Source organism: Microtetraspora sp. AC03309, assembly GCF_020826795.1.
GTDB classification, from domain to species: Bacteria; Actinomycetota; Actinomycetes; order Streptosporangiales; family Streptosporangiaceae; genus Microtetraspora; species Microtetraspora glauca.
In genome coordinates this window covers 1-49,526 of sequence record NZ_JADDIL010000071.1, presented here as the reverse complement: position 1 = coordinate 49,526, position 49,526 = coordinate 1, and the positions used below count along the sequence as shown (strand labels likewise).

Annotated in this window: 46 protein-coding genes; 15 read left to right on the top strand and 31 right to left on the bottom strand. The window is 70.7% G+C overall.

Annotation, left to right across the window (positions count from 1 at the left end; translation table 11 throughout):
- A partial coding sequence (locus IMZ11_RS32825; RefSeq protein WP_228646295.1) for a hypothetical protein occupies nt 1-469 on the top strand: 469 nt, incomplete at its 5' end.
- Nucleotides 470-576: 107 nt separating this feature from the next.
- Here IMZ11_RS32825 and IMZ11_RS32820 read toward each other — a convergent pair.
- Genes IMZ11_RS32820 through dhaK form a run of 4 tightly spaced genes read right to left on the bottom strand, consistent with a single transcriptional unit; the run spans nt 577 to nt 3,308 of the window.
- On the bottom strand, nt 577-1,209 hold the full coding sequence (locus IMZ11_RS32820; RefSeq protein ID WP_308066882.1) for an MFS transporter: 633 nt from the start codon (nt 1,207-1,209) through the stop codon (nt 577-579).
- Nucleotides 1,210-1,249: 40 nt separating this feature from the next.
- Nucleotides 1,250-1,624, bottom strand: a complete 375-nt coding sequence (gene dhaM / locus IMZ11_RS32815) for a dihydroxyacetone kinase phosphoryl donor subunit DhaM (protein ID WP_228646293.1) — start codon at nt 1,622-1,624, stop codon at nt 1,250-1,252.
- A gap of 37 nt (nt 1,625-1,661) precedes the next feature.
- A complete protein-coding gene (gene dhaL / locus IMZ11_RS32810) occupies nt 1,662-2,288 on the bottom strand; it encodes a dihydroxyacetone kinase subunit DhaL (RefSeq protein WP_228646292.1) in 627 nt (208 codons plus the stop codon).
- A gap of 27 nt (nt 2,289-2,315) precedes the next feature.
- Nucleotides 2,316-3,308: a dihydroxyacetone kinase subunit DhaK gene (gene dhaK, locus IMZ11_RS32805; RefSeq protein ID WP_228646291.1), complete on the bottom strand. Its 993-nt coding sequence runs from the start codon at nt 3,306-3,308 to the stop codon at nt 2,316-2,318.
- Nucleotides 3,309-3,494: 186 nt separating this feature from the next.
- Between dhaK and IMZ11_RS46440 the strand changes: the two genes are divergently transcribed.
- From IMZ11_RS46440 to IMZ11_RS32785, 4 genes are all read left to right on the top strand, one after another.
- A complete protein-coding gene (locus IMZ11_RS46440) occupies nt 3,495-4,109 on the top strand; it encodes a phosphatase PAP2 family protein (protein ID WP_228646290.1) in 615 nt (204 codons plus the stop codon).
- 84 nt (nt 4,110-4,193) lie between these two features.
- A complete protein-coding gene (locus IMZ11_RS32795) occupies nt 4,194-4,967 on the top strand; it encodes a cyclase family protein (RefSeq protein ID WP_228646289.1) in 774 nt (257 codons plus the stop codon).
- Nucleotides 4,964-6,727, top strand: coding sequence for a thiamine pyrophosphate-binding protein (locus IMZ11_RS46435; protein WP_228646288.1), 1,764 nt, complete (start codon nt 4,964-4,966; stop codon nt 6,725-6,727). The genes IMZ11_RS32795 and IMZ11_RS46435 overlap by 4 nt, the downstream gene beginning before the upstream one ends.
- Nucleotides 6,728-6,824: 97 nt before the next feature.
- Nucleotides 6,825-7,586 carry a 1-acyl-sn-glycerol-3-phosphate acyltransferase gene (locus IMZ11_RS32785; protein WP_228646287.1) on the top strand — a complete coding sequence of 254 codons (762 nt, stop codon included), beginning with the start codon at nt 6,825-6,827 and terminating at the stop codon, nt 7,584-7,586.
- A gap of 112 nt (nt 7,587-7,698) precedes the next feature.
- Here IMZ11_RS32785 and IMZ11_RS32780 read toward each other — a convergent pair whose 3' ends face one another.
- The 3 genes from IMZ11_RS32780 to IMZ11_RS32770 are packed head-to-tail and all read right to left on the bottom strand — an operon-like array spanning nt 7,699 to nt 10,732.
- Complete coding sequence (locus tag IMZ11_RS32780) at nt 7,699-8,679, bottom strand: zinc-binding dehydrogenase (protein WP_228646286.1); 981 nt, start codon at nt 8,677-8,679, stop codon at nt 7,699-7,701.
- Nucleotides 8,657-10,096, bottom strand: coding sequence for a DHA2 family efflux MFS transporter permease subunit (locus IMZ11_RS32775; protein ID WP_228646285.1), 1,440 nt, complete (start codon nt 10,094-10,096; stop codon nt 8,657-8,659). The genes IMZ11_RS32780 and IMZ11_RS32775 overlap by 23 nt, the downstream gene beginning before the upstream one ends.
- 6 nt (nt 10,097-10,102) lie before the next feature.
- Nucleotides 10,103-10,732 (bottom strand): NADPH-dependent FMN reductase, encoded by a 630-nt coding sequence (locus IMZ11_RS32770; protein WP_228646284.1) that lies wholly within the window; start codon nt 10,730-10,732, stop codon nt 10,103-10,105.
- Nucleotides 10,733-10,853: 121 nt separating this feature from the next.
- On the opposite strand from IMZ11_RS32770, the gene IMZ11_RS32765 reads away from it, so the two are divergent.
- Complete coding sequence (locus IMZ11_RS32765) at nt 10,854-11,537, top strand: TetR/AcrR family transcriptional regulator (RefSeq protein ID WP_228646283.1); 684 nt, start codon at nt 10,854-10,856, stop codon at nt 11,535-11,537.
- A 150-nt stretch (nt 11,538-11,687) separates the two neighbouring features.
- Here the strand turns inward: IMZ11_RS32765 and IMZ11_RS32760 are convergent, their stop codons facing one another.
- Together IMZ11_RS32760 and IMZ11_RS32755 are read right to left on the bottom strand one after the other, a co-directional pair.
- Nucleotides 11,688-12,617 (bottom strand): hypothetical protein, encoded by a 930-nt coding sequence (locus IMZ11_RS32760; RefSeq protein WP_228646282.1) that lies wholly within the window; start codon nt 12,615-12,617, stop codon nt 11,688-11,690.
- A 103-nt stretch (nt 12,618-12,720) separates the two neighbouring features.
- Nucleotides 12,721-16,512 (bottom strand): hypothetical protein, encoded by a 3,792-nt coding sequence (locus IMZ11_RS32755; RefSeq protein WP_374463081.1) that lies wholly within the window; start codon nt 16,510-16,512, stop codon nt 12,721-12,723.
- Nucleotides 16,513-16,666: 154 nt separating this feature from the next.
- Between IMZ11_RS32755 and IMZ11_RS32750 the strand changes: the two genes are divergently transcribed.
- Nucleotides 16,667-17,128, top strand: a complete 462-nt coding sequence (locus IMZ11_RS32750; protein WP_228646280.1) for a hypothetical protein — start codon at nt 16,667-16,669, stop codon at nt 17,126-17,128.
- Nucleotides 17,129-17,460: 332 nt separating this feature from the next.
- Here the strand turns inward: IMZ11_RS32750 and IMZ11_RS32745 are convergent, their stop codons facing one another.
- The 5 genes from IMZ11_RS32745 to IMZ11_RS32725 form a co-directional block, all read right to left on the bottom strand.
- Nucleotides 17,461-19,908 carry a M14 family metallopeptidase gene (locus tag IMZ11_RS32745; RefSeq protein ID WP_228646279.1) on the bottom strand — a complete coding sequence of 816 codons (2,448 nt, stop codon included), beginning with the start codon at nt 19,906-19,908 and terminating at the stop codon, nt 17,461-17,463.
- Between the two features lie 201 nt (nt 19,909-20,109).
- Entirely contained in the window at nt 20,110-20,607 is a 498-nt protein-coding gene (locus IMZ11_RS32740) for a cupin domain-containing protein (protein WP_228646278.1), read from the bottom strand.
- An 88-nt stretch (nt 20,608-20,695) separates the two neighbouring features.
- The gene (locus IMZ11_RS32735; RefSeq protein ID WP_228646277.1) at nt 20,696-21,175 is read right to left on the bottom strand and encodes an Rrf2 family transcriptional regulator; all 480 of its coding nucleotides are present in this window, start codon (nt 21,173-21,175) and stop codon (nt 20,696-20,698) included.
- 274 nt (nt 21,176-21,449) lie between these two features.
- The gene (locus IMZ11_RS32730; protein WP_228646276.1) at nt 21,450-22,082 is read right to left on the bottom strand and encodes a cysteine hydrolase family protein; all 633 of its coding nucleotides are present in this window, start codon (nt 22,080-22,082) and stop codon (nt 21,450-21,452) included.
- An 80-nt stretch (nt 22,083-22,162) separates the two neighbouring features.
- A complete protein-coding gene (locus IMZ11_RS32725) occupies nt 22,163-23,407 on the bottom strand; it encodes an MFS transporter (RefSeq protein WP_228646275.1) in 1,245 nt (414 codons plus the stop codon).
- 134 nt (nt 23,408-23,541) lie between these two features.
- On the opposite strand from IMZ11_RS32725, the gene IMZ11_RS32720 reads away from it, so the two are divergent.
- On the top strand, nt 23,542-24,477 hold the full coding sequence (locus tag IMZ11_RS32720) for a LysR family transcriptional regulator (protein WP_228646274.1): 936 nt from the start codon (nt 23,542-23,544) through the stop codon (nt 24,475-24,477).
- A gap of 116 nt (nt 24,478-24,593) precedes the next feature.
- Complete coding sequence (locus IMZ11_RS32715; protein WP_228646273.1) at nt 24,594-24,926, top strand: putative quinol monooxygenase; 333 nt, start codon at nt 24,594-24,596, stop codon at nt 24,924-24,926.
- 125 nt (nt 24,927-25,051) lie between these two features.
- Here the strand turns inward: IMZ11_RS32715 and IMZ11_RS32710 are convergent, their stop codons facing one another.
- From IMZ11_RS32710 to IMZ11_RS32700, 3 genes are all read right to left on the bottom strand, one after another.
- The gene (locus IMZ11_RS32710) at nt 25,052-25,474 is read right to left on the bottom strand and encodes a spore-associated protein A (RefSeq protein ID WP_228646272.1); all 423 of its coding nucleotides are present in this window, start codon (nt 25,472-25,474) and stop codon (nt 25,052-25,054) included.
- Between the two features lie 835 nt (nt 25,475-26,309).
- Nucleotides 26,310-27,935 carry an L-glutamate gamma-semialdehyde dehydrogenase gene (pruA, locus tag IMZ11_RS32705; RefSeq protein ID WP_228646271.1) on the bottom strand — a complete coding sequence of 542 codons (1,626 nt, stop codon included), beginning with the start codon at nt 27,933-27,935 and terminating at the stop codon, nt 26,310-26,312.
- The gene (locus IMZ11_RS32700; protein ID WP_228646270.1) at nt 27,935-28,846 is read right to left on the bottom strand and encodes a proline dehydrogenase family protein; all 912 of its coding nucleotides are present in this window, start codon (nt 28,844-28,846) and stop codon (nt 27,935-27,937) included. Before IMZ11_RS32700 ends, pruA begins: the two co-directional genes overlap by 1 nt.
- 83 nt (nt 28,847-28,929) lie before the next feature.
- On the opposite strand from IMZ11_RS32700, the gene IMZ11_RS32695 reads away from it, so the two are divergent.
- Nucleotides 28,930-30,006, top strand: a complete 1,077-nt coding sequence (locus tag IMZ11_RS32695; protein ID WP_228646269.1) for a CdaR family transcriptional regulator — start codon at nt 28,930-28,932, stop codon at nt 30,004-30,006.
- On the opposite strand, the gene IMZ11_RS46430 is transcribed toward IMZ11_RS32695, so the two are convergent.
- From IMZ11_RS46430 to IMZ11_RS32680, 3 genes are all read right to left on the bottom strand, one after another.
- Nucleotides 29,960-31,408 carry a glycoside hydrolase family 16 protein gene (locus IMZ11_RS46430; RefSeq protein WP_228646268.1) on the bottom strand — a complete coding sequence of 483 codons (1,449 nt, stop codon included), beginning with the start codon at nt 31,406-31,408 and terminating at the stop codon, nt 29,960-29,962. The genes IMZ11_RS32695 and IMZ11_RS46430 overlap by 47 nt on opposite strands.
- Nucleotides 31,409-31,545: 137 nt before the next feature.
- A complete protein-coding gene (locus IMZ11_RS32685) occupies nt 31,546-32,631 on the bottom strand; it encodes a glycosyltransferase (protein ID WP_228646267.1) in 1,086 nt (361 codons plus the stop codon).
- Nucleotides 32,632-32,975: 344 nt separating this feature from the next.
- Nucleotides 32,976-34,784, bottom strand: a complete 1,809-nt coding sequence (locus IMZ11_RS32680; protein ID WP_228646266.1) for a SpoIIE family protein phosphatase — start codon at nt 34,782-34,784, stop codon at nt 32,976-32,978.
- A 95-nt stretch (nt 34,785-34,879) separates the two neighbouring features.
- Between IMZ11_RS32680 and IMZ11_RS32675 the strand changes: the two genes are divergently transcribed.
- Nucleotides 34,880-35,590: a GAF and ANTAR domain-containing protein gene (locus tag IMZ11_RS32675; protein WP_228646265.1), complete on the top strand. Its 711-nt coding sequence runs from the start codon at nt 34,880-34,882 to the stop codon at nt 35,588-35,590.
- Here IMZ11_RS32675 and IMZ11_RS32670 read toward each other — a convergent pair whose 3' ends face one another.
- Complete coding sequence (locus IMZ11_RS32670; protein WP_228646264.1) at nt 35,591-35,974, bottom strand: STAS domain-containing protein; 384 nt, start codon at nt 35,972-35,974, stop codon at nt 35,591-35,593.
- Between the two features lie 216 nt (nt 35,975-36,190).
- Here IMZ11_RS32670 and IMZ11_RS32665 point away from each other — a divergent pair, with 216 nt between their 5' ends.
- The 3 genes from IMZ11_RS32665 to IMZ11_RS32655 all read left to right on the top strand — a co-directional run bounded on the left by IMZ11_RS32665 (nt 36,191) and on the right by IMZ11_RS32655 (nt 38,937).
- Nucleotides 36,191-37,060 (top strand): SigB/SigF/SigG family RNA polymerase sigma factor, encoded by an 870-nt coding sequence (locus IMZ11_RS32665; protein ID WP_082776423.1) that lies wholly within the window; start codon nt 36,191-36,193, stop codon nt 37,058-37,060.
- A gap of 86 nt (nt 37,061-37,146) precedes the next feature.
- Nucleotides 37,147-37,584 carry an ATP-binding protein gene (locus tag IMZ11_RS32660; RefSeq protein ID WP_228646263.1) on the top strand — a complete coding sequence of 146 codons (438 nt, stop codon included), beginning with the start codon at nt 37,147-37,149 and terminating at the stop codon, nt 37,582-37,584.
- An 18-nt stretch (nt 37,585-37,602) separates the two neighbouring features.
- Nucleotides 37,603-38,937 (top strand): NAD(P)/FAD-dependent oxidoreductase, encoded by a 1,335-nt coding sequence (locus IMZ11_RS32655; protein WP_228646262.1) that lies wholly within the window; start codon nt 37,603-37,605, stop codon nt 38,935-38,937.
- A 23-nt stretch (nt 38,938-38,960) separates the two neighbouring features.
- Here the strand turns inward: IMZ11_RS32655 and IMZ11_RS32650 are convergent, their stop codons facing one another.
- The 5 genes from IMZ11_RS32650 to IMZ11_RS32630 all read right to left on the bottom strand — a co-directional run bounded on the left by IMZ11_RS32650 (nt 38,961) and on the right by IMZ11_RS32630 (nt 43,013).
- Nucleotides 38,961-40,568 (bottom strand): fatty acyl-CoA synthetase, encoded by a 1,608-nt coding sequence (locus IMZ11_RS32650; RefSeq protein WP_228646261.1) that lies wholly within the window; start codon nt 40,566-40,568, stop codon nt 38,961-38,963.
- A 524-nt stretch (nt 40,569-41,092) separates the two neighbouring features.
- On the bottom strand, nt 41,093-41,512 hold the full coding sequence (locus tag IMZ11_RS32645) for a CBS domain-containing protein (protein ID WP_228646260.1): 420 nt from the start codon (nt 41,510-41,512) through the stop codon (nt 41,093-41,095).
- Nucleotides 41,513-41,732: 220 nt separating this feature from the next.
- Nucleotides 41,733-41,918 carry a hypothetical protein gene (locus tag IMZ11_RS32640; protein ID WP_228646259.1) on the bottom strand — a complete coding sequence of 62 codons (186 nt, stop codon included), beginning with the start codon at nt 41,916-41,918 and terminating at the stop codon, nt 41,733-41,735.
- Between the two features lie 7 nt (nt 41,919-41,925).
- On the bottom strand, nt 41,926-42,420 hold the full coding sequence (locus IMZ11_RS32635; protein WP_228646258.1) for a hypothetical protein: 495 nt from the start codon (nt 42,418-42,420) through the stop codon (nt 41,926-41,928).
- Nucleotides 42,420-43,013: a hypothetical protein gene (locus IMZ11_RS32630; RefSeq protein WP_228646257.1), complete on the bottom strand. Its 594-nt coding sequence runs from the start codon at nt 43,011-43,013 to the stop codon at nt 42,420-42,422. Before IMZ11_RS32630 ends, IMZ11_RS32635 begins: the two co-directional genes overlap by 1 nt.
- Nucleotides 43,014-43,195: 182 nt before the next feature.
- Here IMZ11_RS32630 and IMZ11_RS32625 point away from each other — a divergent pair, with 182 nt between their 5' ends.
- Nucleotides 43,196-43,480 (top strand): DUF6458 family protein, encoded by a 285-nt coding sequence (locus IMZ11_RS32625; protein WP_228646256.1) that lies wholly within the window; start codon nt 43,196-43,198, stop codon nt 43,478-43,480.
- 131 nt (nt 43,481-43,611) lie between these two features.
- Here the strand turns inward: IMZ11_RS32625 and IMZ11_RS32620 are convergent, their stop codons facing one another.
- The 5 genes from IMZ11_RS32620 to IMZ11_RS32600 form a co-directional block, all read right to left on the bottom strand.
- Entirely contained in the window at nt 43,612-44,235 is a 624-nt protein-coding gene (locus IMZ11_RS32620) for an FMN-binding negative transcriptional regulator (RefSeq protein ID WP_228646255.1), read from the bottom strand.
- A gap of 78 nt (nt 44,236-44,313) precedes the next feature.
- Entirely contained in the window at nt 44,314-45,828 is a 1,515-nt protein-coding gene (locus IMZ11_RS32615) for an MFS transporter (RefSeq protein ID WP_228646254.1), read from the bottom strand.
- Complete coding sequence (locus IMZ11_RS32610; RefSeq protein ID WP_228646253.1) at nt 45,825-47,630, bottom strand: IucA/IucC family siderophore biosynthesis protein; 1,806 nt, start codon at nt 47,628-47,630, stop codon at nt 45,825-45,827. The genes IMZ11_RS32615 and IMZ11_RS32610 overlap by 4 nt, the downstream gene beginning before the upstream one ends.
- Entirely contained in the window at nt 47,627-48,199 is a 573-nt protein-coding gene (locus IMZ11_RS32605) for a GNAT family N-acetyltransferase (protein ID WP_228646252.1), read from the bottom strand. Before IMZ11_RS32605 ends, IMZ11_RS32610 begins: the two co-directional genes overlap by 4 nt.
- Nucleotides 48,196-49,494, bottom strand: coding sequence for a lysine N(6)-hydroxylase/L-ornithine N(5)-oxygenase family protein (locus IMZ11_RS32600; protein WP_228646296.1), 1,299 nt, complete (start codon nt 49,492-49,494; stop codon nt 48,196-48,198). The genes IMZ11_RS32605 and IMZ11_RS32600 overlap by 4 nt, the downstream gene beginning before the upstream one ends.
- Between the last annotated feature and the right edge of the window lie 32 nt (nt 49,495-49,526).

The window sequence follows — 49,526 nt, the reverse complement described above, 5'->3', positions numbered from 1 at the left end:
CCCCACGCGACCCCAACGGCCCCGCAGTCCCCGCCGGAAGCCCCTGCTGATCGCTGCGACGATCATCGCCCTGGCGGTGTCCGCTGCCGTGGTCCACAGCGCCCTCTCCCGGACGCACCCCGGCGCGACCCCGATCCGCGAAACAGCGGAGAAGGCGGGCGACGCCCAGATTCGCACAGCGATAGAGAAGTTCGCCCACGCGGTTGACCGAGAAGACACCGCCACCATGGTCGCCATGCTCTGTGCGGAAGAGGCCCAAAGCGTCATCGACGAGGTGCCGTCCCCTGACGACCCCGGCCTCGACCCCAGCCACGAACGTCCCATCGACGTTTCAGACATTCGCGTCACCGGCGATGTGGCCAAGGCCCGCGTGACCCGTCCCGCCCAGCAACCCGCCACGCTGTACCTGCGCAAGGAAGCCGGCACCTGGAAACTCTGCGACCCTGAACGCCACACCAACCCGTCGTAGAAGAAACGCTCTGCCTCCTTTTTCGTACAGTCCCTACGGCGGGGCTCCCGACGCCGTTGAACCCGACGGCGACGCCGACCGTCAGAGGCAGGCGCCGACCGGTGATCTCAGTCCGCTCCCACGGTCTCGTCCGCGACGGCGGCGTCGGCGAGCCGCGTCGCGCCCGGTCCCCTCAACGCCGAAGTCGCGAACACCCCGCTGATCACGATTGCGACCCCGCCGATCAGATACACCGTGTCGATCCGGCCGAACGTCACTCCCGCGACGACGTGATCGAAGTCGCGCCAGACCGTGCTGACGAGCCAGCCCGCACCGATCGCCGACACCATCGACGCGAGTTGCTGCACCGGCCCGAACGTCGAGATCGCGCGACCGATGTACTCCCGCGGTGTCGCGCGCAGCACGATCGGCGATATGGCCGAGTTGATCGCGCCGAGCGGCACGCCGACGAGTGCGATCACCAGCACCGCGGCCCACAGCGTGCCGATCCGGGCGTAGACGACCAACCCCACGCCGACCAGCGTGAGGCCGACGCCGAACACCGTGACGTCCCGGAACCGCCGGCACAGCCGACCCGCCGCCAGCGCGCCGACGACAGCGCCGACCCCCTCGCCCATGCCGATCGTCCCGAACCAGCGGGCGTCCGCGTGCAGGTTCTCCGAAACGAAGAAGACGTTGAGCGTATTGAGGGTCGCGGCCCCAAGCGTCAACACGGCCAGTGTGACCAGCAGGACCCGCACGCGTACGGCCGGCGGGAGTAGCGCCAGAGAGATCCGCGGGTCACATCTTGCGGATGGTCCTGGCCTCCTCGGCGGCGGCGAGCACGCCGTCGAGGGGGGTGCCGCACCCGGCGGCGACCGCCGCCGAGATCGCGCCTTCCACGAACGGCACGTCCGCGATCACCACGGCCCCGGGCGCCTCAAGAAGCCGCGCGGTCAGCACGGAGCTGCCGAGATCGGGGATGAGGACGACGCCGTCGCCCTGGTCCACCTTGTCGATGGCCGCGGCGACCTTGTCCAGGCTCGTGCCGATTCCGCCGTCGTCGGTGCCTCCCGCCGCCGCCACCGGCACGTCCGTTCCGCAGATCCGCCTGGCCAGCTCGGCCGCCTCTGCGGCGAGGCCGTCGCTGTGCGAGATGAGAACGATGCCCACCATTCCGATTCCTTGATGTGTGTCGTCCGATGTGCGGTCGTCAGCGGGAGCCGACGGTCCTGAGCGCGTCGAGGATGAGCGCGGTCGAGGCGGCCCCGGGGTCCTCGTGGCCGATGCTGCGCGGCCCGAGATAGCTGGCCCGCCCCTTGCGCGCCTGCAGCGGGATCGTCGCCTTGGCGCCGTCCTCCGCCGCCGCGGCGGCCGCGTCCAGCGCCTCCCCGGCCGTTCCCCCCTCGTGTACGGCGCGCGTCAGCGCCCTGACGGCCGGGGCCAGTGCGTCGACCATGGTCTTGTCGCCCTCCTCGGCGCCGCCCAGCCTGCGCACTCCCGCGAGGCCCGCCTCCAGGGCGGCGGCGAGCTCGGCCGTCGACACCTCGGGGGTCTCCCCGAGTGTCTTCCCCGCTTCGCGGAAGGCGGTGCCGTACAGGGGGCCGGAGGCTCCGCCGACCTTTCTGATCAGGGTGGAGCCGGCCAGGACGAGCGCACCGCCGGGGGTCGCGGGCGGGTGGGCGGCCAGGGCCTCGGCCACGGCGGAGAAGCCCCGGTCGAGGTTGGTCCCGTGGTCGGCGTCGCCGATGGCGGCGTCCAGCCGGGTGAGATGGTCACGGGCGGCCCGCACGGCTGCCGTGATCTCCTCCATCCAGGTGACGAAGAACCGCGTGTCCAAGGGGAACTCCAGAGGGTCGGGATTCGGTCAGCGGCCCCAGCGCAGCGCCGGCGTCTCCACCGGCGCGTCCCAGAGCCGGGTGAGCTCGCCGGTGAGCGCGCACGTGGTCACCGAGAAACCCTGCATGTCGAGGCTGGTGACGTAGTCGCCCACCAGGCTGCGTACGGCGGTCGCGCCCTTCTCCTCCAGGTACGCGGCGACCTCGGCGAAGACGATGTACAGCTCCATGAGCGGGGTGCCGCCCATCCCGTTGACCATGACGAGCGTCTCCCCGGAGAGGGGGAGGTCGTCGTCGATCGCGTCCATGGCGAGCCGGACGATCTCGCGGGCCTCCCGGTGCGCGGCGCGGGTGCGGCCGGGTTCCCCGTGGATGCCGATGCCGAGTTCGATCTCGGCGTCGCCCAGTTCGAACGTGGGTGTGCCCGCGGCGGGGGTGGTGCACGGCGTCAGCGCGACGCCGAAGGAGCGGCTGCGGTCGTTGACCTCCCTGCCGACGCGGGCCACCTCGGCCAGCGGTGCCCCGCTCTCCGCGAGCGCTCCGGCGATCTTCTCGACGAACAGCGTGGCGCCGGTGCCTCTGCGGCCGGCGGTGTACAGCGAGTCGCGCACGGCCACGTCGTCGTCGACCAGGACGCGGGCCACCTCCACGCCCTCGTCACCGCTGAGCTCGGCCGCCATCTCGAAGTTGAGCACGTCGCCCGTGTAGTTCTTGACGATGTGCAGCACCCCGGCGCCGCCGTCCACTCCCGTGGTCGCCGTGGCGATCTGGTCGGGGACGGGCGAGGTGAAGATCTCTCCGGGGCAGGCCGCGTCGAGCATGCCGTACCCGACGTATCCGCCGTGCAGCGGCTCATGGCCGGACCCGCCGCCGGAGACGAGCCCCACCTTGCCCGGCCGGGGCGCGTCCCGCCGAAATATGATCCTGTTCTCGACGTCCACCCGGAGTGAGGGATGCGCCGCCGCGACGCCGCGCAGCGTGTCGGCGACCACCGAACCGACATCGTTGATGAGCTTCTTCATGCCGCCGTCCTCGTGTGGGGGGCCATCGTCCCCTTTACGCCTGCCCTGTCACAAGGGACGGCAAGCCTCGGCCGTCCACGGCGTCCGTTTCTCCGCTCCCGTGGAGGTTGAAGATCACGCTAATGTCGGAGGCGCGACGGCGTCCCCGGCATGCCGGAGCCCCGTGGCGACTGATGGAGGAACGCGGTGACCATTCCCGTGGAGGCAGCGGAGTCGCGAGCCCGCGAGTCCCGGACCGCCCGGGTCGTCACCGAGGTCCTCAGCCCCTTTCACGTGGTGATCCCGCTTCCTGTCGTGGTCGGCTGGCACCAGACCTACCCGGCCGCCACCGGATTCCTGTGGGGCCTGTTCGCCGCCGTGTCGGGCGGCGTCCTGCCGTACGGGCTCGTGCTGTGGCGCGTCGCGCGCGGGAAGGCGAACGACCGGCACATCACCCGCCGCGAGCAGCGCCTGGTGCCTCTCGCGATCAGCGTCGCGCTGGTGCTCGGCGGTGTCGTCGTGCTCCTGCTGGCGGGCGCGCCCAGCACCGTCCTGGCCGTGCAGGGAGCGCTGCTCGGCATGGGCGTGGTCATGCTGCCGATCACGCGACTCTGGAAGATCTCCTTCCACACCGCCGCGGTCGCCGGGGCCGCGGCGATCCTGACGGTGGAGTTCGGCCCGTGGGCGTGGATCTGCTGGCCGTTCGCGGCCCTGGTCGGTTGGTCGCGGATCATGCTGCGCGACCACACGCCCGCGCAGGTCGTCGCCGGTGCGGTGGCCGGCGTCGCCGTCTGCTGGCCCGTGTACGCCCTGATCGGCTGATCCGAGGTGTCCGGCGAGCACGCTGGCGTTCGGGACGGCGGTTGTAGGAGGATTCTGGGGATCTGTGACGGATGGGAGGCGGGCATGTCGGTGTTGCGGGATCTCGTGGAGGGCATCCGAGGTGGTGGAATCGAGGTGGTGGACCTCACCGCGCCGTTGTCGGATACGACGCCGATCCTGATGCTCCCCGAGCCGTTCGGTAACACCGTCCCGTTCGCTCTCCAGGAGATCAGCAGGTACGACGACCGCGGCCCGGCCTGGTACTGGAACAACATCACCACGGGTGAGCACACCGGCACCCACTTCGACGCCCCGGTCCACTGGGTCACGGGCCGCGACGGCGAGGACGTCGCGCAGGTCGCTCCCGCCCGGCTGCTGGCCCCGGCCGTCGTGCTGGACTTCACCGCGGAGACCGCGAAGGACCCCGACTTCCTGCTGGAGATCGAGCACGTCACCGCCTGGGAGCGGGAGCACGGCCCGTTGCCGGACGGCGGCTGGCTCCTCTACCGCACCGGCTGGGACGCCCGCGCGCACGACCAGGAGAGCATCCTCAACGCCGACGAGAACGGCCCGCACACCCCCGGCATCTCGCCCGAGTGCGCGCGCTACCTGGCCGAGAGCACGCCGATCATCGGGCTGGGGGTGGAGACGGTCGGCACCGACGCCGGGGCCGCGCACTCCTTCGACCCGGCGTTCCCCTGCCACTCGTTCCTGCTCGGAGCAGGCAAGTACGGCCTGACCCAGCTGCGCAACCTCGATCGGCTGCCGCGGACGGGGGCGGTCGTCATCGCGGGTCCCCTCCCGATCGTCGGCGGTTCCGGCAGCCCGGCCCGGGTCCTCGCCCTGGTGGAGCGGTGAACGTCGCGGAGGCCGTGGGCGCGATCCTCGCCTCTCTCGGAGTCGACACCGCCTTCGGCGTGGTCGGCAGCGGCAACTTCCACGTGACCAACTCCCTCACCGAGCACGGCGTGCGGTTCGTGGCCGCGCGCCACGAGGGCGGCGCGGCGACCATGGCGGACGCGTACGCGCGGATGAGCGGCACCGTCGCCGTGCTCAGCGTCCACCAGGGTCCGGGCCTCACCAACGCGCTGACCGGCGTCGCCGAGGCCGCGAAGAGCCGCACCCCGCTGCTGGTCCTGGCCGGTGAGGCCACCTCGCCGCGTTCCAACTTCCGGATCGACCAACCCGGCCTCGTGGCGGCCGTGGGCGCGCTCGCCGCCCGGGTCGGCTCGGCGGAGACCGTCGTCGAGGACACGGTGCTGGCGTTCCTCACCGCGCTGCTCGGGCGTCGTACCGTCCTGCTCAACCTCCCGATCGAGGTTCAGGACGCCGAACTGCCCGACGACGTCGCGCAGGCGGTCCGCGAACTGCGGTCCAGCCGGATCACCGACGCGGGGGAGCAGGGGAGCAGGGCCTGGGCGGCCGTCCGCGATCTGCGCGACCGGGCCCGGCGCGATCTCGCGGACGAGCAGCGCGAGGCCGACGCGGCGGAGCCGTCCGCCTCGGAAGTGCCGGGTTCGGCCCCGGCCGACTCCGTGAGCGAGCTGATCGAGTTGCTCGCCACCGCGCGGCGCCCCGTCTTCGTCGCCGGGCGGGGAGCGCGCGGCGCGCGCCGGGAGATCGAGGCGCTGGCCGACCGCGTGGGCGCGCTGCTCGCCACGTCGGCGGTGGCGCGCGGGCTGTTCCGGGGCAGCCAGTGGGACCTCGACGTCAGCGGCGGCTTCGCGTCCCCGCTGGCGGCCGAGCTGATCGCGGGCGCCGACGTCGTCGTGGGCTGGGGCTGCGCGCTGAACATGTGGACGACACGGCACGGCTCGCTGATCGGCCCGGACACGAAGGTCGTGCAGGTCGACCTCGACCCCGACGCCGTCGGCGCGCACCGGCCGGTCCACCTCGGAGTGATCGGCGACGTGGCCGAGACCGCGCGGGCGGTGACCCAGGCGATCGGCGAGCCCCGTGACGGGTACCGCGGCGCCGAGCTGGCCACGCGGATCGCCGCCGAGATCCGCTGGCGCGACGTTCCGTACGAGGACCGGAGCGGGAACGGGCGCATCGACCCCCGGACGCTCACGATCGAGCTGGACGATCTTCTGCCGGCCGAACGGATCATCTCCGTAGATTCCGGAAATTTCATGGGATATCCGTCGATGTTCCTCTCGGTGCCGGACGAGAACGGCTTCTGTTTCACCCAGGCGTTCCAGTCGGTCGGGCTCGGCCTGGCCACCGCCGTCGGTGCCGCGCTCGCCCGGCCGGACCGGCTCCCGGTCGCCGCGCTCGGCGACGGCGGCGCGCTGATGGGCGTCGCCGAACTGGAGACCGTGGTACGGCTCGGCCTGCCCATGGTCATCGTGATCTACGATGACGAGGCGTACGGCGCGGAGGTCCACCACTTCGGCCCGGACGGCCACGCGCTGGACACCGTGACCTTCCCGGCCGTCGACATCGGGGCCATCGCCCGGGGCTTCGGCTGCGACGCGGTGACCGTACGCGAGCGGGCGGACCTGGCGGGGGTCGCCGAGTGGCTGAAGGGGCCGCGCGACAAGGCCCTGGTCGTCCACGCCAAGGTGACGGGGGATCGGGGTTCGTGGTGGCTGGAGGAGGCGTTCCGCGGGCACTGACCTTCGATGACCGCCCGCCCCGAGAGAGCGCGCCACGCCGGGACGTTCCCGAGGGGGTGAGTCCGGAGGTTACGGTTGCGTAGGTTACCGTTCAGTCATGGCTGAGATCGTGTACCCCCCGGTGATCCGGAGCGCGCTCCTGTTCTTCCGGGTGCTGGACCTCAAGATCAATATCGAGGGCGCGGAGCGCATCCCCAAGACGGGGGGAGCGGTCCTGGTCAGCAACCACGTGAGCTACCTCGACTTCATCTTCGCCGGCCTGGCCGCCTGGCCCTCGCGCCGCCTCGTCCGGTTCATGGCGAAGGAGGAGGTCTTCGCCAATCCGGTGGCCGGACCGCTGATGCGGGGCATGCACCACATCCCGGTGGACCGCTCGGCCGGGGCGGGCGCCTTCGGCGCGGCGGTGCGCGCGCTGAAGGACGGCGAGATCGTCGGGAACTTCGCCGAGGCCACGATCAGCCGGTCGTTCACGGTCAAGGACATCAAGAGCGGCCCGATCAGGATGGCCACGGACGCGGGCGTCCCGATGATCCCCGTCGCCGTGTGGGGGCCGCACCGGCTCTGGACCAAGGGCCGCCCGCGCAAGCTCCTCCAGAGGCACGTGCCGATCACGATCCTGGTCGGCGAGCCGATGCACCCGGAGCCCGGCCAGCTGATCGGAGACCTCAATACGGAGCTCCGGCGGCGGATGTCGGAACTGCTGGACCGCGCGCAGCGGACCTACCCCGAGATCCCCCAGGGTGTCTGGTGGCAGCCCGCCCACCTCGGCGGCACCGCGCCCACCCCGGAGGAGGCCGCCGCCCTGGACTCCCCCCGCAGGGCCCGCCCCGCCAAACCCAGCCCGGACGAGGTCTCCTAGGCGTACTGCCCGGGCAGGTCGGTGACACGGCTGACGGGTGGCCGGCCTTGCGCCGCGCGCGCACCTTGACGAGCTCTTCGCTCGCTGACCGAGGGCGGTGCCGCGCGGGTGGTCAGCGTGGGACGAGGACGACCTTGCCCGTCGCACGGCGGTTCTCAAGGTCGGCGTGTGCGTCGCCGGCACGGCTGAGGGGGTAGCGGGAGATCAGGGGCTCGAGCACACCGTCAGCGGCTGCCCGGATCGCGCGGGCCTGCAGTTCATGGACGGTGCCGGCGTGTCGAAGCAGCTGGGGGCCGATCGCCCAGATGACGGTGCTCGCGTGCTCGATGATGTCGTCGGTGGTGATGCGGGTGGCGGTCCCTGACGACCAGCCGTGCAGGAGGAATCTCCCGCCAGGTGCGAGGAGGTCGAAGGCGTGGCGGCCTGCGGTTCCCCCGACGCCGTCGAACACGATGCTGAGCTCTCTGCCGCCGAGCGCGTCGCGTACCGCGTCCGGCCAGTGCGGGTCGCGGTAGTCGACGGCGATATCGGCGCCCAGCGCCGTGGCTCGCCGAACTTTCTCCGGCCCGCCCGCCGTGCCGATGACGATGACGCCCTGGTGGCGGAGAGCCTGTATGAGCAGGGCGCCGACGCCACCGGCCGCCGAGGTGACCAACGCGATGTCCCCGGGCCCGGCGTCCGCGCTGTCGAGAATCCCGAGCGCGGTCGAGCCCGTGGTGATCATCGCTACCGCGGTGTCCGCGGTCATATGGCCGGGGACGTCATGAAGGGTGTCGACCGTGGCCACCGCCTGTTCGGCGTAACCGCCGTCGGACTCAAGAGTGCTGACCACCCGGCGGCCCAGCCAGATGTCGTCGACGTCCGGGCCCAGTGCGCCGACGACACCGGCGACCTCGCCGCCCAGAACGATGGGCAGTTCGGGAGCGGCATGAGGCCCCACTCGGCGACCGGATCGCAACATCGTCTCGATGAAGTGGACGCCGCTGGCTTCCACGTCGATTCGGACCTGTCCTCTGCCGGGGACCGGTGTGGGGATCCGCTCGTACTGAAGCTTCTCGGCGGGCCCGAACTCATGAAGCGTGACCGCGTACATGGGGGAGTGCCTTTCCGGAACGAGGTGGAAGCAGCAGCGCGGGTACGCTCGCCAGGGCCAGCAGCGTCACCGCCCACCAGTAGGTGTGCTGGTACGCGACGGCCTGTCCGGTGCGGGCCGCCACGCCGGCCCCATTGGACGCCAGTACCGCCGACATCAGCGCCGTCCCGATCGACGTGCCGATCTGGGAGGCGATGCTCAGGATGGTGCTGCCGGAGGGGACGTCGTCGGGCGGCAGCGTGCGGGTCGCCGTCGTGGTGGCCGGCATCATCACCATGCCGACGCCGGCGCCCATCACCAACATCGCCGCGCACAGCCGCCAGTAAGGCGTGTCAGGTCCGAGCTGAACGGCGAACAGGGACAGCCCGAGCACGGCGACCACGATGCCGGCGACGACCGTCAGCCGAGGCGACGCCCTGTCGACCCGCCGCGTGGCGATCTGCATCGAGGTGCCGACGGCGATGGCCAGCGGAGCGCCCAGCAGTCCCGACTCGGCCGCGGTGAGCCCTCGCGTTGTCTGGTAGTACATCGGCGTCAACAGCATGGAGCCGAAGTAGCCGGCCGGGAACAGAGTCACCGTGGCCAGGCCGGCGGCGAAGGTACGGTCGCGGAGCAGACGCAGCCGCAGAAGCGGATGACGGGCGGTCAACCCGCGGGCCACGAAACCGGCGACCGACAGCAGCCCCGCGACCGTGGGCAGCAGCGCGCCAGGCGTCGCGAAGTCGCCCCGCTCGCCGCCGGTGGACAGGCCGTAGATCAGCAGCGCCAGGCCGGGCGAGAGCATCAGCAGCCCGGGGACATCCAGCCGCCCCGCCTGCCGCGTCTCGCCGCCGGGCAGCAGTCGCGCCGCGAGTACCAGCGCCAGCGCGCCGACCGGCAGGTTGACCAGGAAGATCCAATGCCAGGACGCGGCGTCGATCAGCCAGCCGCCCAGGACCGGCCCGCTCACCGGCCCGATCAGTACCGGGATGCCGAGCACGGCCATCGACCTGCCCATGCGCTCCCGGTCGGAGGCGCGGATGACCATCGCCATGCCGACCGGGATCAGCAGGCCGCCTCCGATCCCCTGAACCACCCGGAACAGCACGAGCGTCCCGATGTTCCATGACAGCGCTGCCGCCGCGGAGCCGCCGGTGAAAAGCGCCAGGGAGGTGAGGTAGGTGCGCTTGGCGCCGAAACGGCCCATGGCCCAGGCCGCTACCGGGATCACGGCGGCCATGGCGAGCGTGTAGCCGGTCGCCACCCACTGGATGGTCGCGAGCGGCGCGCCGAACGCGTTCGCCAGCGGATGAACGGCGACGTTGACGATGGTGACGTCGAGCACGGCCATGATCGAGCCGATGACGACGACCGTGACGGTACGGGCGAGAGCAGGGGCGGATGCGGTGGTTCGCCCGGTTCCGGTGACGGTGCTCATCGCTCGTCACTTGCCGTACGGGTGCTCGGCGCGAGCGGTGCGCAGTGCGCGCCCCCACCACAACAGCTGGTCGATCATGTTCTTGGCGGCGCTCTCGCACACCGCCGCGTCGCGCGGTCTGCCGTCCTGCCCCAGGCCTGACCAGGGCCCGTGCAGGCTGACGGCGTCGCGCACGGTCATGGCGTGCAGTTCGGCGAAGACCTGCCGAAGTTGCTCGACGGCGCGAAGGCCGCCGCCCAGCCCGCCGTACGAGACGAAGCCGATCGGTTTGGCCTGCCACTGGGTGTAGTGCCAGTCGATGAGGTTCTTCAACGAGGCCGGGAAGCTGTGGTTGTACTCGGGTGTGACGATGACGAATGCCTCGGCGCCGGCCAGTCGCGGGCTGACGTCGGCGAGAGCCGCCTGGGTCTCCGGGGCGGGGGCGGGAAGGCCGTCCCACCCGGGCATGGCCACGGGAAGGTCCAGGTCGGCGACGTCGATGACGTCCAGTTCGATGTCGGTGCGTTGGCCCACGTAGCGGGTGAACCACTCGGCGACCGACAGGCCGGCGCGGCCCCCGCGAGCGCTTCCGATGATGACGGCGACCCGGAGCGCGGAGTCGTTCGCGGAGTCGTTCGCGGAGGCGAAGTCGGGCATCGCGATCTCCCTCGGTGTCCTGTTTCATCGCCGCGGTGCGCGGCACTTCCGGTAAGATACAACTGTCGTTGTAAAAAATAAAACGCTCGTTGTAATTGCAGGCCGACCAGAGGGATAGGCGATGACCAGTACGGGCTCACAGGACGGGGCGAGCGCGCCGCGGCCTCGGCGCGGGCGGGCGGAGAAGGCGGCGGCGATCGCGCATGCCGCGTGTGAGGTCTTCGGACGGGACGGTTACTCCCGCGCCGGCATCGACACGATCGCCGCCGAGGCCGGCGTCTCGACCCGCACCATCTACAACCATTTCCCCGGCGGAAAGGACGAGTTGTTCCGCTCCGTCATTCGGTGGAGTTCCGCGCAGGTCAGGGACGAGCAGCTCGCGCGGCTGCGGAGGTACCTGGATCCGGAGCGTCCGCCGCACCCCGACGACCTCGAACGCGACCTGCTCGCCCTGGCCCACGCCTGGGTCGGTCTGATGACGGACTTCAGCGACCACTTCTCACTGGTGCGGCACATCCATGCGGAGGCCGGGCACATCCCGGCCGAGGTCCTGGACGCCTGGCAGGAGGCCGGACCCCGCGCGGTGGGTCACGAACTGGCCTCCGCCATGGCAACCCTGAACGACCACGGTCTGATCGACGTCCATGGCGACCCGGCGCAGGCCGCCTCGCACTTCATGAGCTTCATCTCGACTGACATCGTGCAGCGGTCCTACTGGGGTGTCATTCCTCTCCCGAAGGAGGAGGAAGAGCGGCTGACAACCGCCGGAGTGCGGGCGTTTCTGCGGGCGTACGCCGCACGCTGAGCCGGAGCGGGGCGAACCGAACCCGGCGATCGGTCGAGGCCACCCGGCGCCCCGACCCGCGGTCCCCCTCAGCGTCGGCGCGGTCGCCATCACTGGAGTGCCAGGGCGTACGCACGGCCCGGGTGCCGCCGGCGGGGGGCTGGGCTCACCTCACTTCTGAGACGCCTTGCTCTTCCTCTCCGTCCACGCCTCGTACGTCTCGTCCCCCGGGAGCACCCAGACCTCCGCGTCAGGTCTGGCGATCGTCCGCAGCAGCGTCGCCTTGCCGGTCGCCTTCGAGATCCGGTAGATCCCCACCCCCGTCCCGGTCTTCGATCGGACGATCATGCGTCCCGCCCGGTCGAAGGCGAGGTCGTCGACATATTGCCCGCGCGGCAACCGCACGGTCACCGTGCCGCTCACGCGGCCGGTACGCAGATTGAGCAGGCGCAGCTTGCGGTACTTGGGCCACGTGCCGACGGGCACCGCCGCCGTGACGTGGTCATTCGCCAGCGCCATCGACCCGAGACGCGTCTTCAGCCGCATCCGGGCGCGCAGCCCTCGGTCGAACACCGTCAGCTGGCTCTCCCCTGCCAGCAGCAGTCGCTTGCTGTCCGGGCTGAACCCCAGGAAGCTCCACGCGTCCGTCCGCCCGGGAAGCGGCAACGACTTGCCTTTCCGCAGGTCCGCGAAGACCCCCACCCCCGGCGCCGAGGTCGTCGTGACCACGAAACTGCCGTCGTCCGACACCACCGGCCACTCCTCGTTGATCGAGAACGCCGTGAGCCGCCGTGACACCACCCTTTCCTTGCCGTTCAACGTCCGCTCGACGAACAACTGATCCGATTTCCGGAAATAAAAGAAATGCCGCCCGTCCCCACTGACCAGGAACGGCGCCGGCGCACCGGGATTGGCCGCGTCATCGGGCGCCTTGGCGAGCGCCTCTGGCACCTCCACCACGTCTCCGTCGGTCAGCACCAGTTGCCAGGTCTGTGTTCGCTGCGCGTACGCGATCGTGACCGGCGTGGCGGCCGCCGCAGGCGGTCCAATCAGTGTCGCGGCGGTCAGAAGCAGTGTCGCGAGCGCTGCACGAAATCTCATGTTTCATGAGATGTCAGGAACGTTGAGAATGTTGCGGATTCCTTCCGAAGTCCGACACCGGCCGCTGCTCGCCCGTTTCGGGCGACGCTCCGAGAGAGCTTGATCATCGTGATGACGGAGCGCCGCATGTCTTTCGATACGGCGTCCCCTCGGTGTACTGTCGCCATTCTTCTCGGGTGAGGTCACGCCCGAGAGCCCCGCAGATGCGGCGTGCCGTCTCCTGGGGGTCGGTGTTCCACAGCAGCACGGTGGCGTCAGCGCCGACGGTGGCGAGCGTGCGCCGGTCAGGACTGAAGGCGATCGCTTGCACCGGTTCCGTGTGACCGGCGAGGTGAGCCGTACGTCTGCCCTGGCGGACGTCCCACAAGGTGACGGTGTGGTCGCCGCTGGTGAAGGCGAGGGTACGGCCGTCGGGGTTGAAGGCGACGCCGGTGGTGAGGGCGTCGGCGTGGCCGGTCAGGACGGCCAGGCGGGTGCGCCGGGCCACGTCCCACAAGATCACCGTCTTGTCGGCGTCGGCGGTGGCCAGGGTGTGGCCGTCGGGACTGAAGGCCACGGTTCTCACCCAAGCGGTGTGGGCGACCAGTGGCGCGGCCAGCGGTCTGCGCGTCGCGATGTCCCAGAGCATCACGGTCTGGTCATGGCTGCCCGTGGCGAGGGTGCGGCCGTCGGGGCTGAAGGCGACGCCGTTGACGGGCCCATTGTGGCCGGTCAGGACGGCCAGGCGGGTGCGCCGGGCCACGTCCCACAGATTCGCCGTCGTGTCCACGCTGCCGGTGGCCAGGGTGCGGCCGTCGGGGCTGAAGGCGATGTCGAGTACGGCACCGGTGTGTCCGGTGAGTTTCGCCGAGGTGCCCTTCTCGAGATCCCACAAGGTGACGGTGCCGGCCGACGTTTCCGGGGACAATCCGGTCTTTCCCTCCGCCATGGCGAGGGTGCGGCCGTCGGGGCTGAAGGCGAGGGCGTAGATGTCCGAGGATGTGTCCGTGTGTATGGCGTGCAGGGTTCGATTCCGCGTCTCCCACACCATTGTCTGATGCGCGCCGGCGGCGGCCAGCAGGCGGCCGTCGGGACTGAAGGCGACATCGTTGACCCGTGTGGACTGACCGGCCAGCGAGGCCTGCGCCGTGTCCCACAAGATGATGGCCCCGTCTTCTCCCGCTGAGGCCAGCATGGACGTCCGGGGGTTGAAAGCCAGCGTGTAGACGTTGATCTTGTGCCCGGTGAGGCGTCCGCGCAGGACGCGGTGCTCGACGTCCCACAGCAGGATCGCCGGATCGTGTCCCGAGGTGGCGAGGGTTCGGCCGTCCGGACTGAATTCAAGGGTGATGACCTCCCCCGACCGTTGATGGCTGAAGGCCGCCAGGCGGGCGCGCCGGGCGACATCCCACAGGATCACCGTCGTGTTCCCGCCCGCGCTGGCCAGGGTGCGGCCGTCGGGACTGAAGGCGACGGCGCTGGCGGTCTCGGCGTGCCCGGTCAGGGTCGCCAGCCGGACACGCCGCGTGAGGTCCCACAGGATCACCCGCCTGTCGTCGCCCGCCGTGGCGAGGGTGCGGCCGTCGGGGCTGAAAGCCACGCCGCGCACCTTCCCCGTGTGGGCGCTGAACGTCGCCAGGCGGGCGTGCCGGAGCGTATCCCACAGGATGACGGTCCGGTCGTCGCCGGCGGTGGCCAGAGTGCGGCCGTCGGGACTGAAAGCGATCTCCCTGATCTGCTGGCTGTGGCCGTCAAGGGTGGCGACACGTGCGCGCCCTGCCGTGTCCCAGAGCACGAGGCGACCGTCCTCCCCACCGGTGGCCAGCACCTCCCCGTCCGGGCTGAGAGCCGCGGCCTTCAGCCATGTGTCGTGCCCGCGAAGTGTGGCCAGCCGGATCCGGCGCCGGACATCCCACACCGCCACCGTTCTGTCCCTGCCGACACTGAAGAGGGTGCGGCCGTCGGGGCTGAAGAGCACCTGGGAGACGGCGCCGATGTGGCCGGTGAGCGTCCCTTGGTGGGCTCGCAGGGCTGAGGTGCTCAGGAGGGCGCCGCGTGCCTCGACGGTCGGTGTGATGGCGAAGGCGTGCGCGGCCAGGAGCATGGCGGTGTCGGGTTCGGAGTCGGCGACGGTGAGCGCCTGGGCGGCGAGCTGGCGCGACAGCGCGCTCCGGTGGGCGGCCGCGGCGTCCTGCCACTGCCGGACGGCTATCAGACCGGTACCGGTGGTGACGAGCAGCAGAAGCGCGAGACCGAGCGCAAGGTAGCGGAGTTGGCGGCTGCGGCGGAGGGCTCTGGTGTGCTCGGCCCTCTCCCGCCGGATGCTGGCGTCCAGGAAGTCGCGTTCCAGCTTGTTCAGCGTGTCACGGTGGCCGTCATAGGCGGCCCATTCCCGAGCGATGGCCAGAGGGGCGCCGCGGTACAACGCCCCGGGATCGTGGTCGAGTGCCGCCCATGCCTGTGCGGCCTCGGTGAGCTGGCGGCGCACGCGCAGGGACTCCCTGTCGGCAGTCAGCCACTTGTGCAGTCGGGGCCAGCCTCTGATCAACGCCTCATGGGCGATCTCCACGGTGTCGTCGCCGAGGGTGATGAGCCGGGCCTCGGCGAACATACCGAGGATGGCGCGGGTATCGGGGTCGTCGATGTCCAGCTCGCCTTGGGTGATCCGGCGGGCGGTGTCGTCGGTACCCTCCCCCAAGGCGGTCAGCCGGATGAACATGTCCTTGGCACGGGATCGCTGAGCGGGGGAGAGATCGGCATACAGCGTCTCGGCGGTTTTCACCAGGGCGCCATGGATGCCGCCCGCCTCCCGGTACCCGGCGAGAGTGAGCGTGTTGCCGCGGCGGCGGTGCCACGTCTCCACCAAGGCGTGGGAGACGAGGGGCAGGGCACCGGGCTGCCCGACGGCGTCGGCGACGATCGCGGCGAGCAGGGCGCCCTCGACACTGCAGCCGGCGGCACGGGCGGGTTGTGTGACAGCCTGCCGCAGTTCCTCGGTCGTCATGGAAGCCAGGAGGATCTGCGCGTCCGTGAGCGCCGCCGCGAGATCAGGGTGATCCGCGCAGTGCGCGTAGAAGTCGGCGCGTACGCCGAGCACCACTCGTGTCCGGCTGCCGGTCGTCTGGGCCCCGGCCAGCAGGGCGCCGATGAACCGGCCGCGTTCATGCGCGTCGTGGCAGAGGGTGAAGATCTCTTCGAACTGATCGACCACGATGAGAAGCGGAGCGGGCAGCGGCCGCTGCGGCGATGGCTGCTCGGTCAGGCCGGATAGGCCGGACGTGCCGTCGAGGAGCGCGGTGTACATCTCGTCCGGCGACCGGCCGCTCGCGGCGGCGACCTGGGTGGCGTACTCGCGCAACGGGTGTGCTCCGGGGGTCATCAGCACCGTCCGCCATCCCGCGCCGCCTTCCGGGTCACAGGTTCGGGCCCTGGGGATCAGGCCGGCCCGCAACAACGACGACTTTCCCGCCCCGGACGTACCGAACACTGCGAGAAAACGCTGCCGGGTCAGTCGCGCGACGAGTTCGTCGACGATTCGTTCACGGCCGTGAAAACGCTCGGCGTCTTCCGCCTGAAAGGAGGCCAATCCCAGGTAGGGGCTTTTTTCACTCGAGTCGTCGACGGCCTTCCCGGAAAACAGGCGCGCGTCTTCTCCAGCCTCCGCGGCCTGGCGCCAGCGCGCCTCCCATTGCGCGCTGTCACCGCCGCACACCTGTACGTAGGCCAACGCCACCGCCAGGCTCGGTAGCTTCTCCCCCCGGGCGGCCTGCGCAAGAGTGCTGGCGGAGTAGTGCGCGCGTCGCGCCAAATCCCGATAGCCCGGGTTGCCCGCGCTCTGGCGCAACCGGCGGAGTTCCCATGCGAACCGCTGAACAGCGCCTTCTCCTGGATCCACTGGCCGCTCAGGGCGCGGCATCCCCACCTCCGGGAGAACTGTGACCTTTGTGACGGTTGTGCAGTGTTGATTGTGCATTGTGTGCTCCGACGCCGCACAACCCGGAAGCGGTTAGACCTGTAAGCGCATGATCCAGAGTCCCGACGGGGGCTCGTACGAAACGAAGGGACGAGAAATGACGTTCGGTCGTAGGTTTCTGTCGACCGCCGCGGCGGGGGCGCTCGTGATGGGCGGCCTCTCGGTCATCCTGTCCGCGGGTCCGGCGAACGCGTCCGCAGCGAACTGCACAAACGGAGCCAACGGCTTCACCAGCATCGCCTACAACAAGTCCGGGACCGTCGAGACCACCGCGGACCTCGGCGGCGGCCGGCGGGCGGAACTCCACATCGCCTGGTTAAACGGCGTCCCGCACAGATGGGCCAGGATCAGCGGCGCCACCAAGGCCGGAGATCTGGTCTGGATGGACTACAGCACGACCTATGGGAACGGCTGGATTCAGTGTGGACCCTTCACCGTGCAGAGCAACGGGTCACCCAATACCAGCGCGGCGCACAAGGCGACCCGCGAGCCCGGCGAACAGTTCCGCGCCTGCGGGCGGCGGGTCGATGGAGACTCCATCTGCGGGCCCTGGTTGTAAGTAGAGTCCGGCGAAAGGCGCTCTCGGTCCACGCGACCTGAGGCGCCGGCCGCACGCCCCACACGACGCCTCGTTAGTGCCGGTCACGCGACCCGATCAACAACCCGTCCGGGCTTCGGTATCGGCCATCAGCCCGTCGACGCCGGAGGGGAGGCCGAGTTCGATCCCGCTGCGCGTCGACGGGTTCCACCGTGAGATCGACAGGACCGCCCGGCCGCGTCCGGCTCGTACGGCCGGGGCCGGCGAGCCTCCGCGCGTACGGGGCGGAGCCCCGGGGTGATACCCCAGGGCTCCGCGGGCCGGTGCGGGCGGCCGGTGTCCGGTGTACGGGGTCAGCGGGCGTCGCCGACCACGACCCTGGCCTTGTTGTAGTTCTTGCCGTTGCCGTCCGGCTTGTAGTTCTTCTCGATGTTTCCGGCGATGTCCGCCGCGAACCAGTGCACCTCGGTCGTCGCGTCGATCGTGATCTGCTGCGCTCCCTCGCGCATCCCCGCCGCGGTCAGCTTGGGGGAGGAGAGCGTCGGCCGGCTGCCGTCCAGCGTGTAGTACACGTTGGCCGGCTCGTCGATCGTGAACGTGAACGAGGTGGACCCGGCGGTCTGCGCGGTGACCTTCAGCTCCGACTTGGGCGCGTTCTTGTCGCTGGAGAACGCCCGGGCGACCTCGAGGATGGCGATCTGGCCGGCGGAGAACTCCATCGCCTCCTCGTGCCCCTCGGTGAAGGCCGGCTGGAAGCCCACGGCCTGGAACCGCTTGGTCTCCGGGTTGTAGACGTCCGCGCCGACCTCGAAGTCCCAGCCGATGATGCCCTTGTTGTACCAGTGCTCGTCGGCGCTGTTGCCGGCCGCCGAGTACAGCACGTCCGGGACCGGGCCGGTGCGTCCCGGCCAGATGGCCGTGCCGCGCCAGGTCTGCACAGCGGAGAGGATGTGGCTGGAGGCGCTCCAGAAGAAGCTCTCCGTGCCATAGTCCACCCGCGGCAGCAGCTCGCGCCCGGCCGCCTTGTACGCCCCCGGAGGCCACATGAAGTAGCCGCCGTAGGAGTGCGTGTTCATCGCGAACTTGATGTTCGGGTACTTCTCGGTCAGCCACACCTCGTTCTTCGCCTCGGGCTCGGAGAGCTCCGAGGGGCCGGCGAACGTGTCGCTGGTGCAACTCGTCGAGGCGCCGCTGTACCCGTCGAAGATCGAACCGACGGAGAAGTTGCGGTTCAGGTCGACGCCCCAGGAGTTGCGCGCCGCCGGGTCCGCCAGGTTGACCGCGCAGTGGTTCGTCATGTTCCTGCGCTGCATGTTGTAGTCGTAGAACGAGTAGTGCGCGCCGTCGGGGTTCACCGTCGGGACGATGAAGATGTCGAGGTCGTCCACCAGCTTGCGGGTGTCCGCGTCCCTGGCATAGTTGCGCAGCAGCCGTTCGGCGGTCTCCACACAGGTCAGCGGGGTCACCCACTCGCGGGCGTGCTCCTGGCAGTAGAGGAACACGCCGGCCTTCGAGCCGTCCCGCCGCTTGCCGACGCGCAGCGCCTTCATCTGGAAGGGCTCACGCGAGACGGTCGCCGGTGCCTTCAGGTTGTCGGTCAGCCTCGTCGCCGGCGCGGCGGCCACCTGCCCCGTGCCCGCGTTGCCCCGGTAGGTGCCGGCGGCCAGCAGCGCGGACGCCGCGGCGTCGCCGTTGAGCGCGTCCACGACCTGCCGGGCGGTGCTGGTGACCGCCCCGGACGCGTCCGTGGCCAGGGCGACCACCACGTCCTTGCCGGTGACCGTGACGCCGAGCGCGGAGGACGCGGCCTCCGGCTTCGTCAGGGCCACGCTGATGTCGTTGCCGCCCTCGTGCCCGTACGCCTTGGAGCTGACGTAGAACGTGCTCGCCGCGACCGTGCCGAACTGCGCCTGCGCCGCCCGGCGGTAGCCGTTCGTCTTGTACGGCAGGTCCACGATCTCGGAGATCTTGGGGAACTCCCGGGCCAGCGAGGAGATCCGGTCGGTGACCTCGGTCGGGTCCATGTAGTGGTCGACGAAGTCGGCGACGTAGTGCTTGCCCGGCGCCTTGCGCGCCGCGCCCAGCCACTTGGTGACCGGGATCGTGACGGAACCGCCGCGGTTGCTGGTGACGGTCACCGTGGTCGGCGCCTGCGTGACCGAGAGCGGCGAGTTGAACCGGTGGTACATGTACTGCCCGGCGTCGGTGAAGCGCGACATCGCGGCCGTGCCGCCGGAGTCCGGTGCGGTGCCCGGGCCGCTGTCCCAGGTGACGGTGAGCACGGTCTGCGCGTCCGTGGCGCTCGACTTCACCTCGACGGACAGGAACCGCTGGTCGTCGAGGCTGGTGAACCATTCGGCGCGCAGCGGGGTCAGCGTGTCCGTCTCGGCCGTCGCCGCGGCCGCCGACCGCATCGCCTGGGACCGCTCGACCTGGTTCTCGGCGTAGTCGGTCTGGTCGGAGATGGCGCCCTGGACGTCGAAGCCCTGGTCGCGGAGGCTCTGGGCCTCCTCGGGGCTCAGTACCGCGTGGACCTCGATGCCGTTGTCAAGGGGCTTCTTGTACTCCGCGAGGTCGACGCCCATGGCGTTCAGCCGGTCCACGTCGGCCTGGTCGGGGACGACGATCCGCATCAGGGCGACGCCGTTCTGGGCCGTCGTGGACTGCCGGTCGGGGACGACCTCGCCGGGCGAGGGGGACGGTTCGGCGAGCGCCGGGAGCGCGCTCAGGGTGAGTGCCAGCGGCAGGGCGAGCGCGGCCGCGACACGGCGCGCCCTCCTGCCGTCCAGAGAACTCCTCATCAGAGACTCCTGTTCCGGCGTGCCCGGCCGGGTAGGGGGTCAGCCCGGCGGGAGCACGCGAGTGGAAGAAGTCTTGATCGGCAGCAGATCGCCGTCAACGCGACATTCAACCGGCTTTTGCGACGTTTCCTGTTAAAAGCTGATGTTGCTGCTTCTTGCGTTATATATCGCCCATGTAGAACCGGATTCGGTCCTGCTGCATCACTCGGCGTGGCGGGCGTGCGCCCATGCCGGGCTGTCGACGTAGTGGTTGTCGAAGCGTTCGGAGGTCTCGCGGATCTCCTTCGGATCCGCCTCGCCCCGGTACACCCGTTCCAGCAGCCGGTAGTAGTCGAACCGGTCCATGCCGGGAGTGAAGACGACGAGCAGGTCGGCCTCCTCGCCGCGCGTGGGGGCGAAGGCGTGCGGCAGGAGCGGGGGCACGATCAGAAGGTCTCCGCGCTCCAGGGTGTGGACCCGTTCGCCGGCGAGCGCCTGCAAGGAGCCGTCGAGGACGAAGAACAGCTCGCTGGCACGCCGGTGATAGTGCGGCGGGGCGCCCTCGGAGCCCCTGTGCAGGGTGGCGCGGTTGGCGGTCAGCGCGCCGCCCGTGACATCCGAGTCGGCGAGGAGGGTGATGATGCTGGTGGGGCCGTCGGCGAGGACGTCGGCCTCGGCCGCGCGGACCAGCACCAGGGAGTGGTCGGGCGTCGTGATCAAGATGCTCTCCTTCTGACATCGGGTGAATCTGGATATTCAGCATCCAGAATTACCTCGTGGAAAAGCCCCTCTGGAGAAGGGTGGGATTTCAGATCTTCACGTTGGCGAACCGGTTGCGGGTGTTCCCTGGAGTGTGGGGATGGCGCCGCTCCACGGTGGCCCTGATGTCGGCGAGCGTCTGCCCGGCCAGCTCGCGCCTCCAGGAGAGCTCCGCCTTGCGCATGGACTGGGAGATCACGCACACCTCCCGATAGTCGACGTCCGGGTCTCCGCCGGGACCCTCCCGCAGGATCCCCGCGCAGCGGAACGCTTCCTCCGGGCCCTCGATCGCGGTGACCACGTCGAGCAGTGTGATGTCCTCCGGGGCGCGGGCCAGCCGGAAGCCGCCCCGAGGCCCCGGTGTGGAGGAGACGATGCCGGCTCGGGCCAGCGCCTGCATCTGCTTGTTCAGGTACGCCGCGGGCAGCCGGTAGAAGGCCGCCAGCCTGGCCGCCGAGACCGCCTCGCCCGGCTCGGCCCAACTCAGGTTCAGACAGGTGTGCAGCGCCCACTCCACACCCTCGCTCATCCGCATGATCCTGGATATTACATGTCCAGGTTTATTCACGCAACGGGCCCGAACGCCCAGCCCTGCCCCCAGGGGCGAAGTGGCAGCCGCGCCCGCTGCGGGCGCGGTCCGGTGAGGGTCTCCGGCCTCTCGGAACCACTCATCTCTGCGAGCACGACCCCATGAGCCGGAGAATGCTCTGGGAGCGAGGTGGTCACATGATCCGTCAGCGGCCGGAACCGACGTCTGGCCGCTGACAGCGATCACCCTGACGGTCGCTGATCGTCATTGACGGTCATGCCCGGCCGGTCTTCGCCCGATCGGGATGGCTCCCGCGCAGGAGCGAGCGCAGTTCGGCGGTGTCGATGACGTGGGCCAGTCTCGGGAAAACGCTGGTCATCAGGGTCTGGTGGGCGTGCGGATCCGGGTCGGCGACGCCGTCGGCGAGGACGTAGAGCCGGTAGTCGCGGTCGGCGGCGTCGGTGACGGTGGACAGCACGACGCCGCTGGTGGTGATACCGGCGATGACCAGGGTGGTGATGCCGCGATCCCGCAGTCGCCGGTCCAGGTCCGTCGTGGACAGCGCGCCGTAGCGGGTCTTGCGGACGATGATGTCGCCGGGCTCGGGAGCGAGCCGATGGTGGAATTCTGCGGCGGGATCCGCGTGGTGCATGAGGCGCTGCCGGCCGAGGAGGGAGAACGTCTCGTTGGCCGGCGGGATCGCCGCCCAGTCGGCTTCGGTGAATGCGACTCGCACGTAGGCGATGGCGGCGCCGTGCTCGCGCATGTCGGCGACGGCGCCGGCCACCCGTGACAGCAGCTCTTCCGGGTCTGCCAGGCCGGGGAGCGAGGCCAGGATTCCCTGCTGGTAATCCATGACGAGCAGTGCGGCCGTCCGGGGGTCCAGCGCCGGGGTCGTGACGGTCAATTTCTCTCCTTGGGTGGTGAGGGCGCCCTGACACGCGAGATCGCGCGCCGGGGCCGACTACGCATCGGGCACGTGAGCCTTCAGGCGCGGCTCGGTGCCGGCTCCGGCTCGGCGAGGGGCGCCGCGGCGCGGCGGGGGAGCAGCAGCGGGGTCGCCAGCAGGAGCACGCCGGCCAGGCCGATGGCCGTACGCGGGCCGAGCAGGCCGCCCAGCACACCCCAGACGGCCGTAAGGAGCGCGGTCGAGGCCTTGGTCGTCACCGACCAGGCGGACAGCGTGCGGGCGACCCGGTCGGTCGCGGTGCGCTCGAGGCGGTAGGTGGCGTAGACCGGATTGAAGACCCCGCAGCAGAGGATCAGCCCGAGCTCGACGCCCATCACCAGCAGCAGCCCTCCGGTCCCCGGCCCCACGAAGGCCAGCCCGACGGGCCAGATCGCGCGCAGCACCCCGGCCACGACCAGGACCCGGTGCTGCCCGAACCGGGTGGCGAGCGGTCGGGCCAGCCGCGAACCGATCAGCCCGCCGATCGCGGGCGCGGCGAAGGCGAGGCCGTACTGCCACGGCGAGAACCCGAGCCGGCCGAGCATCAGGACAGCCAGCAGCGCGTCGGTGGCCATCACCAGGCCGTTGAACAAGGCGGTGTTGAAGAACAGCGGACGCAGCGTCGCGTCGGCGAGGATGTACCGCCACCCGTCGAGCAGGTCCCCGGCCCGCATGCGCGCGGCCTCCCTGCGCTCGGGCCGCTGCTCCCGGCCGCCCATCGCGCGGACGCCCAGGGCCGAGAGCAGGTAGCTGACCGCGTCGGCCACCACCGTCGCCACCGGACCGAGGATCCCGATCGCGGCACCGCCCAGCGGCGGTCCGATGATCGTGGTCGTCCAGGTCGTGGACTCGAATCGGGCGTTGGCGACGAGCAGGTGCTCGGCCGGCAGCAGCGTCTTCAGGTACGCGCCGGAGGCGGCGCGGAAGGTGATGTCGGCCGCCGCGACGACGACCGAGACCAGCAGGAGCTGGACGAAGGAGAGCACGCCGAGCGCGAACGCGACGGGGATCGTCAGCAGCGCCGCGAACCGCACCAGGTCCATCCCGATCAGCACCGGCCGCTTGGGGCGGAACTCCACCCACGGGCCCAGCGGCACCGCCACGGCCGCGCCCACCAAAGCTCCCACGGAGGACAGCGCCGCGACCTCCGCCGGCCCGGCGTGCAGCACCTGGATCGCGATCAGCGGGAACGCGCCGAAGGCGAGCCACGTGCCGAGCGCGCTGGTCCCGTACGCTCCCCAGAGCCACCCGAACCGCCGCCCCAACCGGTGCCCGTTCCGCATGCCCGACGCTCCTCGTCACTCACTCGCACAACCGATCCGCGATCGGAAGCATCAAAGCGAGCACCATGCCCGGGGATCAAACAACCGCAGGGCCGCCCGGTCACAACCAGCGGTTGTATCCATAGGGTGTCCGGATGGACCTCGACACCGTCCGGACCTTCGTCGCCGCCGCCGACGCGGGGCAATTCCAGGAGGCCGCCGCCGAGCTGGCGGTCACCCAGCAGGCCGTCTCCAAGCGCATCGCCGCGCTGGAGCGCGACGTCGGCGTGCGGCTGTTCACCCGCACGCCGCGCGGTGCCGAGCTCACCATCGACGGGCAGGCGTTCCTGCCCCACGCCCGGGAGCTGCTGCGCGTCGCCGAGCGCGCGGTCGCGTCCGTGCGCACCGGCCACCGTCCGCTGCGCGTCGACATGATCGCCTCGCGCAGCGCGGCGTCGGGCCTGATGCGCGGCTTCCACCGCGCGCACCCCGAGATCGACCTCGACGTGGTGATGCTGTTCGACATCGAGAAGGCCGTCGCCGCCATTCGGTCCGGTGCGATCGACGCGTCCTTCCGCGCCGTCGCCATGCCCGGCCGGCCCCTTCCTGAGGACATCGAGTCAGTCCGGGTGCTCGACGAGCCGCTCCAGCTCCTCATCGGCCCCGCCCACGCGCTGGCCGGCGCCCGGTCGGTGACCGTCGCTCAGCTCGCCGGGCACCGGATCTGGATGCCCGGCCTCGCCCCCGGAACCGAGTGGGCCGCCTACTACGACGACCTCGTCGCCGAGTTCGGCCTCACCATCGAGGCGACCGGCCCCAACTTCGGCTCCGACGCGCTCCTCGACACCATCGCCGACACCCCGGCCCTGGCCACTTTCATGGGCGGGCAGACCCGCCTCGTCTGGCCCGCCGGTCACGGTCTGCGCCGCGTCCCGGTGACCGACCCCATGCCCGTCTACCCGCACTCGCTCCTGTGGCGCCGCGACAACCCCCACCCCGCGCTGGCCACCCTCCGCGCCCACCTCGCCGCCACAGCGGCCGGCCACGGCGCCGCCGGGACCTGGGTGCCGGACTGGGCGATTTCGCGCTGAACGCCGCCGCCTCGGCGGGCCGGACCGCGGGAGACGACCCCGCACAGGCGCCGCTGATATCGTCACCCGGCCGGACCGGCTCGTGTCCGGTACGCCTACCTGTTGAGACAGATGAAATGATCTTCATTACCGCGAAGTTCCGCGTCCTGCCCGAATACGCCGACCAGTGGCCCGAGATCGCCGGTGAGTTCACCCGGGCGACTCGCGCCGAACCCGGCTGCCTGTGGTTCGACTGGTCGCGCCGCCTCGACGACCCGACCGAGTACGTCCTGGTCGAGGCGTTCCGCGACGACGCGGCAGGCGCGGCGCACGTCCAGTCCGAGCACTTCCGGGAGGCGCAGCGGACCCTGCCGCGGCACCTCGCCGAGACGCCCCGGATCGTCAACACGACCGTCCCGCAGGACGACTGGTCCCTCCTCGGCGAGATGGCCGTGCCCGAGCGCGGCTGACGCCCGGCCTGAGAAGTCGACCCGTCCGCCGGTGCGGCAGAACCAACAAGATCCAGCCAACCGACGCCGACCGAAGGGAACGGCCGGTCCCCGAGGGGACCGGCCGCCGCCGCGGTGTTCGCGGTTCAGCCGCAATGGACGTTCTTTAGATTCCGGTACACATGCCCGTAGCCGTTGTCCACCCCACCGACGAGGTCGATGCACTGGCCCTTGGCGTAAGTGTAAACAGGGCCGGCATAAGTCGTGTAGTAGCCATTGTCCTGATCCGAACCCGCCCCGACGATACTGATACCAATGGAAATCAACATCCACCTGCGCTCACCGGGGTTGAGCGGGTAAGTGAGCGCACAGTTGTAGCCGTTTGAGGAATTGTAGAAGACCTCGATGCTGCCGGCCTTGGGGGAGCCGATGTTATAGACGCCGACTCGTGTGTAGCCGGAACCGCACGGGCCGGTCGCGCTCGCCGATGACGCACCGATCGTGAAGAGGCCGGAGGCGGCCAGCAGCACCGCACCCATCGTCGCCATTCGCTTACTGAGAACGCGCATTGGAAATTCCTTTCGTTAACCACCTTGGTCGTGGCGCCGCCCATGATCGCCGTTCTGCGCGTCCAACGCAAGCTCCCTGGGGCGGCATGACTTACCAGGATCAGCCCGTTACGGTCGGTCGACACGGGGGTGCGTTCCGGCGCCATGCACATTCCGTCACCGACCGGCGACTCACGAGCCGCCCCCTCAGTCAGCGCACCCTTTTCATTCGCATTCAACGTTTCCCTGATTTCAAATTGAAGTTGACCTTTTCGGTCAGAGAAATGCCGGAACGCAAACGTCGACCTCGGCATGCGAGGCTCTGTCATGGGTGCCGCCAGCCCGGCCGTGACCATCCAGACGATCAAACACCGTCGAGACGCCTTCCGCCCTTGACGCGCTCCCCGGCCTGAAGTGAAGGCCGGAGCACCGCGGACGAACCCGGTAACAGTCGAGTCCGGAGAGGAGCTCCGGCTCATTTCCCGCCGGGCCGTCGCCGTAGCCGAGGCGGGAAGGGGCTGTCCTCGTCGATGCGATAGACGACGCGGTAGGTCCCGCGTCGCGCCACGTGAAGCCCGTCGTACGGTTACTGGAGGGGTTTGCCCACGCGCCACCGGCCGGTCATCGGGCGGAGATCCACCGCTACCCGCCGCCGCTGGTGTAGATCGTTCCGCGGGACAGCGCGTTCGTGTCCCGCCTTCCCGGCGAGAGCGCGCGGGTGGAGATCAAGCAGGAAGCCAGGCGTAATGTATGACGCCCGGGTCTCGCCGTTGAGACCCGGGCGTCACGTTCTTCACGGCCTGTTCGGAACCGCCGAGTTCTTCGGATCGGGCTGTTCCAGCCTGTCCGCGGAAGGTCAGCCCATGTGGGGATAACGATGGTCGGTCGGCGGCACGAAGGTCTCCTTGATCGTGCGGGCGTTCACCCAGCGGATCAGGTTGAAGATCGAGCCGGCCTTGTCGTTGGTGCCCGAGGAGCGGGCGCCGCCGAAGGGCTGCTGGCCGACGACCGCGCCGGTGGGCTTGTCGTTGACGTAGAAGTTGCCGGCCGCGAACCGCAGCCGCTCGGACGCGGACGCGATGGCGTACCGGTCCTGGGCGATGATCGACCCGGTCAGCGCGTACGGCGAGACGCTCTCCATCTGGTCGAGCACCGAATCGAACGCGGAGTCCTCGTAGACGTGGACCGCGAGGATCGGGCCGAAGTACTCCTTCACGAAGATCTCGTCCGTGGGGTCGGAGCACTCCAGGATGGTCGGCTTCACGAAATATCCGGTCGAGTCGTCGTACGAACCGGTAAGGACGTCGATCGAGTCCACCGACCTGGCCCGGTCGATCGCGTCCCTGTGCTTGGCGAAGGCCCGTCCGTCGATGACGGCGCCCATGAACGTGGACAGGTCGCCCGCCACGTCACCGACCGTCAGCGATTCGGCGGTGGCGACGAAGTCGTCCCGGATCCGCGACCACACCGACCGCGGCACGTACGCCCGCGAGGCCGCGGAGCACTTCTGCCCCTGGTACTCGAAGGCGCCCCGGATCAGCGCGGTGGAGAGCACCTCGGGCGACGCCGACGGGTGGGCGAGGACGAAGTCCTTGCCGCCGGTCTCGCCGACGAGCCTCGGGTAGCTCCGGTAGCCCGTGATGTTCTCGCCGACGGTGCGCCACAGGTGCTGGAACGTCCCGGTCGAGCCGGTGAAGTGGATCCCGGCGAGGTCCGGGTGCCTGAGGGCGACCTCGGAGACGGCGGTGCCGTTGCCGGTGACCATGTTGATGACGCCCGGAGGCAGCCCCGCCGCCTCCAGCAGCCGCATCGTGAAGTGCGCCGCGAGCTGCTGCGTCGGCGACGGCTTCCAGACCACGACATTGCCCATCAAAGCCGCAGAAGTCGGCAGATTTCCGGCGATGGCGGTGAAGTTGAACGGAGTGATCGCGAGCACGAAGCCCTCGAGCGGCCGGTACTCCAGCCGGTTCCACACGCCGGGCGACGACACCGGCTGCTCGGCCAGCAGTTGCCGCGCGTACGCCACGTTGAACCGCAGGAAGTCGATCAGCTCGCAGGCGGAGTCGATCTCGGCCTGCTGCGCCGACTTGGACTGGCCGAGGATCGTGGCGGCGTTGAGCGTCGCCCGCCACGGACCGCTCAGCAGGTCGGCGGCCTTCAGGAACACCGCCGCCCGCTCGTCGAACGACAGCGCCCGCCAGGCGGGGGCGGCCGCGCGCGCGGCGTCGATCGCCGCCCGGACGTCGGAGGCCGTCGCCTCGGACGTCCGTCCGAGCACGGAGGCGTGGTTGTGCGGCTGCACCACATCGATGGGCGAACCGCCGCCCAGCCGGTGCTCGCCGCCGATCGTCATGGTGAGTTCGAGCGGCGCGCCGCTCAGCTCCTTGATCCGGTCCTCCAGGGAGGCCCGCTCCGCGCTGCCCGGCGCGTAGCCGTACGTCGGCTCGTTGGCCGGAACCGGAACATTGCTGATCGCGTCCATCACTTACCCCTCAGAGACCGCAGGAAGAAGGCGACGTTGGCCGGGCGCTCCGCCAGGCGGCGCATGAAGTAGCCGTACCAGTCGTCGCCGTACGGCACGTAGACCCGGACCGTGGCTCCGGCGCCCGCGAGCGCCTCCTGCTTGTCCGTCCGGATCCCGTACAACATCTGATACTCGTAACTGTCCTGGCCACGCCCGTAGCGGTCGGCCAGCATCTCGGTGATCGCGATGAGCCGGTCGTCGTGCGTGCCCACCATGGGATATCCCGTACCCGCCATGAGGATGCGCAGGCACCGCACGTACGCCCGGTCCACGTCGGTCTTGCTCTGGTGCGCGACCGAGGCGGGCTCCCGGTAGGCGCCCTTGACCAGGCGGACACGGGACCCGGCGAGGTCGCGGCAGTCCTCCTCGCTCCGGAAGAGGTACGCCTGGATCGCCACCCCGGTGTCGGGGAAGTCCGCGCGCAGCGCGCGCAGGATCGAGAGCGTGGAGTCGACCGTGGTGTGGTCCTCCATGTCCAGCGTGACCGTGGTCCCGCAGTCCTGGGCGGCGGCGCAGATCCGCCGCGCGTGCTCCAGCGCCATGGTCTCGTCGAGCGCCTGCCCGACGGCCGACAGCTTCACCGACACCTCCGCGCGGCGCCCGAGCCCGAGCGGAGCGAGCGCGTCGAGCACGGTGACGTACGCCTTGGCCGTCAGGGCCGCCGCCTCCGCGTCGCGGATCTCCTCGCCGAGGTGGTCGATCGTGACCGTGAGGCCGGAGGCCGCCAACCGTTCCACGGTGGCGACCGCGTCCGAGGCGGACTCGCCCGCGACGAAACGGTCGACGACGCGGCGGGTCGGCGGCAGGCCGGACACGACGCGCCGCGCGAGCGCGTTCCGCGAGGCCGCGAGAAGTAGGGAACCGAGCATGGCTCAAGCGTAGATCCGCAGTTCAGAGCCGGTCCACGGACAGGCGTCACAGCATTTTCAGACAAATGCACAATAATGTCGGCATGCAGGAAATCGTCGATGAGATAGCCCGGTTGCTGGACGCGTCGGTCACGATCGAGGACCGCTCCTTCCACCTCCTGGCGTACGGCGCGCAGAGCGGCGACATCGACACCGTGCGCCAGGAGTCGATCCTGCGCCGGAGGGCGAGCGACGAGGTCCGGGCCCACTTCGAGGCGTACGGCATCGCCACGTCCACCGTCCCGGTCCGCATTCCCGGCATCCCCGGACTTCCCGGGCTGCTGGACCGCGTGTGCGTGCCCTTGCGGCACGGCGGGGTGACCTACGGCTACCTGTGGCTCCTCGACTCCGGCGCGCTGACCGACGCCCGCCTGGCGGCCGTCACCCCGCTGGTCGAGCGCGCCGCGGCCGTCCTAGCGCATGAGGCGCGCACCGGCAGGGCCCGCCTGTGGGACTTCTTCTCCGCCGACCCGGCCACCAGGGCCGCCGCCGCGCTCCACGTCACCGGCCCCGTCGCGGCGATCGCCGTACGGACCGCGCCGGACCGGGCGGCGGCGCTGTGGCGGCTCCCTCGTGGCGTGCTCGCGGAGCCCGGTGACGGTCCGGAGCCGCTCACCGCCGTCCTCGCGCCGGCGTCGCAGGCCCCCCGCGTCGCCGGCACCCTCCAGACGACGTACGGCACGGCCGCCGGCATCGGAGGAGCTCGCGAGGACGCGGGCGACGCGTGGGAGAGCTGGGCCGAGGCCGTGCTCGCGCTCCGGATCGCCGAGCACGTCCAGCGGCTCGGGCCGGTCGCGAGCTGGGCCGACCTGGGCGTCTACCGCTTCCTTGCCCGGCTGCCCAGGAGCGAGCTCGCCGAGCTGGCCGCCGAGTCCGCGCCGCTGGGCGACCTGGCGGGCACGGTCGAGAGCTACCTCGACCGGGCCGGCCAGGTCCAGGAGACGGCGGCCGCGCTCGGTGTGCACCGCCAGACGCTGTACTACCGGCTGGGACGGGCCGGGCAGCTCACCGGGCTCGACCTCGCCGACGGCCGGGACCGCCTGCTGCTCCACCTGTCGCTGAAGGCGGCCGCCCTCACTGGGGAGCCCGGTAGATCCGCACCCAGTCGACGTACATCGTGACCGTCGCGGGTGTGGACGCGTTGCGGCACAGGGCGCCGTCGCAGACGACGTCGTTCTGGAGGGCCAGCCCCATCGTCCGCCCCTTGGGGACCAGCGGGCCCGTGTAGTTCCAGACCATCTTGCCGTCCAGCCAGAAGGTCAGCCGGTCGGGCAGCCAGTCGACGGCGGCCGTGTGCCACTGGGTGAAGTCGGCGCGCATCGAGCTCGCCGCCCGCTGCCCGCCGCTCCCGTGCACGAAGATGCCGCTGAGCTGCCGGGGGATGTCGCCGACCTCGACGAAGTCGACCTCCGCGTAGTTGTTCGCGCTCACCTGCTCGGGCATCAGCAGCGCAACCGCGGAGTATCCGGCGCCGGCCTCCGACCGGAGGCGCACCTCCCACCGGCCGTACTGCTGGAGCAGCAGGCTCGCGACGCCTCCGGACAGGTCCTTGCCTCCGTAGATCCCGCCGGTCATGCGCAGCATGCCGCCGGAGACGCTCGTCGCCCGCGAGGTACGGGGGTTCGTCCGGGCGTTCGGCGAGTCGTAGACGCCCCACTTGCTCTCGTCGATCCTCGTCCCGTTGAAGTCCTCGACGAGGATCGGCGCGCCCCATTCCGCCCCGGTCGTGGACTGGCCAGAACCGGTCGCCGTGCCACCCGTGCCACCCGTGCCACCCGCGACACCGGCCGTGCCGGTTCCGGTGCCGGCCGCCGTACCACCCGTCGCGCCGGATGTGCCGGACGCGGCATCGGTGCCGGTGCCCGTGCCGGTGCCGCCGGTTCCGCCCATGCCTGCGCCCGTACCGCCGGTGCCACCGGTTCCGGTCCCCGGAGCGGGGTGGATCACGGACGAGCTGTCCGCCTGGCCGAGGGGGAGCGGGGACTCGCCGGAACGTCCGGACCCGTCGCCGCCCGTGTACACATCCGGGTATCCGGTCTCCGGACGGTCACCGCGGTCGTCCCGGTAGCCCGAGTAGCCGTCCGGGTAGGCGCCCTCCGCGGCGGTGCCGTCCGGGAAGGTGCCGTCCGGGAAGGTGCCGTCCGGGAAGGTGCCGTCCGGGAAGGTGCTCTCCGGGTAGACGGTGACCCGGTCGTCCGGATACGAGAAGGTGCCGTCCGGGTACGCGCCGGTATGGCTGGTCGCGGCGCCCCTTCCGGACGCCGCGGGCGGCAGCAGGTTCGCCGCGCGGCGCTCGCGCGCCGGTCGGGGATGGTGGGCGACGGCGGCCGCGCGCGGCCCCGTGGAGGAGGACGCCGCCCCGGAGGCCGTACGAGCCGGTCCCGCGGCGGGTTTCCCCTGCCGGGCGGCCGCGGACGGGGTGGCGGACACTTCGGTGGCGGATTCGCCGGCGGCGGTCAGGACCGACACGGGTTCCGCGCTCGAACACGCGGTGGCGGCGGCGATCACCATCGCCGCCGCCACGGCTAAACCAGGTCCATGAAGTGACATGCACGCATCAAAGCACCGATCTCACTTCAATAACAGGATCATGCCGGTTGAGCATCCGGACACCGCGCCCTCCGGCGCCCTCCGTGGCCCGACGGGCCGCACATCGGACGTCAGGCGCAGGTCCGCTCGTAGACGCGGAGCAGTTCCATGCTGATCCGCTCCAGGGAGTAACGGGACCGGGCGCGGTCGGCCGCCGCGTAGCCCATGGCCGTACGGAGGGTCACGTCTCCCAGGAGCTCGCGGATCCGGACCGCGGTCTCGGCCGGTCGGCCGGGCCGCATCAGGAAGCCGGTGACCCCGTCCACCACGGAGTCGAGGTGCGCGCCCACCGCGGACGCGACGACGGGGATGCCGCAGGCCATGGCCTCGAGGGCGGCGAGGCCGGTCGGCACGGTGGGAGCCAGCGAGAGCACCATGTCGGCGCTGCGCATCAGCTTCGGCATGGCGGTGTGCGGGACCGGGCCGAGCAGCTCGATGCGGTCGCCGACCGCGTGGTCCCTGGCGATCGCGCGCAGCCGCTCGATGCTGAGGTCGTCCCCGCCCGCGATCACGAGCTCGGCCTCGGGGATCGCCGCCAGCGCGCCGATCGCGGTCGCCGCGCCGCTCGCGGCGATCTCGCCGGGGTCGCTGCCCAGCCCGACGTGGAGCAGGCGCGGCCGCTCGCCGCGCGGGAAGGCCGGGCCCTGGCGGCGGAACCGCTCGACGTCGATCCCACTCGGGACGACGGCGATGTTGCGGCGCGGCACGCCCATCCTGATCAGCTCGGACTCCTCGTCGGCACAGGACGCGATGACCGCGCGGGCGTGACGGCCGATGGCGCACTCCAGCCGCCGTACCGGCGTCTGCCCGCCGTGGAAGTGCCCATGGAACGTCTGGGTGACCGGCACGCCGAGCCCTTCTGAGCCCGCGATGGCGGCCAGGCCACCGGCCCAGGAGTGCGCGTGGATGATGTCGGGCCGGTCCCTGCGCCAGCGCCGCATGAGACCGGCGCTGAAGTCGGAAAGGTAGGGAAGCAGGTCGCTCTCGGACAGCTCCATGTCCGGCCCGGCGGAAACCTGCTCTATGGAGACGCCCTTGGACGCCTGGCCGGTGGCGGATCGGGTGTAAACCGTCACCCGGTGACCACGGCCCAGCTCGCGGGCGATCGCGGGAGTGTCGGACGTCAGGGCCTGCGCGGAAACAATGGCGATATTCATGGCACACCTCAAGCCTAAAGTGCTTGGAAAAGGGTGTGCCTGCGTCTTAGGCACCAACTACTCCGCAGAGTTTACCGCGCTCCAACTCGCGCTAAACCCCCGAAACGGTGGAAATCCCACAGTCTCGCACTTCGCCGGGTTCGTCCCCCGCCCCGCGCCGACCCCGCACCACCGGCTCCGGGAACGCCTCTCACCTCGCCTCTCACTGGGGCGCTCACTGGGGCTCTCACTGTGGCTCTCACCTGGGCGTTCGTCCCGGCACCCGGTCGCCCTCCGGCCCCGGCTCTCCTCAAGTTCCCGCCCGCCGGAAAGCCGGGCGGGCCGCGCCAGGAGCGACTCAGGGGTCAGCGGGACCGCCGGAGGGTGAGCATCGTGATCTCGTCGAGGATGTGGTCGCCGGAGAACGCCCGGTGGTCCTCCTCGATGGCCTTCACCACAATGCCCGGAGGCTGGCCGGCGCACCGGGTCAGGACCTCGGTGAGCCGGCCCTCCCCGTAGCTCTCGCCTTCCGCGTCGCGGGACCCGACCAGCCCGTCGGAGTAGAGCAGCAGGGTCTCACCGGCGGTCAGGGTCAGCTCCTCCGTGGCGGGCACCGCGCCCTCCTCGAACCCCAAGGGGACGCCGCCGCCCTCCGAGAAGCGCACGCCGCCGTCCGGGAGGAGCAGGGCCGCCGGGTGGTGCCCGGCCGAGGCCAGCCGTACCCGGCGTCCGTGCACGAAGCCCGCCGCCGCCATGACGAACAACCCGGTGTTCTGCGCGACGAGCGCGTCGTTGACCGTGCGCAGCGCCGCGCCGGGGTCGTCCTCACGCACGCTGACCACGCGCAGGCCGCCGCGCACCATGGCGGTGACCGACGCGGCCTCCTCGCCCCGGCCCGCCGCACTGCCGATGACGAACCCCCAGCCGTCCCTGACCGGGAACACGTCGTAGAACTCGCCGCCGATCGCACGTGGCTCCGACCCCGGGTGGTAGATCGCCGCGGTCTCGAATCCCGGGATGTCCGGAAGCGTCCGGGGGAGCACCCCGGTCTGCAGCGTGTCGGCCGCCTGCGACCTGCGCTGGAAGCTGCGCTGGGCCCGCATCGCCAGGCCGAGCTGTGCCCCGGCCTCCTCCAGCAGGCCGAGGTCCGCGAGCCCGAACGGCGGCCGGTCGCGGAGCCGTACGAGCGTGAGCACGCCGAGGATCTCCTGGCCGGTCCCGATGGGCACGGACAGCAGGGACCCGGCCCGGATGTCCCGGAGGACACCGGGACCCAGCAGCCCGTCGTCGGCCAGCATCTCGTGGACGGTCCCGCCACCCGTCTCCAGGACCTGGCTCACGACGGGCGCGCGCGCCGGGTCCAGCCCCTCGACGGCCCGCTGCAGCCGGGTGACCGGCTCGCTGGCCGGTGGGATCACGGCCGCCCGGTGGAGGACGTCGTCGCGGAAGACGTCGGCGATCACCCAGTCCGCCGTCTCGGCGGCGAACAGCCGCGCCGCGCGGATCAGGGCCACCGGCTCGCGCAGGCTCTCCTCGTCGAGCAGCAGGCGGGTGAGCCGCGCGAGCAGGTCGTGGCGCCGGGCGGCGACCATCACGGCGGACTCGTCCGGGGCCCGGTCCGGGCCGGACGCCTCGGGGAGTCGCACGTCGGTCGGGAGCGCGACCGCGGCGACCATCTCCCCGGGCTCGCCCGGCATGCGCAGCCTGCTGAGGACCAGCCGGACCGTGTGCGTGCGCCCCTGGTGCGCCAGCCGGGTCTGGAAGGTCGCGCTCTCCTCGCCGTGCAGTACGGCCGTCAGGTGGGACCGGAACGCGGCCCGGCCGGAGACGTCGACCAGCAGCGGGAACGGCCGCCCGAGCAGGTATCCCGCGGGGCTGCCGAGCAGCCGGGCGGTCTCGTTGTTGATCCGCCGGACCACGCCCCCGGCGTCCATGACGACCACGGGGACGGGCAGCGCGCGGAAGATCTGGCGCAGCAGCTTCTGCTCACGCTGGTTGCCGCCCTCCCTGCGCCCGCGCCTCCTCCCGAGTTCCGCGAGCGCCGAGCGGAGCAGTTCCTCCGCCGCCTCGAGCTCGTCGAGCGCGGCACCGGGCGCGGACGTCTCCCGGAGCGCGGCGATGCGGGCCGCGAGGCCGCTCAGCTCGCGCTCCAGCTCGGGTAGGTTGGTCAACATTTGCCCCCTCTCTTGTTTCGACGGTACGTCACCGGATTCCGCGCATCGACGGGGTCCGGATTAACGCTGAAAAGAGGGGAATGACTGTTCCCGTCATGGATACCACCCCGAGTCTCGCCCGCGATCTCGCCGCTCTGGGCAGGGTGACGGAGGGCGTTTCGTACGAGAGCGTGCTGCGCGGCATCACCGAGGCGGTGGCGCGCGGCGTTCCCGGATGCGCGGCGGGCACCGCAGAGCTGTGGCAGGAGGGGCGGGTGATGCTGGCCGCCTCCCACAGCGAGCTCATCGCCCTCACCGACCGGGAGCGCGACCTGCGCGAGGGGCCGTCGAGGGAGGCGCTCTCCTCCGGGCGGCCGGTGGTGATCCCGGACGTGATGCGCGACGCGCGCTGGCCCCGCTACGCCGCGACGGCCGTACGGCACGGCGTGCGTTCGGTGCTGGTCCTGCCGATCGAGGTGGAGCGCGCCGTCGTCATCATCGGCCTGTACGCGGTGCGACCCGGTGTCTTCGCCGGGGGAGGCTCCCTGATGACCATGCTCGCTGAGCAGGTGACCGTGGTGCTGGCCAACCTCTGGGAGTTCGACGACGTCGTCACGGGGGCCGCGCAGATGCAGGAGGCCATGGCCGGCCGCTCGGTGATCGACCAGGCGAAGGGCATCATCATGTCGACGAGCGGCTGCTCGGCCGAGGCCGCGTTCGACGAGCTGAGACGGGTGTCCCAGCACCATCAGATCAAGGTCGCCGACCTGGCCAAGCTGCTGGTCACCGAGCACCAGAACAAGCACGGCGGCAACCGCGCCGAGTGATCAGTGCCCTTCTCTGGCGGTCCCGAAGGCGGCCAGCGCCTCCTCCAGCGTGTCGAACATCGGCAGCCGCTGGGACAGGCCGGTGACCCACATCACCTTGGAACTGGGGTACTGCACGGCGACGAGGGCGAAGTCGCCGCCCGCCCCGGTGGCACGCTGCCAGTGGTGGACGATGAGCCCGAGTGCCCGCGAGTCCATGAACGTGACGCCGCCCAGATCGAGGATCATGCTCGGTCCGTGGTCGTCGGCCGCCGCGTCCAGGCAGCCGGAGAACTCCGTTCGCGTGGTGGCGTCGAGGATGCCGGTGACGTGGACGACCACCGCGACGCCGGCGGGCGTGGCGTGCACCGTGGACTGCAGGGACAGCGTCCCGGGCTTTGGCACCTCGCGCCTCCAGGAAGGGAAGAGACCCCGCCGCGCGAGGCCTGTCCGGCAACTTTACTGGCGTCCAGGGGGTGGTGATACTTCCGGATTTGGGGGAATATCGGAGTAGAGGTCCAGCAGAGGGCCCTGTCTCGAAGTTGTAGCGAGGCGCGCCGTCTGCGTGGGCTGAATCCCGGCTCGGCGTCGCTCGCGACGCGAGTACGAGGAGATTCCACGATGGCTGCCGAGGTTCGAGTAGCGACCATCCCCCCGCAGGCCGGAGCGACGACCGGGCGCAAGGGCACGCCGCCGTCGCGGGCGAAGCACGCCCTTCCCGCCGAGCGGCCGCACGATCAGGGCCAGCCGACCGCCGAGGAGCTGCTCGCCGAGCTCGCCCGTGAGGACCTGGCCCAGGAGCGCCGCGAACGGCTGCGGGAACAAGTCGTCGAGATGCACCTGCCCATGGCCAGGGACGTCGCCCGCAGGTATCTCCACCGCGGTGAGCCGCTGGAGGATCTCCTCCAGGCGGCCTACGTGGGGCTCATGAAAGCGATCAACGGGTACGACGCCAGCCTCGGGCACGGCTTCCGCGGCTACGCCATGGTGACCATGACCGGCGAGGTGAAGCGGCACTTCCGGGACCGCACCTGGGCCGTCCGCGTCCCCCGGCTCTACCAGGAACGGCGCTCCGAGCTGAACCGGCTCGTCGCGGACATGACCCAGGAGCTCGGCCGGTTCCCCACGGTCGCCGAGCTCGCGAAGAAGATGCGCATCTCCGAGGAGGACATGCTCCTCACGATGGACGCCTCGGCGGCGTACAGCACGCTGTCGCTGGACGCGCCCCTGGGCGCGGACGACGACGCGGCCGCGCTCGGCGACGTGCTTCCCGAGGAGGACGACGCGCTGGCGACCCTCGTGGACAGGGAGGCCGTGAAGCCGCTGATCGACGAGCTTCCGGAGCGGGAGAAGAACATCCTGCTGCTCCGGTTCTACGGCAACCTGACCCAGGCCGAGATCGCGGCCGAGTTCCACATATCGCAGATGCACGTCTCGAGAATCCTGCGCAAGGTGCTCGACCAGCTGCGTTCGGAACTCGTGGCGGGGTGATCTGCCATCCGAGTGGCGGTGGCGTCGGTGCGCCGTCGTCCCGGGGTATGTTCGACTTCCGGCCCGTCGCGGCGGACGGTCCTGACATGTCCGGTGGGAGGCGTTTCCGGGTGAACGAGGAGGGCGTCCCACCGTCCGGGCCCGGCGCGGCCAAGGAGCTCACGTTCTCCCTGGACGACCTGCCCGACGTGCGGGAGTTCGCCGCGGTCCAGGCGCGCAGCCAGGGAATGCGGGAGGACGCCGTCGGCGATTTCGTCGTCGCGCTCAACGAGGTGGCGACGAACGCCGTGACCCACGGTGCCTCCGAGGCGCGGCTGCGCCTGTGGGGCGATCGGGACGGGTTGGTCGTGGACATCCACGACGACGGCAGGGTGTGGAGGCCCGAGTCCCCGCCCGGGCGGGTCGCCCCGCCGGAGAACGCCACCAGCGGCATGGGCCTGTGGGTGGCCCGCCGGCTCAGTACCGACATATACGTCGAAACGGGGAGCAACGGGACTACCGTCACGATGCGTTTCAGCGTCTGACAGGGGTAGTAGCCCAGCATGACTGTTCCCCGCATACTCGTCGTCGGCGGTGGCTACGTCGGCATGTACGCGGCGCTGCGGTTGCAGCGCAGACTCCGCCGGGCGGAGGCGCGCATCACGGTCGTCAACTACGACTCCTACATGACGTATCAGCCCTTCCTGCCCGAGGCGGCGGCGGGGAGCATCGAGCCCAGGCACGTCGTCGTGCCGCTGCGCCGGATGCTCTCCCGATGCGAGATCCTCAACGGCACCATCCTGCGGGTGAGCCTGGCCGACAAGGTCGCCGAGTTCCGGCCGCACGAGGGGCGGGAACGGGTGCTCGGCTTCGACTATCTGGTGTTCTCTCCGGGGTCGATCTCGCGCGTGCTGCCGATCCCCGGCCTCGCCGAGCGGGGGATCGGGTTCAAGACCGTGGAAGAGGCCATCCACCTGCGCAACCACGTCCTCGGCAAGCTCGACGTCGCCGCGTCCAGCTCCGACGAGCGGCTCCGCCGCCGCGCGCTGACGTTCGTCTTCGTCGGCGCCGGATTCGCGGGAATCGAGGCGCTCGGCGAGCTGGAGGACATGGTCAGCGACGCCATCAAGTACTTCCACGGCCTGCGCCGGCAGGACATGCGCTGGTTCCTCATCGAGGCCACCGACCGGATCCTGCCCGAGGTCGGCCTCGACATGGGGCGCTGGACCGCCGAGCAGCTCCGCATGCGCGGTATCGACGTACGGCTGCGCACCCGCCTGCTGTCCGCGGAGGGCGGGCGCATCGTCCTGGACGACGGCGAGCAGTTCGAAGCCGAGACCCTGGTGTGGACCGCCGGAGTCAAGCCGCACCCGCTGGTCAGGTCGGGCGACCTCCCGCTCGACTCCAGGGACCGGGTCCTGGCGAACGAGTTCCTGCAGATCCAGGGCACCCGGTTCGCCTTCACCGCGGGGGACGCCGCCGCCATTCCCGACCTCACCCGCCCGGGTGAGCTGTGCCCGCCCAACGCCCAGCACGCCGTACGGCAGGCACGGCGGCTGGCCGACAACGTGCTGGCGACGATCAGGAGCCGGCCGTGCAAGCCGTACCGGCACAGGAACGCGGGGGCGGTGGCCGCGCTGGGCCTGCGCAAGGGCGTCGCCCAGATCTACGGCCGGGAGTTGCGCGGCATGGTCGCGTGGCTGATGCACCGCACCTACCACCTGTCCCGGGTGCCGACGATCAACCGGAAGTCCCGCATCCTGGCGGACTGGACGCTCGCCCTGTTCTTCCGCAGGGAGATCGTCTCGCTCGGCGCGCTGCAGCGGCCGCGCGAGGAGTTCGAGCTCGCCGCCAGGACCACGCCCCCGACGCCCGCGCGCGAGCCCGTGAGCCCGTGAGCCCGTGACCGGTACGGCCCGAGTCAGCGGCCGGCGCCCGGGATCCGGTCCGCGAGGCCGGCGTGCAGGTCCCGCAGCTCGCGCTTCAGGACCTTGCCGCTCGGGTTCTTCGGGAGCGCGTCGACGAAGGCGATCGCCTTGGGCACCTTGAAGGCGGCCAGCCGCGACCGCGTGTGGGTCCGCAGCTCCTCCTCGGTGACGGATGTGCCCGGCTTGGTCACCACGATCGCGACGACCGCCTCGATCCAGCTGGGGTGGCTGACCCCGACGGCCGCGACCTCGGCGACGGCGGGGTGCTCGTAGATGACCTCCTCGACCTCCCGGCTGGCGACGTTCTCACCACCGGTCTTGATCATGTCCTTGATCCGGTCGACGACCGTGAGGTAACCCTCGTCGTCCATCACCCCGAGGTCCCCGGAGTGGAACCAGCCGCCGCGGAAGGCCTCGGCCGTCTTCTCCGGGTCGTCCAGGTAGCCGAGGATGGCATGCGGGCTCCGGTGGACGATCTCCCCGATCTCTCCCGGGGGCACGTCGTCGCCGTCGGCGTCCACGACCCGGGTCTCGACGTTGAGGGCGGCCTGGCCGGCCGACCCCGCCTTGCGGATCTGGTCCTCCGGCTGGAGCATGACCGCGACCGGGGCCATCTCGGTCTGCCCGTAGAAGTTCCACAGGCGCACGCCGGGCAGCCGCTCGCCGATCTCCCTGAGCACCTCGACCGGCATGATCGCCGCGCCGTAGTAGCCCTTCCTGAGGGAGGAGAGATCGCGCCGGCCGAAGTCCGGGTGGCGCAGAAGGGAGATCCACACGGTCGGCGGAGCGAAGAACTTCGTCACCCGGTGGCGCTCGATCGCCTCAAGCACGGCGGCCGGGTCGGGGCCGGGCAGAATGTGGCTGACCGCGCCGAGCTGGATGTCCGGCACCAGGAAACAGTGCTGCTGCGCGCAGTGGAACAGCGGCATGGCGTGCAACTCGACATCGTGGCGATCCATGCCGCCGTCGATGACGCAACTGCTGTACTGCGCGATCAGTGCGGAGTGGGACAGCACCGCGCCCTTCGGGCGTGATTCCGTGCCGGAGGTGTAGAGGATCTGGGCGGGGTCGTCGGCGCCGATATGGAGAGCGGGAGTCTCGGTGCCCTCGTGAGCGAGCAGCGCGGCGAACGGCTCCCACCCGTCGGCGTCCCCGTACACGACGCGGATCGTGAGCCGGTCGGCCGCCTTGACCGCGTCCCGCGCCACGGGGAGGAGTGTGTCCTGCGCGATCAGGGCGACGGCGGACGAGTGCGCGAGCACGTAGCCGACCTCGTCGGCCCCGAGCATGAAGTTGATCGGTACGAGGACCGCTCCGGCACGGGCGACCCCGAAGATCGTCTGCACGTACTCCACGCTGTTGCGCGAGAGCACCGCGACCCGCTCGCCCGGCCGCACGCCCCGCGCGATCAGCGCGCCGGCCACCCGCGAGGCGTCCTCGTCCAGCTCGGCGAAGGTACGGCTGGTCCTCCCGTCCGAGACGGCGAGCCGGTCGGGGTGGCGTCTGGCGGAGCGGCGCAGCAGGTCGGCGAGCGACTGTCTGCGGGCGAGGGCGACGTCCCCCGCAGCTTCCGAGGCGGCCGGGGGTCCAGCGAAAGACATGAAGTTCTCCAACCGGGCAACAGACGAAACTTCCGGAAAGCGTAGTGACATGTGCCGCCGTTGAGGAGTAGCCGTACGGGCCGGAATACACCGCGTAGGTCGCGCGCGGCGGCCGCCGCTGCGCGGTGCGCCGGGCTCCGAGGAGAGGTCGCGCGGGGGCTCCGAGGAGAGGGGTGCGTCGGGCTCGGGGGAGAGGGCGGGCGTCAGGGCCCGCGCGTTCCGTTCGTACGCGCTTCGCCGGGGGCCGTACCAGGATGATGGGGTGTTCCCGAGCGCCGTGAACGCTTGATGATCAACCATTGAGAAAACCCGCAGCGTGCCGCTTTCGGGTAACGTGCCCGACCCGCTGGAGTCGCATCCCCGTCCGCGAGAACCGCGCCGTCATCACCGAGGTACGGATGGTCTCGGGTCAGGGGACATGACCAGGGACGCCGCGCAGAAAGGCCGGCCGTTCGAGCCGCGCACTGTACGGATGAAGTCGGATGAAGTCGGATGAAGTCCGACCTGCGCGGCTCCGGCCGGGTCTAGTCGTTCGGTGGGGCGGCGCTGATGTCGGACAGCGCCGAGGTGGGGTCGCGCTCCACGGCCAGGTCGCCGAGGGAGACGATGCCGATCGCGTGCCCCTTCTCCACGACCGGGACGCGCCGGATCGCCTTCTCGCGCATCAGCCGGACCACGGCGTCGGCGTCCTCGTCCGGGCCGACCGTGACGACGTGCGTCGAGCACAGGGCGCCGATCGGGGTCACGCTCATGTCGCGGGTCTCGGCGACCGCCCGGACCACGATGTCGCGGTCGGTCACCACTCCGCGAAGCCGGTCGCCCCTGGTCACGAGGACGTCGCCGATCGCCTGGTCACGCATCAGCTTGGCGGCCCGTACCACCGGGGTGTCCTCCGGCAGCGTCACGGGCTGCGGAGTCATGACGTCGCGTGCCTTCTGTGCCATGTCGATCCTCCCCTTCCGTACTTGCGCGTGTCGTCCGGGTGCCGCGGCTCTCCGATGGGCGTGCGGACGCCCGGCCTGATCCCCGCGCCTGGCGGCTTCGGGCTCTCGGGGGCCTGAAGGCGCCAGGCGTGCGGCTCCGGCGAGAGGCGCACCGAGGACCGCCCTGAGATCCGCCCGAGGTCGGTCCGAGATCGGCGCGGTCGGGGCGGCTCCCCGAGGATCAGCGGCGCGCCCTGGAGCGCCAGCTCCCGCGCCAGGCGCCCGCCGTGCCGATCCCGGCCTGGTGCAGTGCCAGCAGACACAGGCCGAGCGCGATGAGCGCGGTCATGCCGATGCCGATACCGGCATCGAAGAGATCGAGCAGGAAGGCGATCCCGAAGACGATCGCCGCGACGACGGCTAACATGCGTTTCTCACTTTCCGGTCAGTCGGGTGAGCAGCGTCCGGTACTCGCGCAGCGCGAGCCGCAGCTCCTCGGTGTCCTTGGTGTCGGGGTCCCGCCAGCGGTCGGCCAGACTGCGCCGCCGGTCGTCGACGGCGGAGACCGCCTCCTCGACGAGGGCGTCCGCCTGCTCGACCGATCCGCGCGGATCGTCGACGAACGCGGCCTTGATGTCGCGCCACCGCTGGTCCATGTCGATGTCGATGTCGACGTCGACGTCCCGGGAATCCTGGGCGGTGTCCGCGGCCCTCCCCTCGGGCGCCACCGGCGCGTCGCGGACCGCGTCCTCGCCGGCCCGGCCGTTCTCTCCGGTCTCTTCCGCTTCCTCGGGGGAGTAGACGGGCCCGGGGCCCTCGAACCGGCTGTGCCGCTCCTCGTACTCGGGCCGGATCGCCCGCCGGTCGTCGAGCGGTTCGTCCCCGGCGGGCGCGATGGCGTGCCCGGGGTCGTAGGGGTTCCTCTCCATCAGCGGTCAGCCTCCGTGGTGTCGGTACGTACGGCGCGGTGGCCGTCGTGTCCTGCGTGTACTTCGTCGAGCAACTCCTGGAAGAGCGCGCGGTAGTGCACCATGGCCTGCCGGAGCTCCTCGGTGGTGGCGTCCTGCCTGGCCGCGCGCCCGCTGATGTCGTGCGCCCGGCGATAGTGGTCGAGCGTCGAGGCGTGGGTGACCGACAGGTCGCTGAGGCGCTGCTCGAAGCCCTCCGTGGGGTAGCCACGATCGCCCATCACCGATGTGACCAGCGTGTCCGCCTCGGTCACCGCGAAGCCGGGGGCGTCGACGAAGCGTTCCTGGACCTCGCTCCACTTCCTCGCGTAGGAGTTCCGCGTCTCCTGGTCGAGCGGGCGGATGTCGAGCCGGGTGTGCCGCTCCTCGCGAGCGAGCAGCTCCTCCTCGGCCTCCTTCCGGCTGTCCCGCTCCCGCACCGTACGGTCGTACTCGGGGCCGAAGCGGTCCTGCAGGCGGCGTCGGCGGTTGAGGTTGGTCATCGTGACGTAACCCACCGCCAGGATCACCACCACGATGGCAATGGCCATGACCAGCCATGCGACGGGCGTCATATCTGCCTCCAGAGATGAGTGCGTTGTCGTCTCGCACTGCCCCGGACGCGGCCCTTCAAGCGCACGCAAGGCCGAAAGCGGCGGTCGGCCGCCGCGCCGCCTGTCGCGGAAAGCGACCGTAAAGGATGCGTAATCCCAGGTTTGCCGGGTAGCCCGGACGTTCACCGCAAGAGGAGGTAACCATGGGATTCGGAGCAAGCCTCGCGTTCATCGCGGTCGGCGCGGTTCTCGCCTTCGCCGTCACGTGGGACGTCCCGGGCATCGACCTGCACGTGATCGGATGGATCCTCATCGCCGTCGGTGCGGTCGGGGCGCTGCTGACCGGGCTGTACACGCGCCGGCCACGCTCCGAGGAGGTGGTCGAGGTGGTCGAGCCCGACACCGTGTACACCGCCGAACCGACCGTCGTCGAACCTCATGTCCACGTGCGCGAGGAGGACCCGCACCTGCGCCGCGGGAACGGCTGAGCCGTCCCGGCGGGGCTTCGCCGCCTCGCGACAGAGGCTCCGCCCGGTGAGGCCGGCGGGCGTTGCGGCGACCGGCCTTGGTGAAGCCCGCGGAGGTTTACAAAGGGTCGGCCTGGTGAAGCCCGCGGAGGTTACAGAGGGTCGTCCTGGTGAAGCCCGCGGACCAGATGCTCACGGGCGGCCGCGTCCCCGGGGGCGTTCCGGTCCCGGAGGAGCCCAGAGATGTGCTCGCGATGGGCGGCGTCGGCGTTCCCGCCGTACTTGAACTTGCCGTCGATCTTCTCGATCGTCAGCTCCAGGCCACGGATGCCCGGAAAGCGCCGCTCGTGCCGTACGGGATCCACGAGATCGTGGTCGAGGCGTTCGATCTGCCGGCGGAGGATCGCCGCCTTGCCCTCGGCGTCGGTGACGACCCGGGCCCGGCAGACGAGCTGGACCGCCGCGTAGTACGTCGTCGGGACGCCCATGGCCGGGTCGCCCTCGCCGGGAAGCACCTTCCAGGCTCCGGGGATGTAGGCCCAGTCACCCGCGACGGAGAGCAGCACCATCGGGTTCTCGTCGATCGCCGTCCAGATCGGGTTCGGCCGGGCCAGGTGGAGCAGGACGCGGCGGTCCTCGGTCAGGTGGAACTGCGTCGGCACGACGACGGGGACGTCCCGCCCCCGGCCGGCGGCGATCAGATGGCCGAACTCGTTGGACCTGACGAAGTCGAGCGACGCGTCCTCGTCCGCCGCGTCCCATGGATGAATGAGCATAGTTCCCGATCTTATGGGTCACTTGTCCGAGGCTCGGCATCCTGACCCGGGACCTTCTTCGGGGTCGCCGCGATCGGCTCAGCGACCCCGAATCCCCCGGGCCGCCGCGCCGGCGCGGTGCAGGAGCAGCGCGGCGACGCATCCGCCGGCCAGGACCGCGGCCGCGCCCACCAGCTGGCTGGTCTCGATCCCGGCGGCGAAGGCGTCGAGGACGGCGCCCCGCTCCGCCTCCGTACGCGTGGCGGCCAGGGCGGCGGGGAACGAGCTCGCACCGGCCGCGGCGGCGGGCAGCAGCGCGATGAAGCGGGAGTTCATGACGGCGCCGAGCACGGCGACGCCCAGGCTGGTCCCGACCTCGGTCATGGTGCCGTCGATCCCGGCGCCCGCCCCGGCCGCCTCCAGCGGGATCGCGCCCATGACGGCCTCCGCGATGGCCGGGTTGGCGAGCGCGCAGCCCGCGCCCATGAGCACCAGCCCGGCCAGCAGCACGCCGTAGCCGTCCGCCGCGAAGGCCGCGACGACCACGAACCCGCCCGACAGGAGACCCATCCCGACGGCGATGGAGAGCGGCAGCCCGAGGCGCCGGATCAGCCACGCCGAGATCCCGGTGAAGTTGAGCGCCACGACGCTGAGCGCGAACGGCGCCATGCGCAAGCCCGTCTCCAACGCCGTGTAACCGCGGACGAACTGCAGCTGCTGGGTGAGCAGGAACAGCACGCCGCCGCTGCCGAACGTGATCAGGACCACCCCGGCGATCGCCCCCATGAACCGGCGGTTCCGGAAGAAGCGCAGGTCCAGCATGGGATGCGGGGTGCGCAGCTCCCAGGCGGCGAAGGCGCCGAGCAGGAGCACACCCGCCACCGCCGGGACCAGCACCCGGGTCGAGCCCCAGCCGTGATCGGGACCCGAGATGATCGCGTAGACCACCCCGGTCATCCCGGCCGTGGACAGCAGCGCGCCGAGGAGGTCGGGCGGCCCCGAGCCGGGGTTCTTCGACTCCGGCACCAGGACCTTGACCGCGACGACTCCGAGCAGCACGACGGGGACGTTGATCAGGAAGATCGCGCCCCACCAGAAGTGGGCGAGCACCACCCCGCCGATCGGCGGCCCGGCCGCGAAGCCCAGAGCGTTCGCCGCGCTCCAGACGCCGATCGCGCGGGGGCGTTCATCCGCGTCGAAGATCTGCATGACCACGGCGAGGGTCGTGGTCATCAGCAGCGCCCCGCCGACGCCCATGCCCGCGCGCGCGGCGATCAGCTGCCCGGCGGACTGGGAGAACGCGGCCGCCAGCGACCCGGCGCCGAACAGTCCGAGCCCGGCGAGCAGCAGCCGCTTACGGCCGTAGCGGTCGGCGGCGCTGCCCGAGGCGAGCAGCAGACCGCACAGCACCAGCGAGTACGCGTTGATCATCCACTGCACGTCGGCGGTGGACGCGCCGAGTTCCGTCCCGAGCGAGGGGATCGCCACGTTCAGGACGGTGTTGTCGAGCAGTACGGCGAGCTGGGCGAGGCAGATCACCATCAGGATCGGCCACCGGGTGGGGAGCCGGGTCCCGGCCCCCGTACCGGTGGTGAGCTCCGCGCCCGTGGTCACGGTCTCACGGCGAATCGGGCGATCGGGTTCGTCAGGTCGCCGACCAGCTGGAGCGCGGCCGACGGGTCGGCCAGGTCGACCATCTGGCGGTTGTCGCGCAGCTGCAGCCGGTTGAGGCAGGACAGCGCGAAGTCCCCGGCGAACAGGTCGTACCGCTGGAACCTGTCGGCCAGGTGCGGGACCGAGTCCCGGTAGTCGGCCGCGCACTCGGCGACGGTCCGCCAGAAGGTCTCCTCGTCGAGCACCCCCTCGGTGGTCAGCACCGCGTTCAGGAAGCGGAAGAAGCAGTCGAAGACGTCCGTGAAGATCGAGAGCAGCTTCATGTGCTCGGGCACCTCGGCGCGGACCCGCCGGACCTCCGGCGGCAGCGGCGCCTCCGGGTCCATCACGACGATCTCCTCGGCGATGTCCTTGAAGATCACCCGCTCGACCACGCCGCCGTCCAGGACCAGGATGACGTTCTCGCCGTGCGGCATGAACGCCAGGTCGTGGGCATAGAAGCTGTGCAGCAGCGGGGTGAGGTACGCGTCCAGGTAGCGGCGCAGCCACACCTCGGGCGCGAGCCCCGACTGGTCGATCAGCGCCGCGGCGAGGGAGCGGCCCTCGTGGTCGGTGTGCAGCAGCGACGCCATGGTGGCCGGCCGCCGGCCCGGCTCCAGGGAGGGCACGGGGCTCTCCCGCCACAGCGCCGCGAGCATCTTCCGGTACGGGGAGTACCTGTCGGTCGCCGCCTCGTACTGCCGGTGGCGGTAGCCGATCGCCGCCCGCTCCCGGATGATCGTCAGGCCGGTCGCCCGGAAGACCGGGTCGTTCGCGATCAGGTCGGCCAGCCAGTCGTTGATCGCCGGAGTGGCCTCCATGTACGCCGCCGACAGCCCACGCATGAAGCCCATGTTCAGCACGGACAGCGCGGTCTTCACGTAGTGCTTGGACGGGGCGCTGACGTTGAAGAACGTACGGATCGACTGCTGGGCGAGGTACTCGTCGTCGCCCGTGCCGAGGCAGACCAGGCGCCGCTCCGCGACCTCGCCGGCGAAGGTCACCGACAGCTTGTTCCACCACTGCCAGGGATGGACCGGGATCAGCTGGTAGTCGGCGAGGTCGAGGCCGAGGTCGGCGAGCGTGGCGGCGAACCGGTCCAGCACCGCGTCGCCGAGCTCGCCCCGGATTAGCCGGTCGTAGTCGATGTCCGCCGAGCAGGTGAAGGTGGAGTGGTCGCGGTGCGCCGCCAGCCAGATCAGCCGGATCGGGTTCGCGACCTCGGGCGCGTACGTGTGGTACTCGCGGATGCCGTAGCCGAGCCGCCCGTTGTTGGCGACGAAGCAGGGATGGCCCTCGGTCATGCCGGACTCGATCGCCTGGAAGTCGGCCTTGGCGAGCTCGGCGGCGGTGACCGGCGGCTTGGTGAGCTTGTAGGCGGTTCCGGCGAGGGTGGAGCCGATCTCCTCCAGGTAGACCGGCAGGATCTCGTCGGACAGGCCCAGCGTGGCACGCATCTCGACGCAGAAACCGATGGCGTCGAGCGGCAGCTCCTCCGCGTCGGCCGCGTCGGGGGAGGGCAGGCGATGGCGGGTGATGCTCTCGGCGTCGATGTGCCAGTGGTCCAGGGACAGCAGCCGGGCGGCGAAACGGTACTCGACCGTCCCGTCGTCGCCGCGCACGGCGTAGCGGCCGTCGGGCAGCGGCTCCGGGGTGAGCAGCCGTTCGTGGGAGAACTCGGCGAGCGCCTTGCGAACCAGCAGCCGGTTGGCGCGGGCCCAGTTTCCGGGCGTCAGGTGTGCGACGGCCTCGCGGGGGTTCACGCGGACACCCCCCGGGTGGCGGCCAGGAAGCGGTCCCGGGTGCAGAAGCTGAGCAGCGCGGTCTTCTCCGGTTTCTCGACCGGGCCGACGACGTCGAAGCCCACGGCCGCGTTGAGCGCGTGGACGGCGGTGTTGCGTATGTCGGGTTCGACCACGACCCGCCGGACCGCCGGATCGGCGAACAGCATCTCCATCACGGTGGTGATCACGGCCAGCGTGAAGCCGTGCACCGGCGTGTCGGACGGCGCGCACAGGAAGTGCATGCCGACGTCTCCGTCCGCCGCGTCGTACAGGCCCGCCAGCTCGACATGGGCGGGGTCGTACTGTTCGGCAAGGAAGGACGGGCGGCCGTTCACCAGCCCGACGAACGCGTCGTGGTGCGGATGCCGGGTGATCGCGCGGTACTCCTCGCGCACCCGGGCCACGTCGGCGTCCTGCATCATCCAGAACGTCGCCTTGGGGTGGGTCACCCAGCCGTGCAGCAGCTCCGCGTCCGCGTCCGGGTCGAGCGGGCGTACCGCGAACTCGCCGAGGCGCGCGTCGGTGCGGGTGAAGACGATCTCACTCATGAGGCGATGCCCTCCGGCGCGCCGAACTCCTGGAAGGCGATGGCCTTCTCGATGGGGTAGTGCTCGCGGCCCAGCAGCTCGCGGATGATCCACGAGTTGCGGTACGGGCCCATGCCCAGGTCGGGCGAGGTGACGCTGTGCGCGTGCGTGGCGCCGTTCTGCAGGAAGATCTCGTGGCCGGTCGTGTCGATGCTGTAGTTCCTGGCGACGTCGAAGCGGCCGCGGCCGTCCTGGCGGATGCGGTCGCGAACCGGGTCGAGGAAGGACGGGATCCGGTACTTGTATCCGGTGGCCAGGACGAGTCCCTGCGTGGTGAGCGTGAAGTCCCGGCCCTGTTCGTCGTGGCGCAGCCGGAGCGTGTACGTGCCGCTCGGCTCGTTGTACGCGGCGCCGGCGAGCGTGGTGTTGGTCATCAGCCGGGTGGGGACCGGGCCGGTGACGGTCTTCTGGTAGAGCAGGTCGAAGATCTCGTTGATCAGGTCCGCGTTGATGCCCTTGAACAGGCCCTTCTGCTCGGCCTCCAGCCGGTAGCGGGTCTCCTCGGGCAGCGCGTGGAAGTAGTCGACGTACTCCGGGGAGGTCATCTCCAGGGTGAGCTTGGTGTACTCCAGCGGGAAGAACCGCGGGGACCTGGTCACCCAGTTGAGCCGGTATCCGTGGGTGTCGATGTCGGCCAGCAGGTCGTGGTAGATCTCCGCCGCGCTCTGGCCGCTGCCGACGACGGTGATGCTGTCCTTGGCCTGCAGCGCCGCCTTGCCGTCCAGGTAGTCCGCGTTGTGGATGAAGTCGCCGCCGAGGTCCGCGCAGGTCTCGGGGATGTACGGCGGGGTGCCGGTGCCGAGTACGAGCCGCCGGGCGCGGTGCTCGGTGGTCTCCCCGGTGCCGGTGACGACCGCGCGTACCACGTAGTGGCCGTCGGCGTCGTCGTACACGACGGAGGTCACCTCGTGGCCGAAGCGGACGCAGCGGAGTTTCGCCGCGGCCCAGCGGCAGTACGCGTTGTACTCGGCGCGCACCGGATAGAAGATCTCCCGGATGTAGAAGGGGTACAGCCGGCCGGACTCCTTCAGGTAGTTGAGGAAGGAGTACGGCGAGGTGGGGTCGGCCAGCGTGACCAGGTCGGCCATGAACGGGGTCTGCAGCGTGGCGAAGTCCAGCAGCATCCCCGGGTGCCAGTCGAAGTCCGGCTTGCTCTCCAGGAACAGGCCGTCGAGCTCGCCGATCGGCTCGGTCAGGCAGGCGAGGCCCAGGTTGTACGGGCCGAGCCCGATCGCGATGAAGTCGTGGGTGGACATGGGTTCCTCCCGTGCGGGGGTGGGTTGGGGGT

Coding starts and splice junctions, on each gene's coding strand:
- IMZ11_RS32760 (WP_228646282.1), bottom strand. CDS start 12,617: ATGAGATTTCGTGCAGCGCTCGCGACACTGCTTCTGACCGCCGCGACA.
- IMZ11_RS32780 (WP_228646286.1), bottom strand. CDS start 8,679: ATGTACGCGGTCACGCTTCATGAGTTCGGGCCCGCCGAGAAGCTTCAG.
- IMZ11_RS32725 (WP_228646275.1), bottom strand. CDS start 23,407: ATGCGGAACGGGCACCGGTTGGGGCGGCGGTTCGGGTGGCTCTGGGGA.
- IMZ11_RS32605 (WP_228646252.1), bottom strand. CDS start 48,199: ATGAGTGAGATCGTCTTCACCCGCACCGACGCGCGCCTCGGCGAGTTC.
- IMZ11_RS32630 (WP_228646257.1), bottom strand. CDS start 43,013: ATGACGCCCGTCGCATGGCTGGTCATGGCCATTGCCATCGTGGTGGTG.
- IMZ11_RS32680 (WP_228646266.1), bottom strand. CDS start 34,784: ATGTTGACCAACCTACCCGAGCTGGAGCGCGAGCTGAGCGGCCTCGCG.
- IMZ11_RS32795 (WP_228646289.1), top strand. CDS start 4,194: ATGTCGGTGTTGCGGGATCTCGTGGAGGGCATCCGAGGTGGTGGAATC.
- IMZ11_RS32665 (WP_082776423.1), top strand. CDS start 36,191: ATGGCTGCCGAGGTTCGAGTAGCGACCATCCCCCCGCAGGCCGGAGCG.
- IMZ11_RS32710 (WP_228646272.1), bottom strand. CDS start 25,474: ATGCGCGTTCTCAGTAAGCGAATGGCGACGATGGGTGCGGTGCTGCTG.
- pruA (WP_228646271.1), bottom strand. CDS start 27,935: ATGGACGCGATCAGCAATGTTCCGGTTCCGGCCAACGAGCCGACGTAC.
- IMZ11_RS32715 (WP_228646273.1), top strand. CDS start 24,594: ATGATCTTCATTACCGCGAAGTTCCGCGTCCTGCCCGAATACGCCGAC.
- IMZ11_RS32650 (WP_228646261.1), bottom strand. CDS start 40,568: ATGTCTTTCGCTGGACCCCCGGCCGCCTCGGAAGCTGCGGGGGACGTC.
- dhaM (WP_228646293.1), bottom strand. CDS start 1,624: ATGGTGGGCATCGTTCTCATCTCGCACAGCGACGGCCTCGCCGCAGAG.
- IMZ11_RS32655 (WP_228646262.1), top strand. CDS start 37,603: ATGACTGTTCCCCGCATACTCGTCGTCGGCGGTGGCTACGTCGGCATG.
- IMZ11_RS32765 (WP_228646283.1), top strand. CDS start 10,854: ATGACCAGTACGGGCTCACAGGACGGGGCGAGCGCGCCGCGGCCTCGG.
- IMZ11_RS32770 (WP_228646284.1), bottom strand. CDS start 10,732: ATGCCCGACTTCGCCTCCGCGAACGACTCCGCGAACGACTCCGCGCTC.
- IMZ11_RS32640 (WP_228646259.1), bottom strand. CDS start 41,918: ATGTTAGCCGTCGTCGCGGCGATCGTCTTCGGGATCGCCTTCCTGCTC.
- IMZ11_RS32685 (WP_228646267.1), bottom strand. CDS start 32,631: ATGAATATCGCCATTGTTTCCGCGCAGGCCCTGACGTCCGACACTCCC.
- IMZ11_RS32600 (WP_228646296.1), bottom strand. CDS start 49,494: ATGTCCACCCACGACTTCATCGCGATCGGGCTCGGCCCGTACAACCTG.
- IMZ11_RS32695 (WP_228646269.1), top strand. CDS start 28,930: ATGCAGGAAATCGTCGATGAGATAGCCCGGTTGCTGGACGCGTCGGTC.
- IMZ11_RS32775 (WP_228646285.1), bottom strand. CDS start 10,096: ATGAGCACCGTCACCGGAACCGGGCGAACCACCGCATCCGCCCCTGCT.
- IMZ11_RS32625 (WP_228646256.1), top strand. CDS start 43,196: ATGGGATTCGGAGCAAGCCTCGCGTTCATCGCGGTCGGCGCGGTTCTC.
- IMZ11_RS32645 (WP_228646260.1), bottom strand. CDS start 41,512: ATGGCACAGAAGGCACGCGACGTCATGACTCCGCAGCCCGTGACGCTG.
- IMZ11_RS32750 (WP_228646280.1), top strand. CDS start 16,667: ATGACGTTCGGTCGTAGGTTTCTGTCGACCGCCGCGGCGGGGGCGCTC.
- IMZ11_RS32700 (WP_228646270.1), bottom strand. CDS start 28,846: ATGCTCGGTTCCCTACTTCTCGCGGCCTCGCGGAACGCGCTCGCGCGG.
- IMZ11_RS32745 (WP_228646279.1), bottom strand. CDS start 19,908: ATGAGGAGTTCTCTGGACGGCAGGAGGGCGCGCCGTGTCGCGGCCGCG.
- IMZ11_RS32785 (WP_228646287.1), top strand. CDS start 6,825: ATGGCTGAGATCGTGTACCCCCCGGTGATCCGGAGCGCGCTCCTGTTC.
- IMZ11_RS32720 (WP_228646274.1), top strand. CDS start 23,542: ATGGACCTCGACACCGTCCGGACCTTCGTCGCCGCCGCCGACGCGGGG.
- IMZ11_RS32635 (WP_228646258.1), bottom strand. CDS start 42,420: ATGGAGAGGAACCCCTACGACCCCGGGCACGCCATCGCGCCCGCCGGG.
- IMZ11_RS32755 (WP_374463081.1), bottom strand. CDS start 16,512: ATGCCGCGCCCTGAGCGGCCAGTGGATCCAGGAGAAGGCGCTGTTCAG.
- IMZ11_RS32620 (WP_228646255.1), bottom strand. CDS start 44,235: ATGCTCATTCATCCATGGGACGCGGCGGACGAGGACGCGTCGCTCGAC.
- dhaK (WP_228646291.1), bottom strand. CDS start 3,308: ATGAAGAAGCTCATCAACGATGTCGGTTCGGTGGTCGCCGACACGCTG.
- IMZ11_RS32660 (WP_228646263.1), top strand. CDS start 37,147: ATGTCCGGTGGGAGGCGTTTCCGGGTGAACGAGGAGGGCGTCCCACCG.
- IMZ11_RS32675 (WP_228646265.1), top strand. CDS start 34,880: ATGGATACCACCCCGAGTCTCGCCCGCGATCTCGCCGCTCTGGGCAGG.
- IMZ11_RS32735 (WP_228646277.1), bottom strand. CDS start 21,175: ATGAGCGAGGGTGTGGAGTGGGCGCTGCACACCTGTCTGAACCTGAGT.